Origin of the sequence: Pseudomonas sp. SM4 (assembly GCF_051913165.1) — a bacterium.
Classification (GTDB): Bacteria; Pseudomonadota; Gammaproteobacteria; order Pseudomonadales; family Pseudomonadaceae; genus Aquipseudomonas.
In genome coordinates, this window is sequence record NZ_JBODOE010000014.1 from 54,886 (window position 1) to 109,431 (window position 54,546).

Here is a 54,546-nt window from a genome sequence, read left to right on the forward strand (position 1 = left end):
GAAAACGAACTGCAGAGCAGCACGCGGCCATCTTCGTCGAAGGATTTGATCGTGCGCGGACGCGGGTAGGTGTAGGCCAGTTCGCCATACACGTCGTCTTCGATGATCGCCACGTCAAAGCGTTGGGCGAGGGTGAGCAGCGCGCGTTTGCGCGACTCCGGCATGATGTAGCCGAGCGGGTTGTTGCAGTTCGGGGTGAGCTGGATGGCTTTGATCGGCCATTGTTCGAGCGCCAGTTCCAGCGCTTCAAGGCTGATGCCGGTGAGTGGGTCGGTGGGGATTTCCAGGGCTTTCATGCCCAGACCTTTGAGGGTCTGCATGGCGCCGTGGAAGCTCGGCGAATCCACCGCGACGATGTCGCCCGGCTCGCAGATCGCGTGGATGCTGGTGGACAAAGCTTCGTGGCAACCGGTAGTCACGACCAGATCGCTGGCGCTCAACTGGCAGCCGGAATCGAGCATCAACCGAGCAATTTGTTCACGCAGTTCGAGGGTGCCGTGGATGTTGTCGTAATACAGACCGGGCATGTCTTGGCGACGGCTGATGCGGGCGAGGCCGCGCAACAACGGTTTCATGGTCGGCGTGCTGATGTCGGGCATGCCGCGACCGAGTTGCACGACGTCCTTGCGCGGTACCGCGCGAATCAATTCCAGCACCTGATCCCATTGCGAAATTTCCACTGGCCGCTGCGCCGGACGGCCGACGGCGGGCAGCTCCGGCAGCTCGCGACCGACCGGCACAAAGTAGCCGGACTTGGGTTTCGGCGTGGCCAGTCCGCTGTCTTCGAGCATGCGATAGGCCTGCTGCACCGTGCTCAGACTGACCCCGTGTTCGACGCTCAAGGCGCGCACCGACGGCAAGCGGTCGCCGGGGCGATAGAAGCCTTGTTCGATGCGCGTGCTGAGCAATTCGGCGAGGTTTACGTAGAGGGTCATGGCGCTGCCTCGGTGCAGAAGATTCGGAAGACCAGTACAGATGCGAGATAAATCGTCAATTCAGTCCGCAGAGCGGCAAATCTGTATGGAGTTAATACACTTGCTTTGAATCTGTAATGGTTTTGCTCGCCCGCGCATCATGGAATCTCTGGCTACCCAAGTAAACAGGAGCGACAAAAATGAACGGTTTGAGCGATGTGCGGCTGACGTTACACAGTCAGGAACTGGCGGCAGGGCAGAAGGATCGTGCGCGCAATGAGATCATGCGTAACGCACCGTCCGGCCTGAGCCGCTGGGGTCTGATGTGGCATCGTCTGCACACGCGCAAGGCGTTGCTGGCGTTGACGGCGGACCAGCTCAAGGACATCGGGCTGACGCGTGAGCAGGCGCAGGAGGAGGGGTTGAAGCCGTTCTGGCGGATCTGAACGACACCGATCGTTCCCACGCAGAGCGTGGGAACGATCAAAAGGGGGTGGTTCAGACCAACTCTTTTAGGCGATGCCACAACATCCCCAGCGCCAACAGCGGCGAGCGCAAATGCTTGCCGCCCGGGAAGGTGATGTGCGGCACCTTGGCAAACAAATCAAACCCACCGCTGTGCTGCCCACTGATCGCCTCAGCCAGCAACTTGCCCGCCAGGTGCGTGGCATTTACCCCATGCCCGGAATAGGCCTGGGTGTAATACACGTTCGGCTGATCATTGAGCCGGCCGATCTGCGGCAGACGGTTCGCGCCGATGCCGATCATCCCGCCCCACTGATAATCGATCTTCACGCCCGCCAGTTGCGGGAACACCTCGAGCATCTTCGGCTGCATATACGCCGCGATGTCTTTCGGATCGCGCCCCGAATAATGGCAGGCGCCGCCGAACAGCAGGCGACGATCCGCCGAGAGTCGGTAGTAATCCAGCGCCACCCGCTGATCACAGACCGCCATGTTTTGCGGCAGCAGGTTGTGCGCCTGCTCTTCGCTCAACGGTTCGGTAGCGATGATATAGCTGCCGGCGGGCAGGACTTTGCCGCTGAGTTGCGGATTCAGATCATTGAGATAGGCGTTGCAACCGAGCACTAAAGTCTTGGCTCGAACCGAACCCTGAGCCGTGTGGACTTTGACCTCGGGGCCGTAGTCGATACGCGTCACTGCTGAGTGTTCAAACAGTTTGACGCCCAATTGTTGCGCAGCAGCCGCTTCGCCCAGCGCGAGATTGAGCGGATGCAGATGCCCCGAACCCATGTCGATCAAACCACCGACGTAGCGCTTGGAACCAACCACGGTGTGCATCTCGCTGGCTTGTAGCAGGCGGGTTTCGTAGCGATAACCGAGGCCGCGCAACTCCTCGGCGTCTTCGGCAAAACCTTCGAGGTCGGAAGGTTTGTTGGCGAGGTCGCAGTAGCCCCAGGTCAGGTCGCAGGCAATCTGAAAACGCTCGACGCGCTGGCGGACGATTTCAACCGCTTCCAGGCCCATCAGTTTCATCTCGCGTACGCCGTCGCTGCCGACGACGTTGGCGAACTGATCGAGACCGTGGCCGACGCCGCGAATCAACTGCCCGCCGTTACGACCGCTGGCGCCCCAGCCGATCTTGTGCGCTTCCAGCAACACCACGCTGAGCCCGCGCTCGGCCAGTTCCAGCGCCGTGTTCAGTCCGGAAAAACCGCCACCGACCACGCAGACGTCCGCTACGACTTCACCTTGCAGCGACGGATGATCGGGTTGCGGCAGGCTGCTGGCGGCGTAGTAAGAGGCAACGTGGGGTTGGCTCGCGGGGGAGTGGGCGCGGGCGGTCATGGGCGTCATCCAACGGCTAAGGTGTCGAGAAAATTTGACGGAGCATAAGCCGCACGCCCGAACGGGGGCAACACTGGTCGGCCTGCGGTGTCTGGATCACGGCTTTTGCGGCACAATTGCCGCCTATTTCACCTTGGTTACCGTTTCGATGAGCTGCGACAGCCAGACAGTCCGCACCTTGCGCCAGCAGATCCCCTCGTTCGAGTGCGTGCCCGGCTGCCACGATTGCTGTGGGCCGGTGACCACCTCGCCGGAAGAAATGGCCCGCTTGCCGCGCAAGACCCGCGCCGAGCAGGATGCGGCGATGGAAGAGCTGAACTGTGTGCACCTGGGGCCGAATGGCTGCACGGTGTATGAAGAGCGGCCGTTGATTTGCCGGCTGTTTGGTACGACCAAGACTTTGCCTTGCCCGAATGAGCGGCGGCCGGTGGAGCTGATTCATCCGCGGGTGGAGAAGCAGATTTTCGAGTACATGGCGGCGAATCGGCAGGTGCTGGTCTAAAAGATCGCAGCCTTCGGCAGCTCCTACAGAGAAATGCATTCCCCTGTAGGAGCTGCCGAAGGCTGCGATCTTTTGATCTTCAAAATCTCAATCCGGGATAGGCAGGCTCAAGCTCTCCTTAACCTCTTCCATGACGATATAGCTCTTCGATTCCCGCACATGCGGCAGTTTCAGCAGAATGTCGCCCAGCAGCTTGCGGTACGAGGCCATCTCGGAAATCCGCGCCTTCACCAGGTAGTCGAAATCCCCTGACACCAAATGGCACTCCAGCACGTGCGGCAATTTCAGCACCGCGCGGCGGAACTCCTCGAACGTGTCGCCGGATTTGTAGTCGAGGCTGATCTCGACGAACACCAGCAAGCTACCCTTCAAGTGCTGCGGATTGAGCCGGGCGTTGTAGCCCATGATGATCCCTTCGCGCTCCAGACGCCGCACGCGCTCGGTGCACGGCGTGGTCGAGAGCCCGACCTTTTCGCCCAGTTCGGTAAAGGAAATCCGCCCGTCCGCCTGCAGGATCCGCAAGATGTTGCGGTCAATCTTGTCCAGCTCACGTTTGGTCTGAGTGTTGGTACGCATAGGGGATGCGCCTCCGTGAAAAGGGTTTTTGCCGAGAATTGTCGCCAAATATAGGCGCTTATATAGTGAAAAGCACTGGCATTTCTTTTTTACACTGCGCGCATCATTGCTCTAACAACAGACGTACGCGGCCCCGCCGCGATGAGGGATACAAAAATGCGCGTAATGGTCTTGGGTAGCGGCGTCATCGGTACCGCCAGTGCTTACTATCTGGCCCGTGCCGGGTTTGAAGTGGTGGTGGTCGACCGGCAGCCGGCTGCGGCCATGGAGACCAGTTTCGCCAACGCCGGCCAGGTCTCGCCGGGCTATGCCTCGCCGTGGGCCGCGCCGGGCGTACCGCTCAAGGCGATCAAGTGGCTGTTGCAACGCCACGCCCCTCTCGCGATCAAGGCCACTGCCGACATCGACCAGTACCTGTGGATGGCGCAGATGCTGCGCAACTGCACCGCCAACCGTTACGCGGTAAACAAGGAGCGCATGGTGCGTCTGTCCGAGTACAGCCGTGACTGCCTCGATGAACTGCGCGCCGAAACCGGCATCGCCTACGAAGGCCGCAGCCTCGGCACGACTCAGCTGTTCCGCACCCAGGCACAGCTCGATGGCGCCGCGAAAGACATCGCCGTGCTGAAAGAATCCGGCGTGCCGTTTGAAGTGCTCGACCGCGCCGGCATTGCCCGCGTTGAACCGGCACTGGCGGGTGTCACTGACATCCTCGCCGGTGCCCTGCGCCTGCCGAACGATCAGACTGGCGACTGCCAGATGTTCACCACGCGCCTCGCCGAAATGGCAGTGAAACTCGGTGTCGAATTCCGCTTCGGCCAAGACATTCAGAAACTCGACTACGCCGGTGATCGCATCAACGGCGTGTGGATCGACGGCAAGCTGGAAACCGCCGACCGCTACGTGCTGGCGCTCGGCAGCTACTCGCCGCAACTGCTCAAGCCGCTGGGCATCAAAGCCCCGGTGTATCCGCTCAAGGGTTACTCGCTGACCGTGCCGATCACCAACCCGGCGATGGCGCCGACTTCGACTATTCTCGACGAGACCTACAAGGTCGCGATCACCCGTTTCGACAACCGCATCCGCGTCGGCGGCATGGCCGAGATCGCCGGTTTTGACCTGTCGCTGAACCCGCGTCGCCGCGAAACCCTGGAGATGATCGTCAACGACCTTTATCCTCAGGGCGGTAATCTGGCCGAAGCGAGTTTCTGGACCGGTCTGCGTCCGACCACGCCGGATGGCACGCCGATCGTTGGCGCCACGCCGTTCAAGAATCTGTTCCTCAACACCGGTCACGGCACGCTCGGTTGGACCATGGCGTGCGGTTCCGGTCGTTTGCTGGCCGACCTGATGGCGAAGAAAAAGCCGCAGATCAGCGCCGAAGGCCTCGATATTTCCCGTTACGGCAACAAAATTCAGGAGTCCGCAAAACATGTCAATCCAGCGCCAGCTCACCAATGAGCGCATGAGTCAGATCGTCAGCCACAACGGCACCGTGTACTTGGCCGGGCAGGTCGGTGACGACTTCAACGCCGGGATTGAACAGCAGACCCGCGACGTTCTGGCCAATATCGAGCGATTGCTGGATCTGGCCGGCACCGACAAACAGCACCTGTTGTCGGCAACGATCTACCTGAACGGCATCGATGAGCACTTCGCCGGGATGAACTCGGTGTGGGATCAGTGGCTGCCAAAAGGCGCCGCGCCGGCCCGTGCCACCGTCGAAGCGAAAATGGCCAAGCCGAGCATTCTGGTAGAAATCTCTATCGTCGCCGCGCTGCCGTAAAAAGTTGTAAAGATCCCTCTCCCGGCGCTGTTGGCGGTTCACGTCGTCAGTCGGCGCCGGTTTTTATTCCCATGACCGCCTAGAAGTCTGCCGCCATGCGTCCTGCCCGTGCCCTGATCGACCTTCAAGCCCTGCGCCACAACTACCGAATTGCCCGCGAAGTCACCGGCGCCAAGGCGCTTGCGGTGATCAAGGCCGATGCCTATGGCCATGGCGCGGTGCGTTGCGCCCAGGCGCTGGAATCCGAGGCCGACGGGTTTGCCGTTGCCTGCATCGAGGAGGCGCTGGAACTGCGCGCCGCCGGCATTTTTGCGCCAGTGTTGTTGCTGGAAGGGATTTTCGAGGCCGACGAGCTGGCGCTGATCGTCGAGCATGATTTCTGGACGGTGGTGCATTCGCTTTGGCAGCTCGAAGCAATCGAGCAGGCAGCGCTGAGCAAACCGATCACCGTCTGGCTGAAGCTCGATTCGGGCATGCACCGCGTTGGGCTGCATCCGAAGGATTATGCGGCGGCTTATCAACGTCTGCTGGCCAGCGGCAAAGTGGCGAAAATCGTCTTGATGAGCCACTTCGCCCGCGCCGATGAGCTGCATGCGCAGAACAGCACCGAGCAAGTTGCGGTGTTTGAAGCGGCGCGTCAGGGCCTGGCGGCGGAAGTCAGCCTGCGCAACTCGCCCGCCGTACTCGGTTGGCCGCAGATCCACAGTGACTGGGTGCGTCCGGGCATCATGCTGTATGGCGCGACCCCGTTCGAAGAAGCCAACGCCGTGGCGGATCGTTTGCAACCGGTGATGACCCTGGAATCGAAAGTCATCTGCGTGCGTGAGCTGCCGGCCGGTGAGCCTGTCGGTTACGGCGCCAAATTCATCACCGACAAACCGATGCGCATTGGTGTGGTTGCCATGGGTTACGCCGACGGCTACCCGCGTCAGGCGCCAACCGGCACGCCAGTTTTGGTGGCAGGTAAACGCAGCCGCATTATCGGTCGCGTGTCGATGGACATGCTTTGCATCGATCTTACCGATGTGCCGGAAGCCGGTTTGGGGTCGACCGTCGAGCTGTGGGGCAAAAACATTCTCGCCAGTGAAGTGGCGCAGTGGGCCGACACCATCCCGTACCAGATCTTCTGCAACCTGCGTCGAGTGCCAAGGCTCTATTCCGAGGGTTGACGCCGCTGCGGGGGCCAAGTGTTGTAAATACTGAACGCTGTCGCCATGATAACGCTCAATATTCTTACAACATCAGGAGGCTCGCGCCTTGGACGTCGGTGAACGACTGCAATCGATCCGCAAGCTCAAAGGGCTTTCCCAGCGTGAACTCGCCAAACGCGCGGGCGTCACCAACAGCACCATTTCGATGATCGAAAAGAACAGCGTCAGCCCTTCGATCAGTTCGCTGAGAAAGGTACTGGGCGGGATTCCCATGTCCATGGTCGAGTTCTTTTCCGAAGAAATCCTGCAGGAAGTCCCGACCCAGATCGTCTACAAGGCCAACGAGCTGATCGACATTTCCGACGGTGCCGTGACCATGAAACTGGTCGGCCGCGCGCACCCCAGCCGCGCCATCGCGTTCCTCAACGAAATCTACCCGCCGGGCGCTGACACCGGCGAAGAAATGCTCACCCATGAAGGCGAGGAAACCGGGATTCTGGTGGAAGGTCGTCTGGAACTGGTGGTGGGTCTGGAAACTTTTATTCTCGAAGCCGGCGACAGCTACTACTTTGAAAGTACCAAGCCGCATCGTTTCCGTAATCCGTTCGACTTGCCTGCGCGACTAATCAGCGCAGCCACGCCGGCAAACTTTTAAACAAAGAGGCGCCAGGCCATTACGGCGAAGGCACCCAAGCTGTTTTACCGATGCGCAACAAGACCCCTTTAATCATGGGGTTGTTTCAGTGTGGCGGGCTACCCGCTATACTTGCGCCCGCCTGCGAACCGTGGCCGCAGGCGTGAATAGCCACCATTGAGGGTGAACGCGTGAATCTAATTATGAAAATGCTGGCTGCACCAGCAACCGTACTGGCCCTCTGGGCTGTCAGCGCTCAAGCTGCGACGAATGACGACATTGCCAAACGCCTAGAGCCTGTCGGCCAGGTGTGTGTTCAGGGGCAGGAATGCAAGGGGATGGAAGTGGCGGCAACTGCCGGCGGCGGTGGCGGTGCCAAGACTCCGGACGAAGTGATTGCCAAACATTGCAACGCTTGCCACGGTTCCGGGTTGTTGGGTGCGCCGAAAATCGGTGACGCGGCAGCCTGGAAAGACCGCGCCGATCACCAGGGCGGCCTCGACGGCCTGCTGGCAAAAGCCATTACAGGCCTGAACGCCATGCCGCCAAAAGGCACCTGCGCTGATTGCTCGGATGACGAGTTGAAAGGCGCGATCCAGAAGATGTCCGGCCTGAAATAAGCTGCGCTTCTGATGAAAAAAACCGTCTTCGGACGGTTTTTTTGTGCCTGCGATTCAAGAGCCCCTCACCCCAGCCCTCTCCCGGAGGGAGAGGGGGCCGACCGCGGTGTATGGCGCTATCCATCGACCTGACAGGTCGTAGCGACTATGGATTCGGTACATCACGTTCAAGTCGGCGTATCTCCCAAATATCCCCCATTCAGTCCCTCTCCCGGAGGGAGAGGGAGCCGACTGAGATGTCTGTCGCTCTACATCGACCTGAAAAACCTCAGCGATTATGGATTCAGCAAAGCTATTTCACGTCGGCGTATCTCCCAAATATCCCCCATTCAGTCCCCTCTCCCTCCGGGAGAGGGCTAGGGTGAGGGCAAACAAGCTCCAGCCATAAACACCTCCTGTGGCCGACAATCGTCCAGGACTTTGAGCTGTTCTTTGCAGCAAACTCAAGGCAAGCTCGGTCTACCCCTATTCACGGAACGGGCAGGAGGCTTCAGATGGTGCAGTTGTGTTCGATCGAACAGGCGGTGGATGACGTGCTGGCACGCTTGCCGGCGCATATCCACATGGGCATGCCGCTGGGCCTGGGCAAACCCAATCACTTCGTCAACGCGCTGTACCGGCGGATCAAAGGCTTGCCCGAGCGGCAACTGACGATCTACACCGCGCTGTGCCTCGGCCGCCCGGCGCTGGGCGACGGCTTGCAAAAGCGCTTCATCGAACCCTTCGTCGAGCGCGTCTTCGGTGACTATCCGGAATTCGATTTCCTCGCCGACCTGCACCGCGACAGCCTGCCCGCCAACATCCGCATCGAGCAGTTTTTCATGCAGCCCGGCAGCCTGCTCAACAGCGCGCCGGCCCAACAGGATTACGTCAGCAGCAACTACAGCCACGCCGCCCGCGACATCAACGCCGCCGGCCTGAACCTGGTGGCGCAGTTATTGGCCAGCAGCAGCGAACACCCGGATCGCCTGAGCCTGAGCTGCAACCCCGACATCACCCTCGACCTGTTGCCGATGATCGCCAAGCGTCGCGAAGCCGGAGAGACTATTTTGCTGGTCGGCCAGGTCCACACCGATCTGCCGTACATGCCCGGCGATGCCGAAGTTGACATCGACACCTTCGACCTGTTGATCGACGCGAAGGACAGCAGCACGCTGTTTTCCACGCCGAACATGCCGGTGGGGTTTCAGGATCATTTCATTGGTTTGCATGCGAGTACGCTGGTGCGCGACGGGGGTACATTGCAGATCGGCATCGGCTCGATGGGTGATGCGCTGACTGCTGCGTTGCTCGCACGTCAAGCCGATAATGCCGGCTATAGAGCGCTGCTCGACGACATCAACCTCAGCCAATGGGCGCAGTTGATCAACCGCGAGGGCGGCACCGGGCCGTTCGCCAAAGGCCTGTACGGTTGCAGCGAAATGTTCGTCAACGGCCTGCTGGTGCTGGCGGATGCCGGGATCATCCGGCGCAAGGTCTACCCCGATGTACCGACGCAGGAACAGGCCAACGCCGGCACTCTCGACGAAGCGGCGCAGACTGATGGCATTTCCGTGCACGGCGGTTTCTTCCTTGGCCCGCGCAGTTTTTACGAGCGCTTGCGTGAGCTGCCGTTGAGCAAACGCCTCGAATTCAACATGACCCGCATCAGCTACATCAACGAGCTCTACGGGCAGGAAGAACTCAAGCGTTTACAGCGCCTCGATGCGCGGTTCATCAACACGGTGTTCACCATGACTTTGCTCGGTGCCGGTGTGGCGGATCAACTGGAGGATGGACGAGTACTCAGCGGTGTCGGCGGGCAGTACAACTTCGTTGCGCAGGGGCATGCGTTGCACGATGCGCGGTCGATTCTGATCCTGCGTAGCTGGCGTGAATCCGGTGGCGACGTCAGTTCCAACATCGTCTGGGAATACGGCCACTGCACGATCCCACGGCATCTGCGCGATATCGTCGTGACCGAATACGGCATCGCCGATCTGCGCGGTAAATCCGACGCTGTAGTGATCGAATCGCTGTTGAACATCAGTGACTCGCGCTTCCAGCAGGGCCTGATCGAACAAGCGCAAAAGGTCGGCAAGCTGCCAAAGGATTTCCGCCTCGATCCACGCTTCGCCGAGAACACGCCGCAGCGTTTGCAAGCCATCGCCGCACGGCATGCGAACCTGTTTCCGGAGTATCCACTGGGCTGTGATTTCACTGCGATCGAACGGGATTTACTGCGGGCGCTGAACTGGCTGAAGAGCAAATTCAAACTCAGCGAAATCCTCGAACTGGGCAAAGCCGCCCTCGACGCCCCCGAGGCATCGCTTTACCCCGAACACCTCGAACGCATGCAACTCACAAACCCGGAAGGCCTGAAAGAAGACCTCTTCCAGCGCCTGCTGCTCACCGGCCTAAAAGCCACCACCCAAACCCCGTAGGAGCTGCGGCACGCTGCGATCTTTTGATCCTGATCTTTGAAAATATCAAAAGATCGCAGCCTCGTTGCACTCGACAGCTCCTACATAGCAACTGCGACGTCCGCAGGCACGCTGCGATCTTTTGATTCTGATCTCTGAAAAGATCAAAAGATCGCAGCCTCGTTGCACTCGTCAGCTCCTACATAGCAACTGCGAAGTCCGCAAACTCTGTAGGAGCTGCGACACGCTGCGATCTTTTGATTCTGATCTTTAACAGATCAAAAAATCGCAGCCTCGTTGCACTCGACAGCTCCTACATAGCAACTGCGAAGTCCGCAAACTCTGTAGGAGCTGCGGCACGCTGCGATCTTTTGATTCTGATCTTTGAAAGATCAAAAGATCGCAGCCTCGTTGCACTCGTCAGCTCCTACATAGCAACTGCGAAGTCCGCAAACCCTGTAGGAGCTGCGGCACGCTGCGATCTTTTGATTCTGATCTTTGAAAAGATCAAAGGATCGCAGCCTCGTTGCACTCGTCAGCTCCTACATGGGGGCTGCGGTGTGGGTTTATTCGATGAAGGTGACGACGCCGTCCTTCAGCGATTTCACGCGGGCCAGCGATTCGACGCGGTAGCCTTGCGAGTCCAGTTCGGCGCGGCCGCCCTGGAACGATTTTTCGATGACGATGCCCAGACCGGCAACGGTCGCGCCGGCCTGTTTGATGATCGAGATCAGCGCTTGCGAGGCCTTACCGTTGGCCAGGAAGTCGTCGATGATCAGCACGCGGTCGCTGCTGGTCAGGTGACGCGGGGAGATGGCCACGGTGCTTTCGGTCTGCTTGGTGAACGAGTAAACGGTCGCCGACAGCAGGTTTTCCGTCAGGGTCAGGGACTGGTGCTTGCGGGCGAAGATCACCGGCACGCCGAGGTTCAGACCGGTCATGATCGCCGGGGCTATCCCTGAGGCTTCGATGGTGACGATCTTGGTGATGCCCGAATCCTTGAACAGCGTGGCGAATTCGTCGCCGATCAGCTTCATCAGGGCCGGGTCGATCTGGTGGTTCAGGAAGGCGTCGACCTTCAGGACCTGGTCGGAAAGCACAATGCCTTGTTCGCGGATTTTCTGCTGCAATGCTTCCATGAAGCTGTCCTCTTTTGGCGCTTTGTGCGCCGAAGGTCTAGTAAAAAAAAGTGGTCAATTCTAGCGCTTTAACATCGCGCGTATATCAGCCAATGCGCTATTGCCGCGCACGACTTTGACTTCGGTCGGTGTGTCGTCGTTGCCTTCCCACGCCAGATCGTCCGGCGGCAGCTCATCGAGGAAGCGGCTCGGCGCGCAGTCGATGATCTCGCCGTACTGCTTGCGCTTGGCGGCGAAGGTGAAGGCCAGGGTCTGACGCGCGCGGGTGATGCCCACGTAGGCCAGGCGGCGTTCTTCTTCGATGGTGTCGGCTTCGATGCTGGAGCGGTGCGGGAGGATTTCCTCTTCCATGCCCATGATGAACACGTAAGGGAATTCCAGACCCTTGGACGCATGCAGGGTCATCATCTGCACGCCTTCAGCGCCGTCTTCCTCTTCCTGCTGACGTTCGAGCATGTCGCGCAGAACGAGTTTGCCGATCGCATCCTCGACGGTCATTTCGCCTTCTTCGTCTTTCTCAAGGGTGTTTTTCAACGCCTCGATCAGGAACCAGACGTTGCTCATCCGGTAGTCGGCAGCCTTGTCGCTGGAGCTGTTGGTGCGCAGCCAGTTCTCGTAGTCGATGTCCATGACCATGCTGCGCAGTGCCGAGATCGGGTCTTCGCCGGCACACTGCTCGCGCACCTTGTCCATGAAACGCTTGAAGCGCGACAGGCGATCGGTGAAGCGGCTGTCCAGATGTTCGCCCAGACCGATTTCGTCGGTGGCGGCGTACATCGAGATCTTGCGTTCGGTGGCGTAGTTGCCGAGCTTTTCCAGGGTGGTCGAGCCGATTTCGCGGCGCGGCACGTTGATCACGCGCAGGAAGGCGTTGTCGTCATCCGGGTTGACGATCAGGCGGAAGTAAGCCATCAGGTCTTTCACTTCCTGACGGCCAAAGAAGCTGTTACCCCCGCTCAGACGGTACGGCACCTGATGGTGCTGCAGCTTCAGCTCGATCAGTTTGGCCTGATAGTTACCGCGATAGAGAATCGCGAAATCGCTGTACGGGCGGTCGGTGCGCAAGTGCAGGCTGAGGATTTCCATGGCCACGCGCTCGGCTTCGGCGTCTTCGTTGCGGCAGCGGATCACGCGGATCTCGTCGCCGTGGCCCATCTCACTCCACAGCTGCTTTTCGAATTCGTGCGGGTTGTTCGAGATCAGCACGTTGGCGCAACGCAGGATGCGACTGGTCGAGCGGTAATTCTGCTCGAGCATCACCACTTTCAAGGATGGATAGTCGTCCTTGAGCAGCATCAGGTTTTCCGGCCGCGCGCCACGCCAAGCATAAATCGACTGGTCGTCGTCGCCGACCACGGTAAACTGGTTGCGCTTGCCGATGAGCATTTTTACCAGCAGGTACTGGCTGGCGTTGGTGTCCTGATATTCATCGACGAGCAGGTAGCGCACCTTGTTCTGCCATTTTTCGAGAATGTCGGCGTGTTCTTCGAAGAGTTTTACCGGCAGCAGGATCAGGTCGTCGAAGTCCACCGCGTTGAACGCTTTCAGCGTGCGCTGATAGTGGGTGTAGACGATGGCGGCCGTCTGTTCCTTGGGATTACGCGCGTTCTCCAGCGCCTGAGGCGGCAGGATCAGGTCGTTTTTCCAGGCGCCGATCATGTTCTTGATCTCGTCGACGCCGTCTTCGCCCGCGTATTCCTTCTGCATGATGTCGGTCATCAGGGACTTCACGTCGGTCTCGTCGAAGATCGAGAAACCGGGTTTGTAGCCCAGCCGCGCGTGTTCCTTGCGGATGATGTTCAAGCCCAGGTTGTGGAAGGTGCAGACCGTCAGACCGCGACCTTCGCCGGCCCGCAGCAGGGTGCCGACCCGCTCTTTCATCTCGCGCGCGGCCTTGTTGGTAAAGGTCATGGCGACGATGTACTGGGCGCGGATGCCGCAGTTCTGGATCAGGTGCGCGATCTTGCGCGTGATCACGCTGGTCTTGCCGGAGCCAGCACCGGCGAGCACCAATAGAGGGCCGCCGACGTAGTTCACGGCTTCTTGCTGCCGGGGATTGAGTCGGGACATACGAAAATTCGGGAGTCGTTGACGAAATGGGCCGGCATTTTAACAGGCTCAGCGATTTGTGCTGCTCTGTCCGACTTGTGACGTACCACGCGATTCAAATTTGCCGGTTTTGTTACTTTCACGCAGGATGCGCGGTGATTTTGCGGCTAATGTTCTCATTCGTGACACAAAATAACGTTTTGATAACCGTTGTCATTTGGTCATTGAACATCGCAACGGCATAATGCCCCGCCCACATCATTGCAGAGTCTAGGGAGCTAGCTTGTCTACGCCTGTCGAACCCTTGCGTTTGCTGCTACTGGCCGAAGAGCCAGCGTGGACAGCGTTATTGCGTGAGTGTCTGGCTCCGATGGGGAGCGCGGCGGTGCTGATCAGCGCGCCGAGCTGGGAGTCGGTCAGCAGTTTGTTCGAAGACAACCGCCACGCGGTTCTGTTGACCCTACCGGCGTTGCAGCCGGCACCGGGCCGTTGCAGCTTGCCGACAGTCTTGCTGCTGGAACACGAACCGGACACCGCGCCGGTTGGCGTCAGTGACTGGCTGGTGTTCGACGCGCTCGACGCCGGCATGCTGCGCCGTTGCCTGCGCCATGTGCGTGAGCGCGGCGTGCTCGAAAATACTCTGCAACGCCTGGCCGAACAGGATCCGCTGACGGGCATCGCCAATCGCCAGGGTTTCCAGACCTTGCTCGCCGCGCGCCTCGCGGAAAACGATGGACGTGGCGTGGCCCTCGGGCATCTCGATCTCGACAACTTCCGCCACGCCAACGATGCTCTCGGCCACCAGGCGGGTGATCGCTTGATCCTGCAAGTCGTCGCGCGGCTGAAAAGTCAGCTCGAAGCCGGTGATCAACTGGCACGTCTGGGCAGCGATGAGTTCGCCTTGCTGATCGACACCCGCCGCGCGCCGCAACGCGCCGAATGGATGGCCGAACGTATCACCGAAGCACTCGCCGAACCGTATTGGGTCGATGGTGAAAGTCTGCTCATCGGCTCCAGCCTCGGCATCGCTCATGCCCGCGCGCAGGGTGGTGCCGACCCGCTGATGTGGCACGCACACATCGCCATGCAGCAGGCCAAGAGCACGCAGGGCTGCACCTTTCATATCTTCAACGAACGCATCAACCGCAACGCGCGGAGCATGGCCGACCTCGAAAGCGAGCTGCGCCGGGCCTTGCGTCGCGATGAGCTGGAATTGCATTACCAGCCACGCCTGAATCTTGAGGACGGCCAGATTGTCGGCCTCGAGGCCTTGGTGCGCTGGCGCCATGGCGAACGTGGTTTGCTGCCGCCGAGTGAATTCGTGCCGCTGGCCGAGCAAAGCGGGTTGATTGTGCCGCTGGGTTACTGGGTGATTTCCCGGGCGCTGCGTGACATGCAGGCGTTGCGCGAACGCGGACTACCGGCGTTGCACATGGCGATCAACTTGTCGTTCCGTCAGTTTCAGGACAGTCAGTTGTTGCCGACGCTCAGCCGCTTGATCGCTGAGCGTGGTGTGGAAGCACAGTGGCTGGAATTCGAACTGACCGAAACCGCCGTGATGCGCCGCAGCGATCTGGTCAAGCAGACCATGGATGCCCTTGGGCGGCTCGGCGTGCGCTTCTCGCTGGATGATTTCGGTACCGGGTTCTCGTCGTTCGTACACCTCAACAGCTTGCCGATCACTTTGCTGAAGATCGACAAGAGCTTTGTCGGCGGCATGGAGCAGCGCGAGGAGAACCGAAAACTGGTACACGCGATGATCAATCTCGCGCACAACCTGCATCTGGAAGTGGTGGCGGAAGGGGTCGAGACGCCGGAACAACTGGAATTGCTGCGCGGCTTTGGTTGCGATCAGGTGCAGGGTTATCTGATCAGCCGGCCGTTGCCGTTGGCGGAACTGGTTGAGTATCTGACCTTCGGCTCAAGCCAGCAGCCCGCCCTCGAAATCGTGGGCTGACACTAGAGCAAATTTGAAACAACATTGTGGCGAGGGGATTCAGCGAAACGTCGCACCGCCCCGTTCGGCTGCGAAGCAGTCGCAAAACCATCGCACCGGGTGTAACTGATACACCGCGACATCAGATTTTGGGGCGGCCTCGCCACCCAACGAGGATAAATCCCCTCGCCACAAGATTCCCTTTCATTAGGGGATTTCAGTCGGTCTGAGGAACTGTGAATGGCCGGGATGACGCCGGCTCCAGCCGAATCATCCGCTTCATCTTCCACTCAAACGCCAGCGTCAAACTCACCGCCGCGCACGCCAGGCCCAGCGCCAAGCCCCACCAGACGCCCGTCGGCCCCCAGTTCAAGTGGAACGCCATCCACCACGCCGCCGGCGCGCCAATCAGCCAATAACAGCCGAGCCCGACCAGGAACGTGGTTTTTGCATCCTTGAGTCCGCGAATACAGCCCATGGCAATCGTCTGCGTGCCGTCGAACAGCTCGAACCATGCCGCCACGGCCAGCAGGCTCACCGCCAAACGAATCACTTCGGCAAACGCCGGATCATTGTGATCAAGGAATAACCCGACCAACTGATTTGGCAGCAACCAGAACACCATCGCAAACCCGAGCATCACCACCGCACCAAAGACGATCCCGACGCGGCCCGACATCCGTGCATCGAGCAATTGCCCCGCGCCGTAATGCTGGCCGATGCGCATGGTGATCGCATAGGACATGCCCGCCGGCACCATGAACGCCACCGAGACAATCTGCAGGGCGATCTGATGCGCGCCCAGTTGCGTGCTGCCCATGGTGCCCATGCACAGCGCCGCGAAGGCAAACAACCCGACTTCCACCGCGTAGGTGCCACCGATCGGCAGACCGAGGCGCCAGAGTTCTTTCAGGTACTGCCGATTCGGCCGCGATAACCCTGCGCGCAGCGGATAAGCGTCATAGGCCGGATGCCGGCGAATATGCCAGGCCAATGCCAGCGCCATGCAGTTGGCGACAATCGCCGTGACCAGGCCGATGCCCATCAACCCCATTTTCGGCAAGCCGAACATGCCAGTGATCAGCGCGTAATTGAGCAGGAAGTTGGCCACGGTGCCGGCGAGGCTGATAACCATCACCGGCGTCGCCCGGCCGATCGCACTGGTGAACCCGCGCAGCGCCATGAAACTGAGGTAGCCGGGCAGAGCGAAGGGCAGGGCGATCAGGAATTGTCCGGCGGCATTGACGTTGGTTTCGGTCTGGCCGAACAGCAGCAACACCGGTTTCAGGTTCCATAGCAGCAAGCCGGCGCCCAGCGCCATCAGCCATGCCAGCCACAATCCGGCCTGAGTCAGCCGTGCGGCGCCAATGATGTCGCCGGCGCCCTTGCGAATCGCCACCAGCGTGCCGACCGCCGCAATCACGCCGATGCAGAAAATCGACACGAACGAATAGGTTGCTGCACCCAGCCCGCCGCCGGCCAGCGCTTCGGGGCTTAAGCGCGCCATCATCAGGGTGTCGGTCAGCACCATCAGCATGTGCGCCAACTGTGAAGCGATCAACGGCCCTGCCAGCCGCAGAATGGCCCAGAGTTCGGTACGCACAGGATGCTGCATGGTCATCACCACTCGATATCGGAGGGAACAGGAGAGCATCGATTCTCGGCGCTTGGCAGGCATTGCACAAAGGGATAAAAAGGATGGGTGGCATGAGTAATACTCATCCTGAGTAGAAACTGTCCATTTCGCTGTATCCCGCTGCAGGAGCCTTGTGCATGTCCCGTCGACTTCCTCCGTTGTATGCCCTGCGCGCATTCGAAGCCGCCGCGCGGCACAGCTCGTTCACGCGTGCGGCCGAGGAGTTGTCGATCACCCAGAGTGCGGTGAGTCGGCACATTCGCACGCTCGAAGATCATTTTGCCTGCAAGCTGTTTCACCGCAGCGGTCGCCATTTGCAGCTCACCGAGTCGGCCCGCTTGCTGTTGCCGGGCATCCGGGAAGGCTTTGCAGCCCTGGAACGGGCCTGTAATACCTTGCGCGCTGAAGATGACATCCTGCGCATGAAAGCCCCGTCGACCCTGACCATGCGTTGGTTGCTGGCGCGGCTCAGTCGTTTCCGTCACTTGCAACCAGGCAACGAAGTGCAACTGACCAGCGCGTGGATGGACGTCGATTCGGTGGACTTCAACGATGAGCCGTTCGATTGTGCGGTGCTGTTGAGCGACGGGCATTTCCCGCCGGACTGGGAGGCGAGCTTGCTGTTTCCCGAAGAGCTGATTCCCGTTGGCGCACCGAACCTGCTCAATGATCAACCGTGGGATCTGGCCCGGCTGGCGTCCACCGAATTGCTCCATCCGACGCCGGATCGCCGCGACTGGCGCAGTTGGCTGGAGCACATGGGTTTGTCCGATCAGGTCTCGCTCAAGGGCGGGCAAGTCTTCGACACGCTGGAATTGGGCATGATCGCGGCGGCGCGCGGTTACGGTGTGTCGATGGGCGATCTGTTGATGGTCGCCGAAGATGTCGCGCAAGGACGGCTGAGTCTGCCTTGGCCGACTGCGGTCGCCAGTGGATTGAATTATTACCTGGTGTGGCCAAAGACCCGTCCGGGAGGTGAACGTTTGCGCCGCCTCAGCGACTTCCTGCAGGGCGAAGTCCGCGCCATGGAGCTGCCGGACGTTGCGCGCTTGAGCTGAAACGTTCGAGCCGCCACAATGGCGGCCTTGCGCCATACCCTCGCAATGCGCTCAAGTATTCGGTTTTACCGCCGACTATGAGCAAGTGGAACCGTCGTGCCGGTATCCACGATTCACCCCCACTATTAGAAAATTATCCGAGTCGAGATCAAGGAGGATCCCGTGGCTCGGCCAGGAGCTGTCCATGTCTCAACCTCGCGCTCGGATCGCCTCGCAGCTGGGCCTCGCGCTCGCTGTGATACTGGCGATAGTTATCAGTGGCAGTACGGTGTTCGCCCTGCGTTCGCTGGATTCGGCCAACCTCGCCACCCGTGAAGAGCATCTGGCCAGTGAGGCGCGGCTGCTGGCCGACCAACTGAGTACCTTTCACGGCACGCTGCGTGAAAGCACCCAGCGTCTGAGTGGGTTGTTCGAGAAGCGCTTCAGCGCCGGCTTGAGCATTCACCCGAGTGAGCCGGTAACGGTGGCAGGCACCCAAACCCCGGGCCTGCACTTGGGCAGCGAAGTGCTGAACAACAATTTCAAGGAAGTCGACGAGTTCAAGCAGATGACCGCCGGCGTCGCCACGCTGTTTGTGCGCAGTGGTGAAGACTTCGTGCGGGTCAGCACCTCGCTGACCAAACAGGACGGCACCCGCGCCATCGGCACCTTGCTTGACCACGCGCACCCGGCGTACGCGAAGTTGATGGCTGGGCAGAGTTATGTTGGCCGCGCCTTGTTGTTCGATCGCTCCTACATGACCCAATACACCCCGGTGCGCGATGGCAGCGGCAAGGTGATTGCGGTGTTGTTTGTCGGTTTCGATTACACCGACGCGCAGAATGCCCAGTTCGACAACCTCAAACGCTTCCGCATTGGCCAGACCGGCTCGCTGGCGCTGCTCGATGAGCAGAGCAAATGGCTGGTTGCTCCGGCGGGTGTGCAGGCGTTGGATCAAGCGATTCCAGTGATCAAGGATCTGGCGAAATCGCCGGGCAAAGGTCAGTTCTGGGGCGACAAGTCCGAAGATTTCTACAGCGTCGCGGTGCCGTTCGATGGCGGGCCGTGGTCGGTGGTGGCAAGCATGCCGAAAGCCGAAATCCGCGCGGTGACCTGGAGCGTCGGCACGCAATTGGCCATTGGCAGCCTGCTGGCGATGCTGTTGGCGGTCGGTTCCGTTGTGTGGTTGCTGCGCAGCAAACTGGCGCCACTGAGCGATCTGGTACGTCAGGCCGAAGCTTTGGGCGCTGGCGATCTGAGCGTGCGCCTGAGCGTATCGAGCAACGACGAAATCGGTCAATTGTCTCGTGCGTTCAACCAGATGAGCCAAGCGCTGTCGACGATGGTCGAGCATATCCGCCGCTCTTCGGAAGAGGTCAACAGCCGTGCGCAAGCCTTGTCCGGTCTGTCCGGCGGCGCGTACGAAGGCATGGAGCAGCAGTCCGGCGAAATCACCAGCATGGCCGGCGCGGTGGAAGAATTCAGCGCGACCTCGTTGAACATCGCCGACAACATGGGCGCGACCCAGCGTCTGGCGCAGGAAAATGCTCAGCAAACGCAGATTGGTCGCAGCTCGATGGAAGAGGCTTCGTCGTCGCTGGAGCAGATCGCTGGCGCCCTGAACAGCACCGCCACCGTGATCAACACCCTCGGTCAGCGTTCGCAGGAAATTGGCGGCATCGTTGGCGTGATTACTTCGATTGCCGAGCAGACCAATTTGCTCGCGCTCAACGCTGCAATCGAGGCAGCCCGTGCCGGTGAGCAGGGTCGTGGCTTTGCTGTGGTGGCGGATGAAGTGCGCAGCCTGGCCTCGCGTACTCGCCAGGCCACCGATGAAATTTCCAGCATGATTCATAGCATCCAGCAGGAAACCGGCAACGCGATCAGCACCATGGAGCAGGGCAATGTGCTGATGCAGGAAGGCCTGTCGCGTAACGCCAATGTCGCGTCGGCGCTGGCGCGTATTGACGAGCAGAGCCGTTCGGCGGGGCAGCAGTTTGCCGCGATTACCACGGCGACTCAGGAGCAGAGCAGCACCGCGACGTTGTTGAGCAGCAATTTGCAGAGCATTGCGCTGGCCAACAGTGAGCAGCGTGAGGTTGTGTCGAACCTTGCTGTTACGGCTAAAGAGCTGGAGAAGCTGGCGGCGGATCTGCGCTCCGAGGTTGATCGCTTCCGTTGATGCGCCTTTGAAATAGTCATCGCGGGCAAGCCCGCTCCCACAGGTATATCGGCTGTGCGCAAAAATCGCGCTCCCCGTCGAACCCTGTGGGAGCGGGCTTGCCCGCGATTGCATCAACGCTAATCGCGGATCCATCGCAGCCCCATTACTGCTTTCATACTTGCTGAAACGTTTCCGCAGCGCTATAAAAATGGCACAACTCCAATAAAGGCTGCTGCCATGACCCCGCTCAAACTCGCCGTCGCCCTCGGCGCTTTCACTGCTGCTTCCCACGCCATGGCCTGGGATTACGTCCTTCTCGATACCAACAAGCCCGCGCAAAACTGGAGCATCACCAGTGAACAGCTCGGGGTGAAAACCGACCAACCCTTCTCCGTAAGCCTGCGTACCTTGCACGGTGGGCGGCAGGAAGGTGTCAGCATCGTTGATATCGATAACGGCACGATGAAACTCTCGGTGGTGCCAACCCGCGGCATGAATGTCTTGCAGGCCTCTGTCGGCAATGTGCGCATGGGGTGGGATTCGCCGGTCAAGGACGTGGTCAACCCGTCCTTTATCGAGCTCAACGGACGCGGTGGGCTGGGTTGGCTGGAAGGCTTCAATGAGCTGGTCGCCCGCTGCGGTTATGAATGGGTCGGCCATCCCGGCATCGATAATGGTGAGCTGCTGACCCTGCACGGCCGCGCCGCCAACATCCCGGCCAGTACCGTCACGCTGCACATCGACGAAAAGCCACCCTACGCCATCAGTCTGCGCGGCGAGCTGAAAGAGCAAGCCTTCAAGAAAGTCGACTTTTCGGTGGTCACGGAACTGGTCACCGAGCCTGGCAGCGTGCGCTTTGCACTTAACGATACGCTGACCAACAACGGCGACTATCCAAAGGAATACCAGGCGCTGTATCACAGCAATTTCAGCACGCCGTTCCTCGAGCAGGGCGCCCGTTTTGCTGCACCGGTGAAACAGGTCTCGCCGTTCAACGACAAGGCCAAGGGCGATCTGGCTGACTGGCAGACTTATCGTGCGCCGACCAAGGACTACGACGAAACCGTCTATAACGTTGTGCCCTATGCCGACGCCAAAGGTGAAACGCTGACTGTTCTGCATAACAAGGCGGGCAGCCTTGGTGTTTCTGTTGGCTTCAATACCCAGCAGTTGCCAGTGTTCTCTCTGTGGAAAAACACTGATACCCAAGGGCAGGGCTATGTCACGGGGCTGGAGCCGGGCACCAGTTTTTCTTACAACCGCCGCTATCAGCGTCCGCTGAATCTGGTGCCGACCATTGCACCGAAAGAACACAAACAGTTCCAGATCAGCTACAGCCTGCTCGCGGACAAAGGTGCTGTGGATAAGGCCTTGAAGCGTGTGACCGAGATTCAGGCGGGGCGCGACACCGAAGTGCGGCAGACGCCGTTGGTGGATCTGACAACCGAGCATTAAGGTGTCGCCGGCCGATATTGCAGCGCCTCGGCCAAGTGTTCGCGTTTGATTGCATCGACTTGCTCAAGGTCTGCCAAAGTGCGGGCGACCTTGAGTAGCCGGTGTGCCGAGCGCAGCGATAGCGTCAGTCGTTCACAGGCTGATTCAAGCCATTTCTCGTCGGCTGTGGATAACTTGCAGTGCCGCTTCAACCCCGGCAGATCAAGAAAAGCATTGGCACAGGCTTGACGCTTTTGCTGGCGCTCCCGCGCCTCGGCTACCAATGCCGCAGCGCTGGCGCTGTCCTCACCGGGCTTAACCGCAGGGTTCAATGCCGTCGCCTCCCGGGCCACCGTCAGGTGCAAATCGATTCGATCCAGTAAAGGTCCAGACAGCTTGTTGCGATAGCGTTGGACCATGTCCGGTGTGCAGGAGCACTTGCCGCTTGGCTCGCCAAGATATCCACAGGGGCACGGGTTCATCGCCGCCACCAATTGGAAGCGCGCGGGAAAACGCACGCGGTCCTTGGCCCGGGCTATCACGATGAATCCCGACTCCAAAGGCTCCCGTAAAACCTCCAGAACCTTGCGATCGAATTCCGGCAACTCATCGAGAAACAGAACACCGTGGTGGGCCAAGGTGATTTCGCCGGGTTGCGGTTTCGAACTGCCACCCACCAGTGCAGGCCCGGAGGCGGAGTGGTGCGGTTGACGGAAGGGACGCTGCGGCCAATGGGTCAGCGGTGCGCCACTGGCGACGGACTGAATCGCCGCCACCTCCAGCGCTTCACTCTCGGCCAGCGGCGGCAACAGCCCCGGTAATCGGCTGGCCAGCAACGTCTTACCCGTCCCCGGCGGCCCGCTGAACAGCAAGTTGTGCGCACCCGCAGCGGCAATCAGCAACGCCCGTTTCGCCGCCACTTGCCCCTGCACTTCATTCAAGTCGGGATAAGGCTTGCTGGCATGCATCAGCCCGTCGGAGACATAGGGCTCAACTGGCGTATGCCCATTGAAATGCGCCACCGCCTCCAGCAAATGATCCACCGCAAACACCTTCAACCCCGAAGCCAGACACGCCTCCTCGGCATTCGCTCGCGGCACCACCAACGCACGACCCGCCTTGCGCGCCGCCAATGCTGCCGGCAAAACCCCGCGCACCGCTCGCACGGCGCCGGACAACGCCAACTCACCCAGACATTCCACATCATCCAGCGTCAGACACGGCACCTGCACACTCGCCGACAGAATCCCCAAGGCAATCGCCAGATCAAACCGCCCGCCATCCTTGGGCAGATCCGCCGGCGCCAGATTCAAAGTGATCCGCCGCGCCGGAAACTGCAGCCCGGAATTGATGATCGCGCTGCGCACCCGGTCCTTGCTCTCCTTCACCGCCGCCTCGGGCAGGCCGACCATGGTCAGCGACGGCAGGCCGTTGGCCAGATGGACTTCGACGGTGACAGCAGGGGCTTCCACGCCAATCTGGGCGCGACTGTGGACGATGGAGAGAGACATGGTCGTTCCTTGAGCTGAATCGGGGGCCGCTTCCTGCGGGTTTTTGAAGGGTAGTTGGGAGAGCGAATCCAGGCGACACGGATGCAAGGGCAAACCTTCACTGGATGTTGCCAAGGTGCCCTTCCACATTCAGTAGAGGCGCCACATTAGTTTTCTTCTTCGGGATTTCTTACTTGGCTTCCTCCCCCGGCCAGCCAACCATCCGGTTCGAGTTCTTTACCGTACTTGGCCGCTACCTCAATAAAACGACGCTGATTGGCTGAAATACCTCCGGCTAACCGAAGTGCTTCAGCGTGATATCCAACAATCTCTTCTAGCTTTGCCCTTCTCTTTTTGTCTTTCATTGAGGCCTCGTTTTTTGGGTGACAGATGCTTTGTTGGCCACCGTAGTACAAGGAGGAAAAGTCGCGTAATCAGGCGCAGACGCTGATGTTTGTAGGGCCATGCCCTAATAGTTGTAGGACGCCGGCGAAAGGGGGGTGAAGGTCTTGTATCCGGGAGTCGGATGCTCCAGTTTGGCCGTTCAATGCAGCCTCTGGAGGCGAAAAATGGACCGCAATGGTATGCGCCCGATTCATCCGGGCGAGGTTCTGAATAAGGAATTCATGGAGCCGTTGGGCATGACCGTCATGGATCTGGCCATGCCCACGAACTGGCCCGAAAGTGAGATCGAAAAGCTTGTGAAATGCCAGCTCGGGATCGGCGTCGATCTGGCAATCAGCCTTGCCACTCGTCTCAACACTACGCCTGAGTTCTGGATGAATCTCCAATCGACTTACGATTTGCGCAGGGCCCAGCTCCGGCATGCGGGTTTATAGCGATTGCAGCATTCGCGAAGCTCTTTTCCACCATGGCCCCGTCATTGGGCGCTTGGTCTGTTCCCGTTCCACCACCATCAGCGGCACATCTTGTAACCGTATCCACGGCTGGTTATTCCAGTGCAACAAACTCAATGTCATGTCCGGCCAACTGAGCAGGCTCAGGTGTGGGCGTTCGCTTGTGCTGGGGTGTTGGGCGTCGCGCAGGGTGGGGATGACTTGGTGGGTGATCCATTCGCGCAGCGCTCGGTATTCGGGGCAGTAGTGGTAGACGAGGAGGGCGTAGATGCCTGATTCGCTGATCAGCAGGGTGTTTTCGATCTGGTTGTGGATGAGGGTTTTGCGGGTTTGGTATTGGTCGGGGTCGAGTTTTCGCAGCATGCGTTCGTTGAGGTAGATGTGCAGCAGGCGGCTCAGGTCTCGGGCGCAGAACCAGGGTTGGTTCTGGATGAGGAGGGCGTGGAGGGGGAGTTTGTGGCGGGTGAAGATGTGCGGGGTCAGATAAGTCTCTTCTTGATTCATTGAGCAGTTCCTCTTGCTTAAGGGGCTGCCCTCAATCGTCGCCAAACGATTGGGTGGCAGTTGTACGCGGGTTGGCGAACCGGAGCAAAAGGAACCCGGCAGACCCGAAGGTCTCCCACGCACAACCGCCATGAAACGATGTGGCGGTAATGTAGCTGCCATCATGGTTGTCGTGCGCCTTAAGCTGTTCGGGTCGCCAAACCCGCTGCTGAACATTCAGCATCGGGTGAGCTTAGAAACCTGGGCTTTTCGGCGCAATCGGACGGCGGTGGTGCAGGTTGTAGGACGTTGCCGGGATGGTTGAAGGGCTGAGGATCAAAAGATCGCAGCCTTCGGCAGCTCCTACAGGGGGATGCGTTATTCGGCTGGCGGTGTCAGCTTGGCTTCCATCTCGGCGACTTTGGCTTCGAGGCTTTCGAGGCGGGCGCGAGTGCGGGCCAGTACGACCATCTGGCTATCGAATTCTTCGCGGCTGACCAAGTCGAGTTTGCTGAAGGCGCTTTGCAGCAGCATCTTGAACTGGCTTTCGATTTCGGCTTTCGGCAGCGGGGTGTCGCCGCTGAAGAGGCGGGAGGCGGTGCCGCTCAGGGCGTCGAGGAAGTCTTTGGGCGCGAGCATGGTGGATGTCCTGGAAACAATGGCCGGCAGTGTATCACGCAGTGTCTATAGTCAATCTCGCGGTCAGGGATGCACGCTTTTCGCGCAGGCGGACGGACGGCGACGCACCGTTGTTGTGCGTATCCGGATGGGGTTTTGCACGGGATGGCGTGTGGCAGCGGCCAAGGGATTGAAATCAGAGGTTTTTGGCGAGATGGCAAGCTTTCTGCTTAGTCACCTTCGACCCATGCACTGATGCAGTCGCTGTGACGAATGCAGTGCGGCAGACGGAGCGGGGAGTTTCGTCGGCAGCGGTTAGCTGGCGTCAGTCGGGCAGGTACGGCCGACGATGCGTTACAAAGCCAGGCACTGCGCTTAGACTTGAGTCGGGTTTGTTTTCCTGGGGCAAGTCCACCAATTCGGGAGAGAGTTTTCATGAAGCTAGTCACTGCCATCATCAAGCCGTTCAAGTTGGACGACGTGCGCGAGTCGCTGTCCGAAATCGGCGTGCAGGGCATTACCGTTACTGAAGTCAAAGGCTTCGGCCGGCAGAAGGGTCACACCGAGCTGTATCGCGGCGCGGAATATGTGGTCGATTTTCTGCCCAAGGTGAAAATCGACGTGGCCATCGACGACAAGGATCTGGATCGGGTTATCGAGGCGATAACCAAAGCGGCCAACACCGGCAAGATCGGTGACGGCAAGATCTTCGTGGTCAATCTGGAACAGGCGATTCGCATCCGTACCGGCGAAACCGATACCGACGCGATCTAAGCGCCGCCACAAACCCCAACGCCCCAGGAGAAAACAATATGACTCTGCGTAAATTCGCAGGGCTAGGAGCCCTGTTGTCTATCGTAATGCCCGGCCTTGCTATGGCGGCAGACGAAGTGGCGGCCCCGGTCCTCAATTCCGGCGACACTGCCTGGATGCTCACCTCGACAGCCCTCGTGCTGTTCATGACCATCCCCGGCCTGGCGCTGTTCTACGGCGGCATGGTTCGCTCGAAAAACATTCTTTCCGTGATGATGCAGTGCTTCGCCATTACCGGTCTGATCAGCATCCTGTGGGTCATTTATGGCTACAGCATTGCGTTCGACACCACCGGCATGGAGCAGGGCGTCGTCAATTTCAACTCGTTCTTCGGCGGCATGGGCAAGGCGTTCCTCGCCGGTGTCACGCCTTCGAGCCTGACCGGCCCTGCGGCGCTATTCCCTGAGGCGGTGTTCATCACCTTCCAGATGACCTTCGCGATCATCACCCCGGCGCTGATCGTCGGTGCGTTCGCCGAGCGGATGAAGTTCTCCGCGATGCTGATCTTCATGGGCATCTGGTTCACCCTGGTTTATGCACCGATCGCGCACATGGTCTGGTCCGGCAACGGCGGCCTGATGTGGGACTGGGGCGTGCTCGACTTCGCCGGCGGCACCGTGGTGCACATCAACGCCGGTGTGGCCGGTCTGATCTGCTGCCTGGTGTTGGGCAAGCGCAAAGGCTTCCCGACCACCCCGATGGCTCCGCACAACCTCGGTTACACCCTGATGGGCGCGGCGATGCTGTGGGTCGGCTGGTTCGGCTTCAACGCCGGTTCCGCTGCGGCGGCCAACGGCACCGCCGGCATGGCGATGCTGGTCACCCAAATCGCTACCGCTGCGGCGGCGCTGGGCTGGATGTTTGCCGAGTGGGTCACCCACGGCAAGCCAAGCGCACTGGGTATCGCATCGGGTGTGGTTGCCGGTCTGGTCGCGATCACTCCGGCTGCCGGCACTGTGGGCCCGATGGGCGCACTGGTGATCGGTCTGGCCGCAGGTGTGGTGTGCTTCTTCTGCGCCACCACGCTGAAACGCAAACTCGGTTATGACGACTCCCTGGACGCCTTCGGCGTACACGGTATCGGCGGTATTCTCGGCGCGATCCTCACCGGTGTGTTCGCTGCGCCGGCGCTGGGTGGCTTCGGCACCGTCACCGATATCGGTGCGCAAGTCTGGATTCAAGTAAAAGGCGTGGGCTTCACGGTGATCTACACCGCGATCGTCACCTTCATCATCCTCAAGGTCCTGGACGCCGTGATGGGTCTGCGTGTGACCGAGGAAGAAGAGTCGGTTGGCCTCGATCTGGCACAACACAACGAACGCGGCTACAACCTGTAAGTACGCGCACTGAAAAAAATTGCCCGGTTCGCCGGGCATTTTTTTGTCCGGGATTTGTCATTAAGCGACAGGCTGAAAGGATTTTTCGTACGCCTTTAGTCGTGTTTACGACGGCGGTTTTTCACCGGCCAATGGCTTACATCATTGAGCGAATATTAGGGCCTTTGTTTTTTCCCAGAGCGCGCTAGAATGCGCCCCGAACGTGCGGAGAACTGTATGTGGCAACAGACTCTGATAACCCTGCGGGCACGGCCCCGGGGCTTTCATCTGGTAACGGACGAGTTACTCGCTGGCCTGCCTGAACTCAGGGAGTGCCGGGTCGGTCTGTTGCATTTGTGGCTGCAGCACACCTCGGCGTCGTTGACCATCAACGAGAACGCCGATCCGGCGGTCCGTCGCGACTTCGAACGATTTTTCAATCGTCTGATCCCACAAGGAACAGACGGCTATGAGCATAACGACGAAGGCCTGGACGACCTCCCGGCGCACTTCAAGGCCAGCGTGCTTGGTTGCCAGATCAGTCTGCCGGTTTCGGCAGGTCGTCTGGCTCTGGGGACCTGGCAAGGCGTTTATCTGGGCGAGCACCGTGATCATGGCGGTGCTCGAAAAGTCCTCGCCACCTTGCACGGTGAAGGGGCATAAACCGTTGGTCACCAATGGTTACTGATTTTTTAACGGCGACTTTCGACAGTTGCCAAAGCTGGTCTATAACTAATCTGCTTTTCGCAAGTCATGAGGTAGAACATGAGCGACGATGATCTGGAAAACGACGACCTCGAAGTAGGCGACGAAGACGAGGCCGAGGAAGGCCTGGAAGCGGCAGCGGAAGACGTTGCTGACGACGATGGCGGTGACGATACGCCGGCCCCGGCTGCCAAAGGCAAAGCCAAGGCTGCGGTGTCGGTAGATGAGTTGCCGAGCATTGAAGCCAAGAACAAGGAACGCGACGCCCTGGCCAAGGCCATGGAAGAGTTCCTGTCGCGCGGCGGAAAAGTGCAGGAAGTGGAGGCCAATGTGGTCGCCGATCCTCCGAAGAAGCCAGACAACAAGTACGGCAGCCGCCCTATCTGAGGCGTGCCGCTTGCTTGCTGAAAAAGCCCGCCGTCGCTGCGGGCTTTTTCATGGGTGATGAAAAGATCAAAAGATCGCAGCCTTCGGCAGCTCCTACATTGGAATGCGTTCCCCTGTAGGAGCTGCCGAAGGCTGCGATCTTTTCAGCGGTTCCAGCGTGCAAGCACGGCTGGCAAATCGCTCAGGCAACGAATCTCGGCATCCGGCAGGCGCTCGGCTTCCCAGACTTTTCCCGCCGGGTTAAACCAGATTGCCCGTAACCCCGCCTGTTGTGCTCCGGCAATGTCATCACCCGGATGATCGCCGATGTGCACGGCGGTTTCGGCGGTGGCGCCACCGCGTTGCAGAGCCTCATGAAAAAGCCGCGCATCCGGTTTGGCGATGCCGATATCTTCCGCGCACAACGCAAACTTGAAGTAATCCGCCAGGCCCAATCGACGCACATCGGCGTTGCCGTTGGTGACCACGCCAAGGGCGTAATGATTGGCGAGAATCTCCAGCATCGGCTCGACTTCAGGGAACACTTCGATCTGATGCCGCGCATGCAGAAACACTTCAAAACCCTTGTCTGCCAGGTCGGTAGCTTCGCCATGGGCATATCCAGCGTCTTCCATCGCATGAAACAACACCCGCCGACGTAGCGCGCTGATCCGGTGCTTGAGCCCCGGCTCGTTAGCCAGTACACGCTCGCGAATCGTCCACAAATGTTCGACCGGCACCGCGCCCAGGTTCGGCGCATGTTCGCTTAGCCATTCGCGCAATACCGCTTCGGCGCTGACGATCACCGGGGCGGTGTCCCACAGGGTGTCGTCGAGGTCGAAGGTGATCAACTGGATGCTCATGAATCGTCGCCTTTCATGCGTTTGGCCCGTGGATGGGCACTGTCGTAGACCGCCGCCAGGTGCTGGAAGTCCAGGTGGGTGTAGATCTGCGTGGTCTTGATATCTGAGTGGCCGAGCAATTCCTGCACGGCGCGCAGGTCCTGCGAGGATTCGAGCAGATGGCTGGCGAACGAGTGCCGCAGCATGTGCGGGTGCAGGTTCTGCCCCAACTCGCGTTCGCCGGCGAGTTTGACCCGCACCTGAATCGCTCGCGGGCCGAGGCGCCGGCCTTGCTGGCTGACGAACACGGCGTCGTCTGCGGGGTTGGTCATGGCCCGTAACGGCAGCCATTGTTCCAGTGCTTCGCGGGCCTTTTTACCCACCGGTAGCAGCCGGGTTTTACTGCCCTTGCCGAGGACTTGAACCATGCCGTCGGCGAGGTCCAGCTGATCAAGATTGAGCCCGGTCAGCTCGGAGAGGCGCAGACCGGAGGAGTAGAACAACTCCAGAATCGCCTGATCCCGACGCGCGAGAAAATCATCCTCGACTGCACCTTCCAGCAGTTGCAGAGCACGGTCAGTGTCGAGGGTTTTCGGCAGGCGGCGCTCGCCTTTAGGTGGTGCCAGACCCGTGGCCGGATCATGGTCGCAAAGGCCTTCGCGATTCAGATAGTGATAAAGCCCACGCACCGCCGAAAGCAACCGGGCGAGGCTGCGCGAGGACTGGCCCTGCGCATGCAAGCGAGCAATCAGGCTGCGCAGGCGCTGAATGTCCAGCGCAGACCAACTGCCGATGTTCTGTTTCACGCACCAGCCAAGGACTTTATCGAGGTCGCGGCGGTAGGCCGACAGCGTGTGCGGCGACACCTGTCGCTCACTGCGCAGGTGTTCGCAGTAAGCGTCCAGTTGTCGGTCCATGTTCAGCGTACCGAGCGCAGGGAGCTGTTGACCCGTGGCAGCACGCGGCCCATGACCTCGGCGATATAGCTGAGGAACAGCGTACCGACCGAACTCTTGTAGTGCTGCGGATCACGGCTGGCGATCGCCAGAATGCCGTGGATGCCTTGATGGCTGACGGCAACCACGGCAGTTGAGCCGATCTGCTTGCGCTGTTCTTCACCAAAGAGGAAGTCCAGCTCATGCTCACGCAGGCTACCGCTGACGCTTTTGCCTTCGGTGAGCAGACCGCCGATGGCGACCTGGGCGTCGGCGTGAGTGACCCAGCGACCGACCGGGGCCGGGTTATCACCGAGCAGGATCAGGCTGACAAAAGGCACCTGAAAATCCTGACGCAGACTGTCTTCGACGCTGATCACCACGTCTTCCAGGCTGGCGGCGTCCATTAGAGAAAGAATCAGGCGGCGGGTCTTGTCGAACAGGCGATCGTTGTCGCGGGCGACGTCCATCAAATGCGAGAGGCGGTGACGCATCTCGATGTTGCGGTCGCGCAGGATAGTCATCTGCCGCTCGACCAGCGAAACGGTATCGCCACGCTGGTGCGGAATGCGCAGGGCGGGCAGCAGTTCTTCGTGCTCGACGAAGAAGTCCGGATGCGCCTCAAGGTACGCAGCAACCGCTGCCGCCTCCAGGCTCTCGGACGCTGATTCGTCGGACTGTCGGGCGGGTACCTGAGGCTTATCGGTCATGGTTTTTGCTCACTCAAAGACGCACTTGTCCTTCGTATACACGCACTGCCGGACCGGTCATCAGCACCGGTTGGCCAGGGCCTGCCCATTCAATGGACAGACGCCCGCCGGGCAGGTCAATCAATAGCGGCGAATCCATCCACCCCTGGCTGATCGCAGCGACAGCCGCTGCACACGCGCCGGTCCCGCAGGCCTGGGTTTCCCCGGCGCCACGTTCCCACACGCGCAGTTGCGCACGGTTGCGGTCGATGACCTGGAGAAAACCGACGTTCACGCGCGCGGGGAAACGCGGGTGATGTTCGATTTTCGGCCCCAATTCATGCACCGGTGCACTGTTGATGTCTTGCACGCGCAATACCGCGTGCGGATTGCCCATCGACACCGCGGCCAGTTCGACCGTGGTGCCATCGACTTCCAGCTGATAGCTGATGGCTTGCGCTGGCGCTTCGAACGGAATGTCCGCCGGCACCAGGCGTGGAGCGCCCATGTTCACGCCGATCTGGCCGTCGTTACGTACGTCCAGTTCGATAATGCCGCCTTTGGTCTCGACGCGGATCTGCCGCTTGGCGGTCAGACGCTTGTCTAGCACGAAGCGCGCAAAGCAGCGCGCACCATTGCCGCACTGCTCAACTTCCGAGCCGTCGGAATTGAAGATCCGATAACGGAAATCCACGTCCGGGTTGCTTGGCGCCTCGACGATCAGCAACTGGTCGAAACCAATGCCGGTGTGGCGGTCGCCCCATTGCTTGGCGTGCTTTGGCTGAATATGCGCGTGCTGGCTGACCAGGTCGAGAACCATGAAGTCATTGCCCAAGCCGTGCATTTTAGTAAAACGCAGCAGCATGGGTTACTCCGGCAGCAGGCTTTCGCCGGCAAACAGCTCGGCCACGGTCTCGCGGCGACGCACTTCAAAAACCTGATCACCGTCTACCAACACTTCAGCGGCGCGGCCACGGGTGTTGTAGTTGGAGCTCATCACAAAACCGTAGGCGCCGGCCGAATGCACGGCCAGCAGATCGCCTTCGGCCAGAGCCAGTTCGCGATCCTTGGCGAGGAAGTCACCGGTTTCGCAGATCGGGCCAACGATGTCGTATTTGCGCGCAGCGCTGTCACGCGGTTTGACTGCGGTAACGTCCATCCACGCCTGATACAGCGCCGGGCGGATCAGGTCGTTCATCGCCGCGTCGACGATGGCGAAATCCTTGTGTTCGGTGTGCTTGAGGTACTCGACCTGGGTCAGCAGCACGCCGGCGTTGGCAACGATGAAACGGCCCGGCTCGAACACCAGCGCCAGATCACGTCCGTTCAGACGCTCGCGCACAGCTTTGATGTAGTCGGCAGCCAAAGGCGGCTCTTCATCGCGATAACGCACACCCAGACCGCCACCGAGATCGATGTGGCGCAGGTGAATGCCGCAATCGCCGAGACGATCGACCAGATCCAGCAGACGGTCGAGCGCATCGAGGAACGGTGGCAGCGTGGTCAGTTGCGAACCGATGTGGCAGTCGACACCGACCACTTCCAGGTTCGGCAGATGCGCGGCGCGCACATACACGTCTTCGGCGTCGGCGATGGCGATGCCGAACTTGTTCTCTTTGAGACCGGTGGAAATGTACGGGTGGGTGCCGGCATCGACGTCCGGGTTCACGCGCAGCGAAACCGGGGCGCGGACGCCCAGTTCGGCGGCAACCACTTGCAGGCGCTCGAGCTCGTCGGTGGATTCGACGTTGAAGCAGTGCACGCCGACTTCCAGCGCACGACGCATGTCGTCGCGGGTCTTGCCGACACCGGAGAAGACGATTTTTTCAGGGCTGCCGCCAGCGGCGAGCACGCGTTCCAGTTCGCCACGGGACACGATGTCGAAACCGGCGCCCAGACGCGCCAAGACATTCAGTACGCCGAGGTTGGAGTTGGCTTTGACCGCAAAGCAGACCAGGTGCGGCATGCCGGCCAGCGCATCGGCGTACGCCAGATACTGGGCTTCGATGTGTGCGCGCGAGTAAACGTAGGTGGGCGTGCCAAAGCGGTCGGCGATGGCAGACAGCGCCACACCTTCCGCAAACAGTTCCCCGCCACGGTAGTTAAAAGCGTCCATGGCGATCCCTTATTGGTAAACGTCGTGCTTGTGCGCCTTGGAGGCAGGCTGTTGTTGCGACGATTTGGCTTGCTCGGCCGGGTCCTGATCGTCATCGGGCAGGTACAGCGGGCCTTTTTGACCGCAGGCCGAAACGAGGCAGGCAACCGCGACGAGCGCAGCAAGGGAAGAGATCAGGCGCTTCATGGCGAAATCCTTGAAAATGCGTTAATTGCGCCGGAGTATACCGGCCACCCGGCAGCTTGCCTATGTGATGGCCTTCCCGTCCGGCGGGGCTTGCCCACCAGCATATAGAACCCTGTGGGAGCGGGCTTGCCCGCGATTGCGGTGGTTCAATCGACATCAATGTTGAATTTGCCGGCCTCATCGCGGGCAAGCCCGCTCCCACAGGTACCGGGTTTGTTACGCCGATCGGTGCTTGGTCGTTAATCTTTGCAATCGGCCGGCAGCGTCCGTATCTTTCGGCGCTTGAGCCTGATCAGAACATTTTTTGAGGTTGCCGCAATGAGTTTGTCCGAAGCCCGTTTCCACGATCTGGTCGATGAAACCCAGGAAAAACTGGAAGACATCTTTGATGAAAGCGACCTGGATATCGACATGGAGAACTCGGCCGGTGTGCTCACCGTCAAGTTCGAAAACGGCTCGCAGCTGATCTTCAGCCGCCAGGAGCCGCTGCGTCAGCTGTGGCTGGCGGCGGTGTCCGGTGGTTTCCACTTTGATTACGACGAAGAAAGCGAGCGCTGGATGTGCGACAAGAGCGAAGAGCAATTGGGCGAAATGCTCGAGCGCATCGTCAAGCAGCAGGCCGGCGCCGACTTCGATTTCGAAGGTCTGTGATTTCGTGACTGATACTGCTCCCGTTCGTCCGCCGAAGCCGCTTTACAGCAATGTCAGCGCGGCCGTGCCTTCGCCGTGCAGCGGGGTGTGCCGGCTGGATGAGCAGAAGGTCTGCCTGGGTTGCTTCCGCCATGTCGAGGACATTCGCGAATGGCGCTCGGCAGACGATCAGCGACGCCGGGTCATCTGCCAGCAGGCTGCTGCCCGCCAAAATTCTGTTTGATACCCCATTGTGGCGAGGGGATTTATCCCCGTTGGGTCGCGTAGCGGCCCCAAAATCTTTACGACTGCTGCGCAGCCGAACGGGGATAAATCCCCTCGCCACAAGGGTTTCACCCAGGCAAAAAGTGGGTGACTTGTATATTTTTTGAGCTGTGATAGTGTCCGCAGACGCCTCAAACCACCGAGGCACGGTGAAAACCCCGTCTTTTTTGGCGGGGTTTTGCTTTTTTGTGCAGAAGAAAGGAGTCTGCCCGGATCATGACCGCACCTTCCATCACCCTCACCCGTCTGGACGTGCAACGTCTGGAGCGCCTGATCGACAGCCTGAACGACAAAGACCAGGCTGCGCCGGGCGTGATCGCGCTGCAAACCGAACTGGACCGTGCCGACGACGTGGTCGGCCACGATGAAGTGCCCGCCGATGTCGTGACGATGAATTCCCGCGTGCATTGCCGTGAAGAAGGCAGTGGCAAGGACTACCACCTGACGCTGGTCTATCCCAAGGATGCCAACGCCGACGAAGGCAAGATCTCCATTCTGGCACCGGTCGGCAGTGCACTGCTGGGCCTGAAAGTCGGTCAACACATCGACTGGCCGGCACCGGGTGGCAAGACCCTCAAGCTGACCTTGCTCGAAGTCGAATCGCAGCCGGCCAACGGCGGTGATTTCCGCGAGTAACCCGCCTTCAGACCTGTTCGAGTGCCTCGTTCAGAGCGCGCTCCAGGTCAGCCTTGTAGCGTAGATACAGATTGCTTGAACTCTGTCCGTCACCGAGCAGGCCCGAGAGGTCGAGGTCGGTGATGTAGCAGCGATAGCGTTCGCTGTCGCGGCGCTGCTCGACGATCTCCTGGGCGACCACGCTGAACAGCTGGTCGCCATGTTCCAGCTCACTGAATTCCCGTTGATTGCAATACAGCGTGACCTGCACTTCGCCCGGTGCGGCTTTGCCGACGATCGCCTGCACGTCGTAGAACGGCTTGTTTACCGGGGTCTGCGGTGCTGGTCGCGCTTCGACCCGTCGCGCGCGCCCCGGACCCGAAGGCAATAACTGGTAATACAACGTTTCGAGACGGGCACCCGGGCCGGCGTCCATCGGCAACACGGCTTCGCGACGGAACAGGATCGATTGCAGGAAACGCTGCAACGGCACCAACAGACTCTGCTCGTCGTGATAAGGCAGATGCTGCTGCCACAGCGCATTGAATTCATCCAATACGTACAGCTCGGCTTGCTGTTCGGTGATGCGGTAGAACACCTGAATGCATTCCGGCTGGCCCATTGGCAGGATCAGCGCGAGGTCGTGCTCCTCCAGCGCCATCGGGTCCAGGTGCAGCGGGCTGTAGCGCGGCTGTTCTTCGCCGAGGTAATCGAGCAGTGCCGGCAGGGTCGCGAGGGCGACGTGGTTGACCTGGCCCGGCACCAACTCCAGCACGTGATAGTGCTGCTGCACTTGAATCAGGTAGCGGTGGTTCAAATCACTGAGCAGCAGGTTTTGCGCGGTGTCGACGATTTCCTCGACACGCCGGGCAATGAACTGCGCGCGGTTGTGGCAGAAACAGCGCACCTTCAACGACGGTTGCAACGGCCCGCGTGGCAGGTTGTTGAGGTAATCGCGCAGGCAATCGAGCAGGGCGTGCGGGCCGTCGAAGCGGTTGACCAGCACTTCGTTCCAGCTGTTGAGCGTGACTTGATCGAGGGTCAACACGAGGTTTTCGCGCACACCGGCGTAGCTCAGCGAGTCGGTGCGCTCGGTGGTCATCAGGATGTTGAGGTCGCGGTGATGCTTGAGCGGGTCGACGCCGACGTTGACCAGCATCAGCACTTCGCTCGGCACAGCGGCGCGCAGCAATGGCTCTTCGGCCACAGTGGGCAATGGCAAAGCGATGCACTGTTGCAGGCTGCCGAGCAGGTTGAACAGCTCGAACTCGCTCAGGTCGCTGGTGCCAGGGTGTAGCGCCAGGCGGGTGCTGCTGTCGATCACGCCGTTGCGGTGACTCCACGTCAGCAGTTCAAGCAACTCGCGGCTGCGCTTGATCGGCGCAAAGTGCTCCCACTCCAGCGCGGTGAGGCTGCCGTTGTACAGGCCCCACTGGGTTTGCCCAGGTTCCTTTTTGTTGCGCGATTGCACCAGCGTCAGGGTGTCTTCGGCCAGATCGGGGGCGATGCCGGGGTTGATGAACTCGACCTTGTCGGCCTTGCGTTCGAAGGCGGCATAGAGCCGGCGACCGAGCACGTTGAGGTCGCGCTTGTTGATCAGGCTGACCGTCTGTTCGGTGCGGGCGAATTGAGTCAGGAAGCGATAGCTGTAATTCAGCTCGTTGACCAGCGCGCGGCGCTCGGCGCTGACCTGACGGACTTTCCACTGGCTGCGGCTGTCGAGTAGCGCCAGTTGCCGCTGATCCCAATGCCATTCGCTGGCCAGCCGTTCGAGCAACGAACGTTGCCAGCTCTGGGTGCGACTGTTGCCGGTGAGCTTGCGGTTGACCTTCAGATACAGCGCGCGGCGCACCAGTTCCAGGCGTTCCGGCTCGTTGCGCGCAATGAGGTATTCCTCGATGCGCCGGTACACGACCATGTACGGATCCAGCTCATCGAGATCGAGCTGATTGGCGAACACGGCTTTCTTGAAGCGCAGGCTCAGGCACTGCACGTGCGGGTGCTCGCTGGCGTAGACCTCGGTCAGCAACAGTTTGAGCACCGATTTGTACGGTGACTCGATGCCCTTGAACAACTGCCACAAACCCGCGCCGATGAACTCTCCCGGTGGAATCGTCGCCAGATGGCCGAGATCCAGGGTTTCGTCGGCGCGAATGAAGCGCTTCGACAGCAGGGTGTGGGTGTACAGGTCGTAGGCGGTTTCCTCGTAAACCGGCACCAGCCACCAGATCGGCGTGCGCCCGGCCAGCCAGATCGCGGTGCGGTAGAACTCGTCCAGCAATAGATAGTGTTGGGTGCTGCCGCAGTTTTCCGAGCTGAGTTGGGTGTCGCGCTCACCTTTGACGAAGCGCACCGGGTCGATCAGGAAGAAATGCGCCTCGGCGCCCTGGCTCGCGGCCCAGGCTTCCAGCAGTTGGCATTTCTTGCTCAGCTCAGTGAGTTCGCTTTCGTTGAGGTCTGGCGCATGGCAGACCCACACGTCCATGTCGCTCTGATCGGCCTGCGCCAGCGTGCCGAGGCTGCCCATCAGAAACAGACCGTGAATAGGTCGCGGCGGGTTGCTGCCGTGGCGTGGCTTGTAAGAAAACGATCGGGTCAGGCGCTGGGCTTCGGCGAGCACATTGGCGTCGGGCTCGTAATTAGACAGACCAGCCGGCGTACTGCCCGAGACATAGCCCGGCAGCAGCGGATGGTTGACGTGGAAGAACAGCGGCAGCAGCGTCAGTACGCTTTGCTGGCGTGTCGACAACCCTTCGAGGGCGCGCCCAAGGCGGCCTTCATTGAGTTTGAGAAACCGCGCGCGCAGTTGGCTGAGGACTTTGCGGTCAATGCCTTCGTCCAGGTCGGGGCGGATTTCGTGGGTGCGCGTCATGTCAGCTCAAACCGGCTCGCAGGCTCGGACGTAGAGGGTCTCGGAATGTCAGGCAGTTTAGCCTTAGCGCGGCGGGACTTTTAGCTGATTTTGTTTTTTGACGTCAGATTTCTATCGCGGACGAACAGGCAGGCCCGCGGAAATCCCGTGGCAGGAGTTCCCGTGGGCGAAGTCGGGGAGGATCAGGCGGTTTCTTGCTCTCTCAGAATGGTCAGCACGGTCTGCACGTTTTGTGCTGCATCGCGACCGAGGCTGGTCAGATAACCGCCATCGGGCTGATCAGTCAGGTCTTTTTCAAAGAGGCGTTTGGCGGCAGAAATATGTTTCGGGGCAGCGGTCTGATGAATTTTCAAACCTTCCTGGGAACTGTCCAGGGGAAAGAGTGCGAGGACTTCCAGTTCGGCAACCAACTCAGGGGTAAGCGACATAAGGACTCCAGACTTTCTAGGAATTGGACGACAGCGCCCCTAAGGTGAACCCGCTTTTGCGGCATGTCCAGTGCTCAGATCAGGGATTTTGTCTTGAGGCGGATTCCAGTGTAGTCCCCATAAAAAAGATCGCAGCCTTCGGCAGCTCCTACAGGGGATTTATGTAGGAGCTGCCGAAGGCTGCGATCTTTTGATTCAGGATTTTTCTGGCGGCAACTCAGGCAACTCAGGCAGCGCACGCAGCGCCGCTTCGTACCATTCAGTATCAAATGCGCGATCTTCATCGAGCATCGCGTCAATCTCGTAGGCCAGCACGTGCGCCATCAGATTGAGGATTTCTTCGCGCTCAACGCCGACCAGGGTCAGTTTGTTGAACGTCGCTTTGGCGGCCGGCGGGTTGTCGCTTTCGATCTGGTTCTCGATGGCTTCGATCAACGTCGCTTCGGTGAACTCTTCTTCGTCGTTGTCATTGTCGATGTCTGTCGGCTCGCTCATGGCAGGCTCCTCAAGGAAAGGCGCCAGTTTACCCGCATTCAGCGGCGTGATGCTGCTGGCGGGATTGGCCTGCACGTTCTATAAACAGGCACTGCCCACCCCGCACGGCCTGGAGGCTATGTGATGCTCAAGCTCTACGGATTCTCAGTCAGCAACTACTACAACATGGTCAAGCTGGCGCTGCTGGAAAAAGGCCTGCCGTTCGAAGAGGTCACGTTCTACCCGGCGCAAACCCCGGAGTCCCTGACCATCAGCCCGCGCGGCAAAGTGCCGGTGCTCGGCGTCGATGGTGGTTACATCAACGAAACCGCGATCATCCTCGAATACCTGGAGCAGACCCAGAAAGGCACAGCGCTGCTGCCGAGCGATCCGTTCGAGCGCGCGCAGGTGTTGGCGATTGCCAAGGAAATCGAGCTGTACATCGAGTTGCCGGGGCGTGCCTGTTATGGCGAAGCATTTTTCGGCATGACTTTGCCGGACGCGATCAAGGAAAAGACCAAGACTGAATTGTTGCTGGGTTTTGCGGCCTTGGGCCGACACGGCAAATTCGCCCCGTACGTGGCGGGCGACAGCTTGAGTATTGCCGATTTGTACTTCCTCTACAGCGTGCCGCTGGCCTGTGCGGTCGGGCAGAAGCTGTTCGGGATTGATTTGCTGGCAGAGATGCCGCAGGCGAAGGCGTTGCTGGAGCGGCTTGAGCAGAATCCGCATGTGCAGAAGATTGCGGCGGACAAGGATGCGGCGATGCCAGCGTTTTTGGCGATGATCGCTGCCAAGAAGTGATTTTTGTAGCGTTCTGAAGTCAGTCATCGCTGGCAAGCCAGCTCCCACAGGTCTTTGGGTCGAACCAAAATTGTGTTCCAGCAAAGAACCCTGTGGGAGCTGGCTTGCCAGCGAAGCGTTTAGCGGCTGGCGATCAGCGCTTGACCGCGCACTACAGCAGCCTTGACCTGCGCCGGCGCAGTCCCGCCGATATGGTCACGGGCATTCACCGAGCCTTCCAGGGTCAGCACGGCAAACACGTCCTGCTCGATCTGATCGCTGAACTGGCGCAGTTCTTCCAGGCTCATCTCGGCCAGATCCTTGCCCGTGTCCACGCCGTACTTCACGGCATGGCCAACGATTTCATGGCAATCACGGAACGGCAAACCACGGCGCACCAGATAATCCGCCAGGTCGGTCGCGGTGGAGAAGCCACGCAGCGCCGCTTCACGCATGATCGCGTGCTTCGGTTTGATCGCCGGGATCATGTCGGCAAAGGCGCGCAGCGAGTCGCGCAGGGTGTCGGCGGCGTCGAACAGCGGCTCTTTGTCTTCCTGGTTGTCCTTGTTGTAGGCCAGCGGTTGGCCTTTCATCAAGGTCAGCAGGCCCATCAGTGCGCCGAACACACGGCCGGTCTTGCCACGTACCAGCTCTGGCACGTCGGGGTTTTTCTTTTGCGGCATGATCGAGCTGCCGGTGCAGAAACGGTCCGGCAGATCGATGAACTGGAACTGCGCGCTGGTCCACAGCACCAATTCTTCGGAGAAACGCGACAAGTGCATCATCGCGATGCTCGCGGCCGAGCAGAATTCGATGGCGAAATCGCGATCGGAAACGTTGTCCAGCGAGTTGCCGCCAACCGCGTCAAAACCCAGCAGTTGTGCGGTGTATTCGCGGTCGATCGGGTAGGTGGTGCCGGCCAGCGCGGCGCTGCCCAGCGGCATGCGGATGGTGCGCTTGCGGCAGTCGACCAGACGCTCGTAATCGCGGCTGAGCATTTCGAACCAGGCCAGCATGTGGTGCCCGAACGTCACTGGCTGCGCGGTCTGCAAGTGGGTGAAGCCCGGCATGATGCTCGCAGCTTCGCGCTCGGCTTGCTCCAGCAGGCCTTTTTGCAGACGGGTGATTTCGGCGAGGATCAGGTCGATCTCGTCACGCAGCCACAGGCGGATGTCGGTGGCCACCTGGTCGTTGCGGCTACGCCCGGTGTGCAATTTTTTACCGGTGACACCGATGCGATCGGTCAGGCGTGCTTCGATGTTCATGTGCACGTCTTCGAGGTCGATGCGCCAGTCGAACTGGCCGGCCTCGATTTCGCCCTGAATGGTGTTCAGGCCGTCGATGATGCTGTCGCGCTCGGCATCGGTCAGCACGCCGACCTTGGCCAGCATGGTGGCGTGGGCGATCGAGCCCATGATGTCGTGGCGATACAGGCGCTGGTCGAAAGTGACGGAGGCGGTGAAGCGGGCGACGAAGGCGTCGACGGGTTCACTGAAGCGGCCGCCCCAGGACTGATTGGTCTTGTCAGTGCTCATGAATTCGCTCGTATCGGCTTGAAGAAAAAAGGCGTGAAACGCTGGCGCGGATAATAACAGGGTTGCCCAGACTGTCGCTGACACCGGTCGATACGTTTTTTTCTCATTGGCTCAGTCATAGTCGGCGCTGCGCCCGGAAGATTTGCGCAAGGATATTTTTCGATTGAGCAATATCGGCCCGACGAGCGTCTACAGTAGGACATAAGGGTCGGCGCGACTTTCGATCGCGCAAAGGTCTGGCCGCCGACTATAAGAAGAGGGGGGTGGGTGTAATTGTCCTTCGGCAATCCCCGTGAGAAACGCAGGAAACAGCGGGCTTTGAGCAGTACGACCCGGACACTGGCAAATATTGCTGGCCGACGTACGGCACTTTTTGGCGCTCGGGCTAGTCTTAGCGTGGATCGCGGTGACGGACGTCACTTCACCTGTCTACGCTATCCTTGTGCGAGACTCACGCAGGAATCCAGCGCAATATGAATGTCCTGATCGTTGATGACGAACCACTGGCTCGCGAGCGCCTCAGCCGAATGGTGAGCGAGCTCGAGGGTTATACAGTTCTGGAGCCCAGCGCCACGAATGGCGAGGAGGCGTTGGCACTGATCGACAGCCACAAACCGGATATCGTGCTGCTTGATATCCGCATGCCGGGCCTCGATGGCCTGCAAGTTGCTGCCCGTCTGTGCGAACGAGAAACGCCGCCCGCCGTGGTGTTTTGCACCAGCCCCGATGAATTTGCCGTGGAAGCCCTGCAGGCCAGCGCCGTGGGCTATGTGGTGAAACCCGTGCGAACCGAACATCTGCATGACGCCCTGAAACGGGCGGAACGTCCCAACCGGGCGCAACTCTCGGCCCTGACCCGTCCCGCTGCCGAAAGTGGCACCGGCCCGCGCAGCCACATCAGCGCCCGCACCCGTAAAGGCATCGAACTGATCCCGCTGGATCAGGTGGTCTATTTCATTGCCGACCACAAATACGTGACCTTGCGCCACGAGGCCGGCGAAGTGCTGCTCGACGAGCCACTGAAGGCTCTGGAAGACGAATTCGGCGAACGCTTTGTGCGTATCCACCGCAACGCCCTGGTCGCCCGCGACCGCATCGAACGTCTGCAACGCACGCCGCTGGGGCATTTCCAACTGTTCCTCAAAGGCCTCAATGGTGATGCGCTGATCGTTAGCCGTCGGCACGTGGCCGGTGTGCGCAAAATGATGCAGGGCCTGTAATCCGGACATTTCCGGGCGGCTCACACTTCTTTCCATCGGGCACTGCAGGCCAGGGAGGCCGCGCCGACTCTGATTCAAGTCAAAGTGGATTTGGCTGAGCTGTTATTATCCGCCGTATCTATTCAGTACGGATTGATCCATGTCCTCTCGCGAAATCCGCATCGCCACCCGTAAAAGTGCGCTGGCCCTCTGGCAGGCCGAATACGTCAAAGCCCGTCTGGAAGCGGCCCACCCGGGCCTGCTGGTGACGCTGGTGCCCATGGTCAGTCGCGGCGACAAGCTGCTCGATTCGCCACTGTCGAAAATCGGCGGCAAGGGCCTGTTCGTCAAAGAACTGGAAACCGCGCTGCTGGAAAACGAAGCCGACATCGCCGTCCACTCGATGAAAGACGTGCCGATGGACTTCCCCGAAGGCCTCGGTCTGTTTTGCATCTGCGAGCGCGAAGACCCGCGCGATGCCTTCGTTTCCAATACCTATGAAAGCCTTGAAGCGTTGCCTGCCGGCAGCATCGTCGGCACCTCCAGTCTGCGCCGTCAGGCGCAACTGCTGACGCGTCGCCCGGATCTTGAAATCCGCTTCCTGCGCGGCAACGTCAATACGCGTCTGGCCAAGCTTGATGCTGGCGAGTACGACGCGATCATCCTCGCAGCGGCCGGCCTGATCCGCCTCGGTTTCGAAGAGCGCATCACTTCGGCAATCAGTGTCGATGACAGCCTGCCGGCCGGTGGCCAAGGTGCGGTCGGTATCGAATGCCGCAGCGCCGACACGCAAATCCACGCCTTGCTCGCCCCGCTGCATCACGCCGACACCTCGTCGCGGGTGACTGCCGAACGTGCCCTCAACAAACATCTGAATGGCGGCTGCCAGGTGCCGATCGCCTGCTACGCCGTGCTCGAAGGCGAGCAGTTGTGGTTGCGCGGTCTGGTCGGCGAGCCGAGCGGTGGCAAGCTGCTCAGCGCTGAAGCCCGTGCGCCACGTGCTAATGCCCAAGCATTGGGTGTGCAGGTAGCTGAAGATCTGTTGAGCCAGGGCGCCGCCGACATTCTCAAAGCGGTCTACGGCGAGGCAGGTCACGAGTGACCGCTTGGCGCCTGCTGCTGACGCGCCCTGCGGAAGATTGTGCGGCGCTCGCCGAGACGTTGGCGGCGCAGGGCGTTTTCAGTAGTTGTCTGCCGCTCCTGGACATTGTCGCGCTGCCCGTCTCTGACAAGATTCGTCAGGCGATTGCGCAGTTGCCGGGTTGCAGCGCGGTGATCGTGGTCAGCAAACCGGCGGCGCGCATTGCACTGGATTTGCTCGGCGGCTCGCCTGCGCTGACGATGCCGTGGTTCAGCGTCGGTGCGGCAACCGCGCAGATTCTTCTGGATCGCGGCCTCGATGCGCACTTCCCGTCTGAGGGCGATGACAGTGAAGCGTTGCTGCAATTGCCGCGTCTGCGTGAGGCGGTCAGCCAGCCCGGTGCGCAGGTGTTGATCCTGCGCGGGCAGGGCGGGCGCGAGCTGCTCGCCGAGCGTTTGCGTGAGCTAGGTGCTAGTGTCGAGTATCTGGAATTGTATCGACGTGACCTGCCAGCCTATGCACCGCACGCGTTGCCGCAGCGGATCGCAGCGGAACGCTTGAACGGGCTGGTGGTCAGCAGTGGACAGGGTTTCGAGCACCTGCGCGAAATGGCTGGCGATGCCTGGCCCGAGATTGCGCAGCTGCCGTTGTTTGTTCCAAGCCCAAGGGTCGCCGAGCTGGCACGTGCCGCCGGGGCTCAAACAGTTGTGGATTGCCGCGGCGCGAGTGCCGCGGCTTTGCTGACGGCGTTACGGGAGCATCCCGGGCCCGTTCTCTAATGCAAAGGATGGATACGTGAGCGAAACAGCCTTGCCAAAAGATGATGTCCAACCTGTCGTGCTTGAAAAGCAGGTTGAAACTCCACCGCCGGCCAACGAGCCGCGCCGAGGCAATGGACTGGCCATCGTCGCCCTGTTGCTCGGTGCTGCCGGTGTCGCGATCGGTGGCTGGGGTGTCTGGCAGGTCCGTCACCTGCAGACCAACACCCAACAACAGTCGGGCCAGGTGCAGGCGCTGAACGATCAGGCGCAGAGCCTGAAACTCAACGAGCAGCGTCTGACCGAGCGCCTCGCGCAGTTGCCGGGCGCCGACGAACTTGCCGAGCGCCAGCGTCTGGTGACGCAGCTTCAGGGCGATCAGCAACGCCTCAACCAACGCCTGGAAACCGTTCTCGGGGCGAGCCGCAAGGACTGGCGTCTGGCCGAGGCCGAACACCTTCTGCGTCTGGCCAGCCTGCGTCTTTCCGCGTTGCAGGACATCAGCAGCGCGCAGGCACTGGTGCAGGGCGCCGACGAAATTCTCCGCGAACAGAACGACCCTGGTTCTTTCGCTGCCCGCGAGCAAGTGGCGAAAACCCTGGTGGCCCTGCGCAGCACCGCGCAGCCGGATCGCACCGGGCTGTTCCTGCGCCTCGGCGCGTTGCGCGATCAGGTCATTGACCTCACCGAGCTGGCGCCGGAGTACAAGGACCGTGGCGAATCGCTGCTGGGCCTGACCGCCGACGGTGACGGCGCCAGTCGCTGGGCACAGTGGTGGGATCAGGTTTCGCGTTACATCCGTATCGATTTCAACGCTGACAAGAATGTGCGGCCGCTGCTGGCCGGGCAGAGCCTGAGCCAGGTACGTCTGGCCCTGAGCCTGGCGCTGGAGCAGGCGCAGTGGGCGGCGCTCAACGGACAGGCGCCGGTTTATACCCAGGCACTGGCCGAGGCGCGTGACGTGCTCAAGGGCAATTTCAATCCGGACAACCCGCAGAGCAAAGTGATGCTGGAGCAGGTTGGCGAATTGAGCAAAGAGCCGGTCACGGTAAACACGCCGGATCTGGCCGGCACTCTCGGCGCGGTGCAGGCGTATCTGGAACGGCGCAACGTCAATGCTGAAGAATCGGTGAAACCTTTTGCCAAGCCTGCCGCCAATTCCGCGCAGGAGGCGACGCCATGAAGCGCCTGTATGTGATCGTGTTCCTGGTGATCGCGGCGACAGCGGCGCTGGGTTTTGCGGTGGCGCAGCATTCCGGTTACGTGCTGGTCGCCTACAAGAGCTTTCGCTACGAAGCGAGCCTGTGGGCAACGCTGGCGGTCATCGCGGTGCTGTGGCTGCTGATCTGGGGCATCAAGGCGTTAGTCGAGCTGGTGATGACCTCCAGCGGCGTGGTCAATCCATGGTCACGGCGCAACCGCAGCCGTCGCGTGCAAGTGGCGATCGAACACGGGCAACTGGACCTGGCCGAAGGGCGCTGGGCCAGCGCGCAACGTCATCTGCATCGCGCGGCTGAAGCTGAACGCCAACCGTTGCTGTACTACCTCGGCGCTGCGCGCGCCGCCAATGAGCAAGGCAATTACGAAGAATGCGACCGTCTGCTGGAGCGTGCGCTGGAGCGTCAGCCGCAGGCCGAACTGGCGATTGCCTTGAGCCATGCGCAACTGCAAACCGATCGTGGCGATACCGATGGGGCGCTGGTCACACTGCAAGCGATGCACGAGCGTCATCCGCACAATGCGCAGACGTTGCGTCAGTTGCAGCGCCTGTATCAGCAGCGTGGTGAATGGTCGGCGGTGATTCGCCTGCTGCCGGAGCTGCGCAAGGACAAGGTCCTGCCAGCGGCCGAACTGGCTGAACTCGAACGACGCGCCTGGGGCGAGAACCTTTCGTTGGCGGCGCATCGCGAAGAGGACGGCACGGTCGGCCTGCAATCGCTCAATCGGGCATGGCAGCAACTGACTTCCGCGCAACGTCAGGAATCGCCGCTGGTGCTGGCGTATGCCGAGCAACTGCGGCAGTTGGGCGCTCAGGTGGAAGCCGAGGAAGTCTTGCGCGGCGCCATCAAACGCAAGTTCGACAGTCATCTGGCCCGCCTGTATGGCCTGGTGCGCGGCAGCGATCCGGCGCGTCAGTTGCAGACGGCTGAAGGCTGGCTCAAGGAGCATCCGAATGATCCGAGCCTGCTGCTGACCTTGGGGCGTCTGTGCCTGCAAACCAGCCTGTGGGGCAAGGCGCGCGATTATCTGGAAAGCAGCCTGCGTGTGCAGCGCAATCCGGAAACCTGCGCGGAACTGGCGCGTTTGCTGGCGCAACTGGGTGATACCGAGCGCAGCAACCAGCTGTTCCAGGAAGGCCTCGGTTTGTTGGATGAGCGCCTGCTGGCGGCGCCGTTGCCGGTACCTGCTCGCGCCTGAAAACACGGGGGAGTTCGCTCCCTCGTTTACGTTTCGCGACTATTGATTGCCTGCAAATCAGCCTCGAAGGCAAAGTCCTACAGCGTGCTTTACCTTTTCCTCTCTACCCTGTCGGGTTTTCCCTACACCTTTACCGAAGTGTCGCCAGCCCACCGCCTTGAAAGGCTGACGCGCTTTCCTCTACCGTAACTGCCTGTCTCTATTGTTACGGAAAAGCCATGTCGTTGGCCTGCTCACGCTCCTTGTTTTTCATGGCTTTCACCGCAGGGGCTATTGCCCTGGGAGCTTCCTATTACCTTGAATACGCGGTTGGCCTGGTGCCGTGCAGCCTGTGCCTGGTGCAGCGATTGTGCATGACGCTGCTCACAGCCTGTTGCGGACTGGCGGCGGTGCACGGCCCGCAACGCCTCGGTCTGTCGTTCTATTGGGTGGCCGCGCTGGGTGCGAGCCTCGGCGGAACCACTGCGGCCTGGCGACAGGTGTTGTTGCAGAGCGATCCGGTGTTACAGCTGGCAAACTGCTCACCCGATCCAGCCACCTTGTTCAGCAACCTGCCATGGCTGTGTGCGGCGGTGCGGATGTTTAACGGCAGCGCCGATTGCGCGGAAATTTCCTGGACGCTGTTTGACCTGAGCGTTCCAGAGTGGAGCCTGCTGTTCTTTATGGCCGTCTCCGTGCTGGCGTTTTTTCAACTCGTGCGACAGGTCTGGAACGCTCTGCAACGACCGCTCAGCGGCGAAGCGTCGCACCGGGGGCTGGTCAGGGATTAAACACTTGTATGAACTTTATCTCCTGCGTACCTTGAAGCCATAGGCGTGCGGGCATAATCTGGCCCGCACGTGTCATTGGATTTATGTTGCTCGATGACGCTCTGCCCGTCCGCACTCCAAGCGATAAACCAGAAGAGAGGCGCGGGTGTAGAGCAGCATGACCCACAAGGGAAGAGAGATCGCCATGCTCGAAAGTTGTCAGAATGCTCAGGAACGCTGGGGTGGAGTTCATCTGCTGATCGACCGCTGGTTGCAAGAGCGTGAAGATCTGATCGGTGCCTACGACAAACTGGGTGCACAGCCTGAGTCGCTGTCCGAGAGCCGCAAGCCCTTGCAGGAATTTTGCGGTGTGCTGGTCGATTACGTGTCGGCCGGGCATTTCGAAATCTACGAACAGCTGACCGGCGAAGCCAAGGCGTTCAACGACAAGCGCGGCCTGGAACTCGCCGAGACAATCTATCCGCGCATCGACGTGATCACCGAGAAGCTGCTCGCGTTCAACGATCTGTGTGATGAGGGCAAATGCGTTGCCGAGAAATTCAAGGAGCTCGGTGGTTTGCTGCACGAGCGCTTCGAACTCGAAGACTGCCTGATTGAAGTGCTGCACACAGCGCACAAGGAAGAAGATCCGGTCCAGGCCTGATCCTTTCTACCGATCAAAAAAAACGGTGCGCCCAAAGCGCACCGTTTTTTATTGCCTGCTCAACTGGTCGCGCCGCGCAATTCCACTTCAAACACCAGCGGTGTGAATGGCGCGATCAGGTCACCGGCACCGTCCGCGCCATACGCTTGATCCGATGGAATCACCAGGCGCCATTTCGCGCCCACCGGCATGTTTTGCAAAGCGGTGCGCCAACCGGCGATCACGCTGTCGAGGTTGAACCATTGCGGCTGAGTGTTCTGATCGAACACGGTGCCGTCGGGCAAGCGACCGACATACAACACCTGCACTTTTCCATCCGGCCCGGCTTTGGCGCCAGTGCCAGGCGTCAGCTCGGTCAGGAGGATGCCGTCGGCCAATTCCTTCACGCCCGGCTTGGCTTTTTCTGCCGTGAGAAACCGCTGCTCGTTTTCCATCGCGGCATCACTGGAAGGCTGCGCCGAATGTTCGGCATTTTGTGCTTCGTGATCAGCCAGAATCTGTTCGATACGTGCTTCGCTCAGTGCCAGCGGCTTGCCTTGATAGGCTTGCTGCAAGCCTTCGACCAACGCTTGAATCTGCAACTGCGGAACCTCCTGACGCAGGCGTTCACCCAGGCTTGCACCGAGACTGTAGGCGAGATCGTGAGCGTCATTCGCGGTGGTTTTTTCGTCGGCGTGAGCCACTGAAAAAACCATGCAGAGGGATAAAAAAAGGTAGCGCGACATGGGCACTCTCCGTCCTGAGATGCGGTGGATTATGCCAGCGCAAACGTCTGCAACGGTGAACTGCTTTTGACTTGTCGAAGAACATTTTCACTTCGTTGCAACGCAACCGTTTCGATACTGTCAAGATGACCTAGCGGCGGTAGCAGCAGAGGTCTAGTATGAGCCGCATTCACGTCAGCCAGGAGGTAAACCATGTCGGCCACCAAGAAGCCTGTAAACACTCCGTTGCACTTACTCCAACAACTCTCGGGCAGCCTGCTCGAGCATTTGGAAAACGCTTGCTCGCAAGCCTTGGCTGATGCTGAAAAACTGCTCGCCAAACTGGAAAAGCAACGCGGCAAGGCGCAAGAAAAACTGCACAAATCGCGTACCAAATTGCAAGACGCAGCGGCTGCCGGTAAAGCCAAGGCACAGACCAAAGCCAAAGGCGCAGTGAAAGAATTGGAAGATCTGCTCGATGCGCTCAAGGATCGTCAGTCCGATACCCGCAGCTACATTCTGCAACTCAAGCGTGACGCCCAGGAAAGCCTGAAACTGGCCCAGGGTGTTGGCCGCGTTCAAGAAGCAGTGGGCAAAGTATTGTCGACTCGCTTGGCCAAACCAGCAGCGGCACCGGCGAAGAAAGCTGCTGCAAAACCTGCTGCAGCCAAAGCTCCAGCGAAAACTGCAGCGGCCAAGCCTGCTGCAAAAGCGGCAGCTAAAACCGCTGCCAAGCCTGCTGCAAAAGCACCGGTGAAAGCCGCTGCAAAACCAGCGGCCAAAGCGGCTGCAAAACCTGCTGCGAAAAAACCTGCTGCGGCGAGCGCTGCAAAACCAGCGGCTAAAACCACAGCGGCAAAACCTGCTGCGCGTACTGCCGCTGCCAAGCCGGCTACCCGTGCCGCTGCTGCTAAACCAGCTGCTGCCAAAGCTGCTCCAGCGAAAGCCACCGCTGCTAAACCGGCCGCCAAACCTGCTGCCAAAGCTGCGGCAAAACCTGCTGCGGCAAAACCAGCTGCCAAGACTGCCGCTAAACCAGCAGCAGCCAAGCCTGCGGCAAAAGCGCCAGCCAAAGCTGCTGCAAAACCGGCTGCCAAACCAGCCGTGAAAGCCGCCGCCAAACCGGCAGCCAAGCCAGCCGCTAAACCGGCCGCTGCTGCCAAACCAACGACTGCTGCCGCCAAGCCTGCTGCTGCAAAACCAGCTGCGAAACCTGCCGCAAAACCAGCCGTTAAAAAGCCAGCCGCTGCCAAACCAGCTGCGGCCAAACCGGCTACCGCGCCAGCCGCCAAACCTGCCGCACCGGCAGCGTCGGCTGCGCCAGCGGCACCCGCTCCAGCCGCTACGACCTCGACGCCATCGACTGCGCCATCGCCAGCCGCTGTGTCGAGCACCAGCAACAACCCAACCAGCGCTTCCTAAACGCCGGTCGCCGCGACGCGCAGCACTTGCAGCGCGTCGCGGTTCGGGTTGGCCGCCGTGCCGGCCAAGCCTTCAAGCCAGGTCATCGAACCTGCATCGTTTCGCGTCCATTCCTGCGCCACACCTTCAAGCCGTGACAGCAACGCTCGCTCAGCTTCCAGCTCAAGTGATTTGATCTGCTCGCGCATGCCTTTCAACACCGCGTCATCCACCGCCCGTGCTTTCCATTGCATACGCAGTGTCCGCAGCGGTTGCACCACTTCGATATCCCAAGGCTCGGTGAGCGCCTGAAGTTCGCTGACGCGTTGTTCATCGCAGGTCACCCCGCGTTGCTCCAGCCATAAACCGCACAACAGCAGGCACACGTTCGCGCCCGCCGTTTGCAGTTGCAGGCAGGCGTCTTCCACGCCCGGACGGGCGTAGGTGGCAAGGGAAAAGCTCCACAGGTCAGAGGACATCGTGCTACTCGCGCCAGTTGTGAGCGAAGCTGGTAGACTCCGCCGCCATTATGATCCGACTTCAGAACCTGACTTTACAGCGTGGCCCGCAACGTCTGCTAGAAGACGCCGAGCTGACCCTGCACGCCGGCCACAAAGCCGGCCTTATCGGTGCCAACGGCGCCGGCAAATCGAGCCTGTTCGCCTTGATTCGGGGCGAACTGCACCCCGACTCGGGTGACTGCTTCTTGCCGGCTGACTGGCGCATCGCCCACATGCGCCAGGAAATCGAGACGCTCGAGCGCCTTGCCGTCGACTATGTGCTCGATGGCGACCTGCGTCTACGCGAGGTGCAACGTGACCTCGCCGCTGCCGAAGCCGCGCATGACGGTGCCGCTCAGGCCCGTCTGCACTCGGAACTCGACAGCGCCGACGGTTACACCGCCGATGCGCGAGCGCGCAAGTTGCTCGCCGGTCTCGGTTTCACCAACGAGCAGATGGATCGTCAGGTCGGGGATTTCTCCGGTGGCTGGCGGATGCGTCTGAACCTGGCGCAAGCGTTGATGTGCCCGTCGGATTTGTTGCTGCTCGACGAACCGACCAACCACTTGGATCTCGACGCCATCATCTGGCTCGAAGAGTGGCTGAAAAACTACCCGGGCACCTTGCTGCTGATTTCCCACGACCGTGATTTCCTCGACGAAGTCGTCGATCACGTCGCGCATGTCGATCAGCGCAAGATCACCTTGTATCGCGGTGGCTACAGCGCCTTCGAGCGCGCCCGTGCCGAGCGTCTGGCCCAGCAGCAACAGGCCTACGAGAAGCAGCAGGCGCAACGTGCGCACATGGAAAGCTACATCGCCCGCTTCAAGGCGCAAGCGACCAAGGCCCGTCAGGCGCAGAGCCGGATCAAGGCCCTGGAGCGGATGGAAGAGTTATCGGCAGCTCACGTCGATTCGCCGTTCGACTTCGTCTTCCGCGAGTCGACGAAAATCTCCAGCCCGCTGATCGACCTGTCCGATGCGCGTCTGGGTTACGGCGACAAAACCATCCTTGAGAAGGTCAAGCTGCAATTGACCCCGGGTGCACGGATCGGTCTGCTCGGGCCGAACGGCGCGGGTAAATCGACGCTGATCAAGAACCTCGCCGGCGAGCTGTCACCGATCGCCGGGCGCCTGACCCGTGGCGAGAACACCGTGGTCGGCTACTTCGCTCAGCATCAGCTCGACTCGCTGGATTCCAAGGCCAGCCCGTTGCTGCACATGCAGCGCCTGGCGCCGAGCGAACGCGAGCAGACCCTGCGCGACTTCCTCGGCGGTTTCGACTTCCGTGGTGCGCGCATCGATGAGCCGGTGCTGAATTTTTCTGGTGGCGAAAAGGCGCGTCTGGCCTTAGCGTTGATCGCCTGGGAACGTCCGAACCTGTTGCTGCTCGACGAACCGACCAACCACCTCGACCTGGAAATGCGCCTGGCGCTGACCATGGCGCTGCAGGAATTCAGCGGCGCGGTGTTGGTGGTATCTCACGATCGGCACTTGCTCAAAAGCACCACCGACAACTTCTATCTGGTCGCGGACGGCAAGGTCGAAGAGTTCGATGGCGACCTTGAAGACTATGCGCGCTGGCTGGTGGAATACCGCCAGCGCAACGCGCCGGTCAGCAACACTCCGGCCAACCCGGACAAGACTGACAAGAAGGCTCAGCGTCAGGCAGCGGCTGCGTTGCGTCAGCAACTAGCGCCGCACAAGCGCGAAGCCGACAAGCTTGAAGCCGAGCTGGGCAAGCTCCACGAGAAGCTCGCCAAGGTCGATGCCAGCCTCGGCGACAGCGATATCTACGAGCCGGCGCGCAAGAACGAATTGCGTGATCTGTTGGCCGAACAAGCCAAGCTGAAGGTTCGCGAAGGCGAGCTGGAAGAAGCGTGGATGGAAGCTCTCGAGACGCTGGAAAGCATGCAGGCGGAGTTGGAGGCGCTGTCCTGATGGAAGCGTTCAAGCTGCCGCTGCCGGCGATGTGGGTCGAGCCAATCTGGCTGGGCGTGCAGATTCTGCTGATCCTGCTGGCTGGCTATCTCGCCCAACGCTTCGTTGCCAAGTGCCTGACCCGCCTGGGTGAGCGTTATCCGTTCCCGCCGCAGTTGCTGATGCCGCTGCGTGGCGTGCTGCGCTGGCTGATCATGGGCAGCGCAGTGATCTTTGTTTTGGAACGCCTCGGTGTTTCGGCCACGGTGTTGTGGACGGCGCTGTCGGGTTTCGTCGCGGTGGCGGCGGTGGCGTTCTTCGCGATGTGGAGTGTGCTGTCGAACCTGCTGTGCGCGATTCTGATCTTCACGGTCGGGCCGTTTCGGCTGGGCGATATCGTTGAACTGGTCGACACCACGGACAAGCCTGGCGTGAAGGGGCGGGTGGTGGCGATCAATCTGCTTTACACGACGTTGATCGAAGCGGAAGAGTTGGGGACGGGGAGCGCGATGGTGCAGGTGCCGAACAGTCTGTTCTTCCAGCGTTCGGTGCGGCGTTGGCGTGGGACGGATGTGTTTCCGTCTAGCGGTTTTGAGAAGTAGGGTTTCAAGCAAGATCAAAAGATCGCAGCCTGCGGCAGCTCCTACAGGGATCGTATTCCAATGTAGGAGCTGCCGGAGGCTGCGATCTTTTGCTTTTAGCTCCGATCCGCATTAGCTTGAGCGTCTGTCACGATTCAGATGCGAGGTGTGCGATGGAGCTTCAAACATGGCTGGCGTTTTTTGCCGCCTGCTGGGTGATCAGTCTGTCCCCGGGTGCTGGCGCCATTGCGTCGATGTCCAGCGGTCTGCAATACGGTTTCTGGCGCGGTTACTGGAACGCCCTCGGCCTGCAGATTGGCCTGGCGGTGCAGATTGCGATTGTCGGCGCCGGCGTTGGCGCGATCCTGACCGCTTCGGCGACTGCCTTCCACGCCATCAAATGGTTCGGTGTCGCTTACCTCGTGTATCTGGCCATCAAGCAATGGCGCGCGCAGCCCATGGACATGAGCGATGACGCGGCGGTGCGGCCGATCGGCAAGCCGCTGGCATTGGTGTTCCGTGGTTTTCTGGTCAACATCAGCAACCCCAAGGCGCTGGTGTTCATGCTGGCGGTGCTGCCGCAGTTCATCAATCCGCACGCGCCGCTGCTGATTCAGTACGTGGTGATCGGCGCAACCATGATCTGCGTCGACCTGATTGTGATGGCCGGTTATACCGGTCTGGCGTCGAAGGTGCTGCGTCTGTTGCGCACACCGCAACAGCAGAAACGCATGAACCGCACGTTTGCCGGGCTGTTCATTGGCGCGGCGGCGTTTATGGCGACGCTGCGCAAAGCAGCCGCCTAAACCTCACAGACACACAACTGTGGTGAGGGGATTTATCCCCGATGGGCTGCGCAGCGGCCCCTTCTTTTAAGATCAAGAGGGGGCCCGCTTCGCGAGCCATCGGGGATAAATCCCCTCACCACAAAGTCCCCAGCACAAGAGTCCCCAGCACAAAGTTCACATCAGATTTGTGCAGGCCTGCAATCAGCGCAGGATCACCGGCGCGGTATCGCGCGGCAGGTTGTTGCGCTGCGGTGCTTCGCGCGGCTGCTCGTACCCACCACCACCAAGCTGCATGCTCAGCTGCCCGGCCACGTCCTCACCCAGCGCCTTCGACACGTCACGTACCACCCGTGGGCGGTTCAGTGAGATCTTGATGTCGCGGTGGTTCACCAGTTTGGTGTCCTGCGCTTCGCCCATCGCCGTGAAGGCCGAGGTGATCTCGAAGGTCTTGGTATTGATCAGGCTGAAGTCCGCCACCAGCGTCAGGCCCAGCACCGCCGAATAGCTGTCGGTGTTCGCCAGCTCGTTGATGTCCTGGGTGAAGTCGATGTCCGACACCGTCCCGAACAACACATAGTCGGCGCCTTTGAAGGCGCCGGACTTGATCCGCTTGATCACATCGTAGATGTCACCCTTGGACGAGGCAGTGTACGGCGTGCCCTGGATCAGCTGGAACATGCCGGTGCGGAGAATTTCACCCTTGATGTCGCCGGTGAATTTACGCAGCTCGGCCTGCTCGATGTAGCTGGTGTTCGCTTCGTACTCGTTGTAGTTCGACGAGCCGCTGGAGCTGTAGTAACCCTCGCGGTAATTGTTCTGCGACGAAACGATGTGGATGTATTGCTCCACACGTTCCTGGTACGCCAGATCCGTTACCGCGACTTTCGGGGCCGCTTGCACGCTGAACGCGCAAGCCAGGGCCATCATGCCAATCCATGCGCGCATCAATTAACGCTC

General features: G+C 60.3%; 56 protein-coding genes and 1 pseudogene (2 of these 57 cut by a window edge). 33 read left to right on the forward strand and 24 right to left on the reverse strand.

Annotated features, from left to right (window positions below; translation table 11 throughout):
* Positions 1 to 935, reverse strand: the 5' portion of a protein-coding gene (locus ACQ4MY_RS23540; RefSeq protein ID WP_440096647.1) for a PLP-dependent aminotransferase family protein. Its footprint begins 487 nt before the window's first position; 935 of the gene's 1,422 nt are visible here — the first part of the coding sequence; the start codon lies at positions 933 to 935; its stop codon lies beyond the left edge, outside the window.
* Positions 936 to 1,114: 179 nt separating this feature from the next.
* Here ACQ4MY_RS23540 and ACQ4MY_RS23545 point away from each other — a divergent pair, with 179 nt between their 5' ends.
* The gene (locus tag ACQ4MY_RS23545) at positions 1,115 to 1,360 is read left to right on the forward strand and encodes a DUF1127 domain-containing protein (RefSeq protein WP_422610129.1); all 246 of its coding nucleotides are present in this window, start codon (positions 1,115 to 1,117) and stop codon (positions 1,358 to 1,360) included.
* 52 nt (positions 1,361 to 1,412) lie between these two features.
* Here ACQ4MY_RS23545 and ACQ4MY_RS23550 read toward each other — a convergent pair whose 3' ends face one another.
* Positions 1,413 to 2,723: an NAD(P)/FAD-dependent oxidoreductase gene (locus ACQ4MY_RS23550; RefSeq protein ID WP_440096648.1), complete on the reverse strand. Its 1,311-nt coding sequence runs from the start codon at positions 2,721 to 2,723 to the stop codon at positions 1,413 to 1,415.
* 148 nt (positions 2,724 to 2,871) lie between these two features.
* On the opposite strand from ACQ4MY_RS23550, the gene ACQ4MY_RS23555 reads away from it, so the two are divergent.
* A complete protein-coding gene (locus ACQ4MY_RS23555; RefSeq protein WP_440096712.1) occupies positions 2,872 to 3,225 on the forward strand; it encodes a YkgJ family cysteine cluster protein in 354 nt (117 codons plus the stop codon).
* Between the two features lie 87 nt (positions 3,226 to 3,312).
* Here ACQ4MY_RS23555 and ACQ4MY_RS23560 read toward each other — a convergent pair whose 3' ends face one another.
* Complete coding sequence (locus ACQ4MY_RS23560) at positions 3,313 to 3,801, reverse strand: Lrp/AsnC ligand binding domain-containing protein (RefSeq protein WP_003177284.1); 489 nt, start codon at positions 3,799 to 3,801, stop codon at positions 3,313 to 3,315.
* Positions 3,802 to 3,957: 156 nt separating this feature from the next.
* Here ACQ4MY_RS23560 and dadA point away from each other — a divergent pair, with 156 nt between their 5' ends.
* The 6 genes from dadA to ACQ4MY_RS23590 all read left to right on the forward strand — a co-directional run bounded on the left by dadA (position 3,958) and on the right by ACQ4MY_RS23590 (position 10,415).
* Positions 3,958 to 5,262 (forward strand): D-amino acid dehydrogenase, encoded by a 1,305-nt coding sequence (gene dadA, locus ACQ4MY_RS23565; RefSeq protein ID WP_064389549.1) that lies wholly within the window; start codon positions 3,958 to 3,960, stop codon positions 5,260 to 5,262.
* The gene (locus ACQ4MY_RS23570) at positions 5,234 to 5,587 is read left to right on the forward strand and encodes a RidA family protein (RefSeq protein WP_053125004.1); all 354 of its coding nucleotides are present in this window, start codon (positions 5,234 to 5,236) and stop codon (positions 5,585 to 5,587) included. Before dadA ends, ACQ4MY_RS23570 begins: the two co-directional genes overlap by 29 nt.
* 95 nt (positions 5,588 to 5,682) lie before the next feature.
* Positions 5,683 to 6,756, forward strand: a complete 1,074-nt coding sequence (alr, locus tag ACQ4MY_RS23575; RefSeq protein ID WP_440096649.1) for an alanine racemase — start codon at positions 5,683 to 5,685, stop codon at positions 6,754 to 6,756.
* 88 nt (positions 6,757 to 6,844) lie between these two features.
* Entirely contained in the window at positions 6,845 to 7,393 is a 549-nt protein-coding gene (locus ACQ4MY_RS23580) for a cupin domain-containing protein (protein ID WP_008086779.1), read from the forward strand.
* 182 nt (positions 7,394 to 7,575) lie between these two features.
* Positions 7,576 to 7,992: a c-type cytochrome gene (locus ACQ4MY_RS23585; protein ID WP_045123295.1), complete on the forward strand. Its 417-nt coding sequence runs from the start codon at positions 7,576 to 7,578 to the stop codon at positions 7,990 to 7,992.
* 494 nt (positions 7,993 to 8,486) lie between these two features.
* Positions 8,487 to 10,415, forward strand: coding sequence for an acetyl-CoA hydrolase/transferase C-terminal domain-containing protein (locus ACQ4MY_RS23590; RefSeq protein ID WP_440096651.1), 1,929 nt, complete (start codon positions 8,487 to 8,489; stop codon positions 10,413 to 10,415).
* Between the two features lie 545 nt (positions 10,416 to 10,960).
* On the opposite strand, the gene ACQ4MY_RS23595 is transcribed toward ACQ4MY_RS23590, so the two are convergent.
* Together ACQ4MY_RS23595 and rep are read right to left on the reverse strand one after the other, a co-directional pair.
* Entirely contained in the window at positions 10,961 to 11,533 is a 573-nt protein-coding gene (locus tag ACQ4MY_RS23595; protein ID WP_047596759.1) for a xanthine phosphoribosyltransferase, read from the reverse strand.
* Positions 11,534 to 11,593: 60 nt separating this feature from the next.
* On the reverse strand, positions 11,594 to 13,603 hold the full coding sequence (gene rep / locus ACQ4MY_RS23600) for a DNA helicase Rep (RefSeq protein WP_008086063.1): 2,010 nt from the start codon (positions 13,601 to 13,603) through the stop codon (positions 11,594 to 11,596).
* Positions 13,604 to 13,865: 262 nt separating this feature from the next.
* On the opposite strand from rep, the gene ACQ4MY_RS23605 reads away from it, so the two are divergent.
* Positions 13,866 to 15,539 (forward strand): putative bifunctional diguanylate cyclase/phosphodiesterase, encoded by a 1,674-nt coding sequence (locus ACQ4MY_RS23605; protein WP_440096652.1) that lies wholly within the window; start codon positions 13,866 to 13,868, stop codon positions 15,537 to 15,539.
* 196 nt (positions 15,540 to 15,735) lie between these two features.
* Here ACQ4MY_RS23605 and ACQ4MY_RS23610 read toward each other — a convergent pair whose 3' ends face one another.
* Positions 15,736 to 17,133 carry a NorM family multidrug efflux MATE transporter gene (locus ACQ4MY_RS23610; RefSeq protein WP_045123281.1) on the reverse strand — a complete coding sequence of 466 codons (1,398 nt, stop codon included), beginning with the start codon at positions 17,131 to 17,133 and terminating at the stop codon, positions 15,736 to 15,738.
* Between the two features lie 158 nt (positions 17,134 to 17,291).
* Here ACQ4MY_RS23610 and ACQ4MY_RS23615 point away from each other — a divergent pair, with 158 nt between their 5' ends.
* The 3 genes from ACQ4MY_RS23615 (at position 17,292) to ACQ4MY_RS23625 (ending at position 21,810) form a co-directional block, all read left to right on the forward strand.
* Entirely contained in the window at positions 17,292 to 18,212 is a 921-nt protein-coding gene (locus ACQ4MY_RS23615; RefSeq protein ID WP_158830126.1) for a LysR substrate-binding domain-containing protein, read from the forward strand.
* Between the two features lie 184 nt (positions 18,213 to 18,396).
* Positions 18,397 to 20,373 carry a methyl-accepting chemotaxis protein gene (locus ACQ4MY_RS23620; protein WP_440096653.1) on the forward strand — a complete coding sequence of 659 codons (1,977 nt, stop codon included), beginning with the start codon at positions 18,397 to 18,399 and terminating at the stop codon, positions 20,371 to 20,373.
* A 219-nt stretch (positions 20,374 to 20,592) separates the two neighbouring features.
* Positions 20,593 to 21,810, forward strand: a complete 1,218-nt coding sequence (locus ACQ4MY_RS23625; protein ID WP_440096654.1) for an aldose 1-epimerase family protein — start codon at positions 20,593 to 20,595, stop codon at positions 21,808 to 21,810.
* Here the strand turns inward: ACQ4MY_RS23625 and ACQ4MY_RS23630 are convergent.
* Positions 21,807 to 23,300, reverse strand: coding sequence for a YifB family Mg chelatase-like AAA ATPase (locus ACQ4MY_RS23630; protein WP_440096655.1), 1,494 nt, complete (start codon positions 23,298 to 23,300; stop codon positions 21,807 to 21,809). The two genes, ACQ4MY_RS23625 and ACQ4MY_RS23630, sit on opposite strands and share 4 nt — an antisense overlap.
* A gap of 146 nt (positions 23,301 to 23,446) precedes the next feature.
* Entirely contained in the window at positions 23,447 to 23,644 is a 198-nt protein-coding gene (locus ACQ4MY_RS23635; RefSeq protein WP_150793774.1) for a hypothetical protein, read from the reverse strand.
* Positions 23,645 to 23,848: 204 nt separating this feature from the next.
* Here ACQ4MY_RS23635 and ACQ4MY_RS23640 point away from each other — a divergent pair, with 204 nt between their 5' ends.
* Positions 23,849 to 24,118 carry a HigA family addiction module antitoxin gene (locus ACQ4MY_RS23640; protein ID WP_440096657.1) on the forward strand — a complete coding sequence of 90 codons (270 nt, stop codon included), beginning with the start codon at positions 23,849 to 23,851 and terminating at the stop codon, positions 24,116 to 24,118.
* Here ACQ4MY_RS23640 and ACQ4MY_RS23645 read toward each other — a convergent pair.
* On the reverse strand, positions 24,113 to 24,640 hold the full coding sequence (locus ACQ4MY_RS23645; RefSeq protein WP_440096658.1) for a BRO-N domain-containing protein: 528 nt from the start codon (positions 24,638 to 24,640) through the stop codon (positions 24,113 to 24,115). The two genes, ACQ4MY_RS23640 and ACQ4MY_RS23645, sit on opposite strands and share 6 nt — an antisense overlap.
* Positions 24,641 to 24,997: 357 nt before the next feature.
* Positions 24,998 to 25,258, reverse strand: a complete 261-nt coding sequence (locus ACQ4MY_RS23650) for an accessory factor UbiK family protein (protein ID WP_007920416.1) — start codon at positions 25,256 to 25,258, stop codon at positions 24,998 to 25,000.
* A gap of 414 nt (positions 25,259 to 25,672) precedes the next feature.
* Here ACQ4MY_RS23650 and glnK point away from each other — a divergent pair, with 414 nt between their 5' ends.
* The 4 genes from glnK (at position 25,673) to sutA (ending at position 28,458) form a co-directional block, all read left to right on the forward strand.
* Positions 25,673 to 26,011 (forward strand): P-II family nitrogen regulator, encoded by a 339-nt coding sequence (glnK, locus tag ACQ4MY_RS23655; protein WP_002555808.1) that lies wholly within the window; start codon positions 25,673 to 25,675, stop codon positions 26,009 to 26,011.
* Between the two features lie 38 nt (positions 26,012 to 26,049).
* Entirely contained in the window at positions 26,050 to 27,387 is a 1,338-nt protein-coding gene (locus ACQ4MY_RS23660; protein WP_310868172.1) for an ammonium transporter, read from the forward strand.
* A gap of 216 nt (positions 27,388 to 27,603) precedes the next feature.
* Entirely contained in the window at positions 27,604 to 28,029 is a 426-nt protein-coding gene (locus tag ACQ4MY_RS23665; RefSeq protein WP_007920418.1) for a secondary thiamine-phosphate synthase enzyme YjbQ, read from the forward strand.
* Between the two features lie 102 nt (positions 28,030 to 28,131).
* On the forward strand, positions 28,132 to 28,458 hold the full coding sequence (gene sutA, locus ACQ4MY_RS23670; RefSeq protein ID WP_007920420.1) for a transcriptional regulator SutA: 327 nt from the start codon (positions 28,132 to 28,134) through the stop codon (positions 28,456 to 28,458).
* A 143-nt stretch (positions 28,459 to 28,601) separates the two neighbouring features.
* On the opposite strand, the gene ACQ4MY_RS23675 is transcribed toward sutA, so the two are convergent.
* From ACQ4MY_RS23675 to lptM, 6 genes are read right to left on the reverse strand one after another with little or no spacing between them, the layout of a single operon-like run.
* Entirely contained in the window at positions 28,602 to 29,300 is a 699-nt protein-coding gene (locus ACQ4MY_RS23675; RefSeq protein ID WP_440096659.1) for an HAD family hydrolase, read from the reverse strand.
* Positions 29,297 to 30,196, reverse strand: coding sequence for a tyrosine recombinase XerC (xerC, locus tag ACQ4MY_RS23680; RefSeq protein ID WP_440096660.1), 900 nt, complete (start codon positions 30,194 to 30,196; stop codon positions 29,297 to 29,299). The genes ACQ4MY_RS23675 and xerC overlap by 4 nt, the downstream gene beginning before the upstream one ends.
* Positions 30,197 to 30,198: 2 nt before the next feature.
* Complete coding sequence (locus ACQ4MY_RS23685) at positions 30,199 to 30,924, reverse strand: DUF484 family protein (protein WP_008084574.1); 726 nt, start codon at positions 30,922 to 30,924, stop codon at positions 30,199 to 30,201.
* Positions 30,925 to 30,937: 13 nt separating this feature from the next.
* A complete protein-coding gene (gene dapF / locus ACQ4MY_RS23690; RefSeq protein ID WP_008084573.1) occupies positions 30,938 to 31,768 on the reverse strand; it encodes a diaminopimelate epimerase in 831 nt (276 codons plus the stop codon).
* A gap of 3 nt (positions 31,769 to 31,771) precedes the next feature.
* On the reverse strand, positions 31,772 to 33,019 hold the full coding sequence (lysA, locus tag ACQ4MY_RS23695) for a diaminopimelate decarboxylase (protein ID WP_008084572.1): 1,248 nt from the start codon (positions 33,017 to 33,019) through the stop codon (positions 31,772 to 31,774).
* A 9-nt stretch (positions 33,020 to 33,028) separates the two neighbouring features.
* Positions 33,029 to 33,205 carry an LPS translocon maturation chaperone LptM gene (lptM, locus tag ACQ4MY_RS23700; protein WP_003229400.1) on the reverse strand — a complete coding sequence of 59 codons (177 nt, stop codon included), beginning with the start codon at positions 33,203 to 33,205 and terminating at the stop codon, positions 33,029 to 33,031.
* A gap of 318 nt (positions 33,206 to 33,523) precedes the next feature.
* Here lptM and cyaY point away from each other — a divergent pair, with 318 nt between their 5' ends.
* From cyaY to rnk, 3 genes are all read left to right on the forward strand, one after another.
* Entirely contained in the window at positions 33,524 to 33,856 is a 333-nt protein-coding gene (cyaY, locus tag ACQ4MY_RS23705) for an iron donor protein CyaY (protein ID WP_008084571.1), read from the forward strand.
* Between the two features lie 4 nt (positions 33,857 to 33,860).
* Positions 33,861 to 34,079 carry a DUF1289 domain-containing protein gene (locus ACQ4MY_RS23710; protein ID WP_081500526.1) on the forward strand — a complete coding sequence of 73 codons (219 nt, stop codon included), beginning with the start codon at positions 33,861 to 33,863 and terminating at the stop codon, positions 34,077 to 34,079.
* Between the two features lie 257 nt (positions 34,080 to 34,336).
* Complete coding sequence (gene rnk, locus ACQ4MY_RS23715) at positions 34,337 to 34,756, forward strand: nucleoside diphosphate kinase regulator (protein WP_008084569.1); 420 nt, start codon at positions 34,337 to 34,339, stop codon at positions 34,754 to 34,756.
* Positions 34,757 to 34,763: 7 nt separating this feature from the next.
* Here rnk and ACQ4MY_RS23720 read toward each other — a convergent pair whose 3' ends face one another.
* From ACQ4MY_RS23720 to ACQ4MY_RS23730, 3 genes are all read right to left on the reverse strand, one after another.
* The gene (locus ACQ4MY_RS23720; RefSeq protein WP_440096661.1) at positions 34,764 to 37,607 is read right to left on the reverse strand and encodes a class I adenylate cyclase; all 2,844 of its coding nucleotides are present in this window, start codon (positions 37,605 to 37,607) and stop codon (positions 34,764 to 34,766) included.
* A gap of 182 nt (positions 37,608 to 37,789) precedes the next feature.
* Positions 37,790 to 38,035 (reverse strand): TIGR02647 family protein, encoded by a 246-nt coding sequence (locus tag ACQ4MY_RS23725; RefSeq protein ID WP_008084565.1) that lies wholly within the window; start codon positions 38,033 to 38,035, stop codon positions 37,790 to 37,792.
* Between the two features lie 195 nt (positions 38,036 to 38,230).
* Positions 38,231 to 38,530: a hypothetical protein gene (locus tag ACQ4MY_RS23730; RefSeq protein ID WP_440096662.1), complete on the reverse strand. Its 300-nt coding sequence runs from the start codon at positions 38,528 to 38,530 to the stop codon at positions 38,231 to 38,233.
* 123 nt (positions 38,531 to 38,653) lie between these two features.
* Here ACQ4MY_RS23730 and ACQ4MY_RS23735 point away from each other — a divergent pair, with 123 nt between their 5' ends.
* A complete protein-coding gene (locus ACQ4MY_RS23735; RefSeq protein ID WP_440096663.1) occupies positions 38,654 to 39,313 on the forward strand; it encodes a glutathione S-transferase family protein in 660 nt (219 codons plus the stop codon).
* A gap of 119 nt (positions 39,314 to 39,432) precedes the next feature.
* Here ACQ4MY_RS23735 and argH read toward each other — a convergent pair whose 3' ends face one another.
* A complete protein-coding gene (gene argH, locus ACQ4MY_RS23740) occupies positions 39,433 to 40,827 on the reverse strand; it encodes an argininosuccinate lyase (protein WP_440096664.1) in 1,395 nt (464 codons plus the stop codon).
* A gap of 336 nt (positions 40,828 to 41,163) precedes the next feature.
* Here argH and ACQ4MY_RS23745 point away from each other — a divergent pair.
* The 8 genes and pseudogenes from ACQ4MY_RS23745 to ACQ4MY_RS23780 all read left to right on the forward strand — a co-directional run.
* Positions 41,164 to 41,304, forward strand: a pseudogene (locus tag ACQ4MY_RS23745) (sensor histidine kinase); the annotation flags it as partial.
* A complete protein-coding gene (locus tag ACQ4MY_RS23750) occupies positions 41,301 to 42,047 on the forward strand; it encodes a LytR/AlgR family response regulator transcription factor (protein ID WP_007911111.1) in 747 nt (248 codons plus the stop codon). The pseudogene ACQ4MY_RS23745 and the gene ACQ4MY_RS23750, both read left to right, overlap by 4 nt.
* 139 nt (positions 42,048 to 42,186) lie before the next feature.
* Positions 42,187 to 43,128, forward strand: coding sequence for a hydroxymethylbilane synthase (gene hemC / locus ACQ4MY_RS23755; RefSeq protein ID WP_008084557.1), 942 nt, complete (start codon positions 42,187 to 42,189; stop codon positions 43,126 to 43,128).
* Positions 43,125 to 43,886 (forward strand): uroporphyrinogen-III synthase, encoded by a 762-nt coding sequence (locus ACQ4MY_RS23760; RefSeq protein WP_008084556.1) that lies wholly within the window; start codon positions 43,125 to 43,127, stop codon positions 43,884 to 43,886. The genes hemC and ACQ4MY_RS23760 overlap by 4 nt, the downstream gene beginning before the upstream one ends.
* Positions 43,887 to 43,902: 16 nt before the next feature.
* Complete coding sequence (locus ACQ4MY_RS23765; RefSeq protein WP_440096665.1) at positions 43,903 to 45,048, forward strand: uroporphyrinogen-III C-methyltransferase; 1,146 nt, start codon at positions 43,903 to 43,905, stop codon at positions 45,046 to 45,048.
* Positions 45,045 to 46,283 (forward strand): heme biosynthesis protein HemY, encoded by a 1,239-nt coding sequence (locus ACQ4MY_RS23770; protein WP_008084551.1) that lies wholly within the window; start codon positions 45,045 to 45,047, stop codon positions 46,281 to 46,283. The genes ACQ4MY_RS23765 and ACQ4MY_RS23770 overlap by 4 nt, the downstream gene beginning before the upstream one ends.
* Before the next feature lie 218 nt (positions 46,284 to 46,501).
* Positions 46,502 to 47,053 (forward strand): disulfide bond formation protein B, encoded by a 552-nt coding sequence (locus ACQ4MY_RS23775; protein WP_440096666.1) that lies wholly within the window; start codon positions 46,502 to 46,504, stop codon positions 47,051 to 47,053.
* A gap of 184 nt (positions 47,054 to 47,237) precedes the next feature.
* Positions 47,238 to 47,696, forward strand: a complete 459-nt coding sequence (locus tag ACQ4MY_RS23780; protein WP_064116385.1) for an Rsd/AlgQ family anti-sigma factor — start codon at positions 47,238 to 47,240, stop codon at positions 47,694 to 47,696.
* 59 nt (positions 47,697 to 47,755) lie between these two features.
* Here ACQ4MY_RS23780 and ACQ4MY_RS23785 read toward each other — a convergent pair whose 3' ends face one another.
* Positions 47,756 to 48,421 (reverse strand): FKBP-type peptidyl-prolyl cis-trans isomerase, encoded by a 666-nt coding sequence (locus ACQ4MY_RS23785; protein WP_158832105.1) that lies wholly within the window; start codon positions 48,419 to 48,421, stop codon positions 47,756 to 47,758.
* A gap of 192 nt (positions 48,422 to 48,613) precedes the next feature.
* On the opposite strand from ACQ4MY_RS23785, the gene ACQ4MY_RS23790 reads away from it, so the two are divergent.
* Complete coding sequence (locus ACQ4MY_RS23790) at positions 48,614 to 49,822, forward strand: AlgP family protein (RefSeq protein ID WP_440096667.1); 1,209 nt, start codon at positions 48,614 to 48,616, stop codon at positions 49,820 to 49,822.
* Here ACQ4MY_RS23790 and ACQ4MY_RS23795 read toward each other — a convergent pair.
* Positions 49,819 to 50,280 carry a TIGR02444 family protein gene (locus tag ACQ4MY_RS23795; RefSeq protein ID WP_401242928.1) on the reverse strand — a complete coding sequence of 154 codons (462 nt, stop codon included), beginning with the start codon at positions 50,278 to 50,280 and terminating at the stop codon, positions 49,819 to 49,821. The two genes, ACQ4MY_RS23790 and ACQ4MY_RS23795, sit on opposite strands and share 4 nt — an antisense overlap.
* A 50-nt stretch (positions 50,281 to 50,330) precedes the next feature.
* Between ACQ4MY_RS23795 and ACQ4MY_RS23800 the strand changes: the two genes are divergently transcribed.
* From ACQ4MY_RS23800 to rhtB, 3 genes are all read left to right on the forward strand, one after another.
* Positions 50,331 to 52,241, forward strand: coding sequence for an ATP-binding cassette domain-containing protein (locus ACQ4MY_RS23800; RefSeq protein WP_440096668.1), 1,911 nt, complete (start codon positions 50,331 to 50,333; stop codon positions 52,239 to 52,241).
* The gene (locus ACQ4MY_RS23805; RefSeq protein ID WP_008084536.1) at positions 52,241 to 52,822 is read left to right on the forward strand and encodes a mechanosensitive ion channel family protein; all 582 of its coding nucleotides are present in this window, start codon (positions 52,241 to 52,243) and stop codon (positions 52,820 to 52,822) included. The genes ACQ4MY_RS23800 and ACQ4MY_RS23805 overlap by 1 nt, the downstream gene beginning before the upstream one ends.
* Positions 52,823 to 52,974: 152 nt before the next feature.
* Positions 52,975 to 53,607 carry a homoserine/homoserine lactone efflux protein gene (gene rhtB / locus ACQ4MY_RS23810; RefSeq protein WP_008084534.1) on the forward strand — a complete coding sequence of 211 codons (633 nt, stop codon included), beginning with the start codon at positions 52,975 to 52,977 and terminating at the stop codon, positions 53,605 to 53,607.
* A gap of 183 nt (positions 53,608 to 53,790) precedes the next feature.
* Here rhtB and ACQ4MY_RS23815 read toward each other — a convergent pair whose 3' ends face one another.
* Together ACQ4MY_RS23815 and lpoB are read right to left on the reverse strand one after the other, a co-directional pair.
* Positions 53,791 to 54,534, reverse strand: coding sequence for a hypothetical protein (locus ACQ4MY_RS23815; RefSeq protein ID WP_008084532.1), 744 nt, complete (start codon positions 54,532 to 54,534; stop codon positions 53,791 to 53,793).
* A gap of 3 nt (positions 54,535 to 54,537) precedes the next feature.
* Positions 54,538 to 54,546, reverse strand: the 3' portion of a protein-coding gene (gene lpoB / locus ACQ4MY_RS23820) for a penicillin-binding protein activator LpoB (protein WP_008084530.1). Its footprint extends 579 nt past the window's final position; the window shows 9 of its 588 coding nt (coding positions 580–588); the start codon falls outside the window, past its right edge; its stop codon occupies positions 54,538 to 54,540.

Excerpts from the sequence above, each read along its gene's own strand:
- ACQ4MY_RS23545 (WP_422610129.1), top strand. The coding sequence starts at position 1,115 with ATGAACGGTTTGAGCGATGTGCGGCTGACGTTACACAGTCAGGAACTG.
- ACQ4MY_RS23550 (WP_440096648.1), bottom strand. The coding sequence starts at position 2,723 with ATGACCGCCCGCGCCCACTCCCCCGCGAGCCAACCCCACGTTGCCTCT.
- ACQ4MY_RS23555 (WP_440096712.1), top strand. The coding sequence starts at position 2,872 with ATGAGCTGCGACAGCCAGACAGTCCGCACCTTGCGCCAGCAGATCCCC.
- ACQ4MY_RS23560 (WP_003177284.1), bottom strand. The coding sequence starts at position 3,801 with ATGCGTACCAACACTCAGACCAAACGTGAGCTGGACAAGATTGACCGC.
- dadA (WP_064389549.1), top strand. The coding sequence starts at position 3,958 with ATGCGCGTAATGGTCTTGGGTAGCGGCGTCATCGGTACCGCCAGTGCT.
- ACQ4MY_RS23570 (WP_053125004.1), top strand. The coding sequence starts at position 5,234 with ATGTCAATCCAGCGCCAGCTCACCAATGAGCGCATGAGTCAGATCGTC.
- alr (WP_440096649.1), top strand. The coding sequence starts at position 5,683 with ATGCGTCCTGCCCGTGCCCTGATCGACCTTCAAGCCCTGCGCCACAAC.
- ACQ4MY_RS23585 (WP_045123295.1), top strand. The coding sequence starts at position 7,576 with ATGAAAATGCTGGCTGCACCAGCAACCGTACTGGCCCTCTGGGCTGTC.
- ACQ4MY_RS23590 (WP_440096651.1), top strand. The coding sequence starts at position 8,487 with ATGGTGCAGTTGTGTTCGATCGAACAGGCGGTGGATGACGTGCTGGCA.
- ACQ4MY_RS23595 (WP_047596759.1), bottom strand. The coding sequence starts at position 11,533 with ATGGAAGCATTGCAGCAGAAAATCCGCGAACAAGGCATTGTGCTTTCC.
- rep (WP_008086063.1), bottom strand. The coding sequence starts at position 13,603 with ATGTCCCGACTCAATCCCCGGCAGCAAGAAGCCGTGAACTACGTCGGC.
- ACQ4MY_RS23610 (WP_045123281.1), bottom strand. The coding sequence starts at position 17,133 with ATGCAGCATCCTGTGCGTACCGAACTCTGGGCCATTCTGCGGCTGGCA.
- ACQ4MY_RS23615 (WP_158830126.1), top strand. The coding sequence starts at position 17,292 with ATGTCCCGTCGACTTCCTCCGTTGTATGCCCTGCGCGCATTCGAAGCC.
- ACQ4MY_RS23620 (WP_440096653.1), top strand. The coding sequence starts at position 18,397 with ATGTCTCAACCTCGCGCTCGGATCGCCTCGCAGCTGGGCCTCGCGCTC.
- ACQ4MY_RS23625 (WP_440096654.1), top strand. The coding sequence starts at position 20,593 with ATGACCCCGCTCAAACTCGCCGTCGCCCTCGGCGCTTTCACTGCTGCT.
- ACQ4MY_RS23630 (WP_440096655.1), bottom strand. The coding sequence starts at position 23,300 with ATGTCTCTCTCCATCGTCCACAGTCGCGCCCAGATTGGCGTGGAAGCC.
- ACQ4MY_RS23635 (WP_150793774.1), bottom strand. The coding sequence starts at position 23,644 with ATGAAAGACAAAAAGAGAAGGGCAAAGCTAGAAGAGATTGTTGGATAT.
- ACQ4MY_RS23640 (WP_440096657.1), top strand. The coding sequence starts at position 23,849 with ATGGACCGCAATGGTATGCGCCCGATTCATCCGGGCGAGGTTCTGAAT.
- ACQ4MY_RS23645 (WP_440096658.1), bottom strand. The coding sequence starts at position 24,640 with ATGAATCAAGAAGAGACTTATCTGACCCCGCACATCTTCACCCGCCAC.
- ACQ4MY_RS23650 (WP_007920416.1), bottom strand. The coding sequence starts at position 25,258 with ATGCTCGCGCCCAAAGACTTCCTCGACGCCCTGAGCGGCACCGCCTCC.
- glnK (WP_002555808.1), top strand. The coding sequence starts at position 25,673 with ATGAAGCTAGTCACTGCCATCATCAAGCCGTTCAAGTTGGACGACGTG.
- ACQ4MY_RS23660 (WP_310868172.1), top strand. The coding sequence starts at position 26,050 with ATGACTCTGCGTAAATTCGCAGGGCTAGGAGCCCTGTTGTCTATCGTA.
- ACQ4MY_RS23665 (WP_007920418.1), top strand. The coding sequence starts at position 27,604 with ATGTGGCAACAGACTCTGATAACCCTGCGGGCACGGCCCCGGGGCTTT.
- sutA (WP_007920420.1), top strand. The coding sequence starts at position 28,132 with ATGAGCGACGATGATCTGGAAAACGACGACCTCGAAGTAGGCGACGAA.
- ACQ4MY_RS23675 (WP_440096659.1), bottom strand. The coding sequence starts at position 29,300 with ATGAGCATCCAGTTGATCACCTTCGACCTCGACGACACCCTGTGGGAC.
- xerC (WP_440096660.1), bottom strand. The coding sequence starts at position 30,196 with ATGGACCGACAACTGGACGCTTACTGCGAACACCTGCGCAGTGAGCGA.
- ACQ4MY_RS23685 (WP_008084574.1), bottom strand. The coding sequence starts at position 30,924 with ATGACCGATAAGCCTCAGGTACCCGCCCGACAGTCCGACGAATCAGCG.
- dapF (WP_008084573.1), bottom strand. The coding sequence starts at position 31,768 with ATGCTGCTGCGTTTTACTAAAATGCACGGCTTGGGCAATGACTTCATG.
- lysA (WP_008084572.1), bottom strand. The coding sequence starts at position 33,019 with ATGGACGCTTTTAACTACCGTGGCGGGGAACTGTTTGCGGAAGGTGTG.
- lptM (WP_003229400.1), bottom strand. The coding sequence starts at position 33,205 with ATGAAGCGCCTGATCTCTTCCCTTGCTGCGCTCGTCGCGGTTGCCTGC.
- cyaY (WP_008084571.1), top strand. The coding sequence starts at position 33,524 with ATGAGTTTGTCCGAAGCCCGTTTCCACGATCTGGTCGATGAAACCCAG.
- rnk (WP_008084569.1), top strand. The coding sequence starts at position 34,337 with ATGACCGCACCTTCCATCACCCTCACCCGTCTGGACGTGCAACGTCTG.
- ACQ4MY_RS23720 (WP_440096661.1), bottom strand. The coding sequence starts at position 37,607 with ATGACGCGCACCCACGAAATCCGCCCCGACCTGGACGAAGGCATTGAC.
- ACQ4MY_RS23725 (WP_008084565.1), bottom strand. The coding sequence starts at position 38,035 with ATGTCGCTTACCCCTGAGTTGGTTGCCGAACTGGAAGTCCTCGCACTC.
- ACQ4MY_RS23730 (WP_440096662.1), bottom strand. The coding sequence starts at position 38,530 with ATGAGCGAGCCGACAGACATCGACAATGACAACGACGAAGAAGAGTTC.
- ACQ4MY_RS23735 (WP_440096663.1), top strand. The coding sequence starts at position 38,654 with ATGCTCAAGCTCTACGGATTCTCAGTCAGCAACTACTACAACATGGTC.
- argH (WP_440096664.1), bottom strand. The coding sequence starts at position 40,827 with ATGAGCACTGACAAGACCAATCAGTCCTGGGGCGGCCGCTTCAGTGAA.
- ACQ4MY_RS23750 (WP_007911111.1), top strand. The coding sequence starts at position 41,301 with ATGAATGTCCTGATCGTTGATGACGAACCACTGGCTCGCGAGCGCCTC.
- hemC (WP_008084557.1), top strand. The coding sequence starts at position 42,187 with ATGTCCTCTCGCGAAATCCGCATCGCCACCCGTAAAAGTGCGCTGGCC.
- ACQ4MY_RS23770 (WP_008084551.1), top strand. The coding sequence starts at position 45,045 with ATGAAGCGCCTGTATGTGATCGTGTTCCTGGTGATCGCGGCGACAGCG.
- ACQ4MY_RS23775 (WP_440096666.1), top strand. The coding sequence starts at position 46,502 with ATGTCGTTGGCCTGCTCACGCTCCTTGTTTTTCATGGCTTTCACCGCA.
- ACQ4MY_RS23780 (WP_064116385.1), top strand. The coding sequence starts at position 47,238 with ATGCTCGAAAGTTGTCAGAATGCTCAGGAACGCTGGGGTGGAGTTCAT.
- ACQ4MY_RS23785 (WP_158832105.1), bottom strand. The coding sequence starts at position 48,421 with ATGTCGCGCTACCTTTTTTTATCCCTCTGCATGGTTTTTTCAGTGGCT.
- ACQ4MY_RS23790 (WP_440096667.1), top strand. The coding sequence starts at position 48,614 with ATGTCGGCCACCAAGAAGCCTGTAAACACTCCGTTGCACTTACTCCAA.
- ACQ4MY_RS23795 (WP_401242928.1), bottom strand. The coding sequence starts at position 50,280 with ATGTCCTCTGACCTGTGGAGCTTTTCCCTTGCCACCTACGCCCGTCCG.
- ACQ4MY_RS23800 (WP_440096668.1), top strand. The coding sequence starts at position 50,331 with ATGATCCGACTTCAGAACCTGACTTTACAGCGTGGCCCGCAACGTCTG.
- ACQ4MY_RS23805 (WP_008084536.1), top strand. The coding sequence starts at position 52,241 with ATGGAAGCGTTCAAGCTGCCGCTGCCGGCGATGTGGGTCGAGCCAATC.
- rhtB (WP_008084534.1), top strand. The coding sequence starts at position 52,975 with ATGGAGCTTCAAACATGGCTGGCGTTTTTTGCCGCCTGCTGGGTGATC.
- ACQ4MY_RS23815 (WP_008084532.1), bottom strand. The coding sequence starts at position 54,534 with ATGCGCGCATGGATTGGCATGATGGCCCTGGCTTGCGCGTTCAGCGTG.